Origin of the sequence: Shewanella aquimarina (genome assembly GCF_023349185.1) — a bacterium.
GTDB classification, from domain to species: Bacteria; Pseudomonadota; Gammaproteobacteria; order Enterobacterales; family Shewanellaceae; genus Shewanella; species Shewanella aquimarina.
Window position 1 is genome coordinate 403,700 of sequence record NZ_JAKIKY010000001.1, and the last position, 57,671, is coordinate 461,370.

At 55.3% G+C, this 57,671-nt stretch carries 37 protein-coding genes (2 of these 37 running past the window's edge); 17 read left to right on the forward strand and 20 right to left on the reverse strand.

Annotated elements, in window-relative coordinates; genetic code table 11:
- The 6 genes from L2731_RS01660 to fusA form a co-directional block, all read right to left on the reverse strand.
- Positions 1-543: the 5' portion of an ABC transporter ATP-binding protein gene (locus L2731_RS01660; protein ID WP_239851582.1), read on the reverse strand. 141 nt of this gene lie to the left of the window's left edge; only the first 543 of its 684 coding nucleotides appear in the window; the start codon lies at positions 541-543; its stop codon lies beyond the left edge, outside the window.
- Positions 544-594: 51 nt separating this feature from the next.
- Positions 595-1,860: an ABC transporter permease gene (locus tag L2731_RS01665; RefSeq protein ID WP_249251566.1), complete on the reverse strand. Its 1,266-nt coding sequence runs from the start codon at positions 1,858-1,860 to the stop codon at positions 595-597.
- A complete protein-coding gene (locus L2731_RS01670) occupies positions 1,847-3,079 on the reverse strand; it encodes an ABC transporter permease (RefSeq protein ID WP_249251567.1) in 1,233 nt (410 codons plus the stop codon). The genes L2731_RS01665 and L2731_RS01670 overlap by 14 nt, the downstream gene beginning before the upstream one ends.
- A gap of 39 nt (positions 3,080-3,118) precedes the next feature.
- The gene (locus tag L2731_RS01675) at positions 3,119-3,949 is read right to left on the reverse strand and encodes an outer membrane lipoprotein-sorting protein (protein WP_239851586.1); all 831 of its coding nucleotides are present in this window, start codon (positions 3,947-3,949) and stop codon (positions 3,119-3,121) included.
- A gap of 96 nt (positions 3,950-4,045) precedes the next feature.
- Complete coding sequence (locus tag L2731_RS01680) at positions 4,046-4,387, reverse strand: cupin domain-containing protein (protein WP_041509252.1); 342 nt, start codon at positions 4,385-4,387, stop codon at positions 4,046-4,048.
- Between the two features lie 175 nt (positions 4,388-4,562).
- On the reverse strand, positions 4,563-6,611 hold the full coding sequence (fusA, locus tag L2731_RS01685) for an elongation factor G (RefSeq protein WP_249251568.1): 2,049 nt from the start codon (positions 6,609-6,611) through the stop codon (positions 4,563-4,565).
- A 658-nt stretch (positions 6,612-7,269) separates the two neighbouring features.
- On the opposite strand from fusA, the gene L2731_RS01690 reads away from it, so the two are divergent.
- The 5 genes from L2731_RS01690 (at position 7,270) to pfaD (ending at position 25,865) form a co-directional block, all read left to right on the forward strand.
- The gene (locus L2731_RS01690; RefSeq protein ID WP_249251569.1) at positions 7,270-8,124 is read left to right on the forward strand and encodes a transcriptional regulator; all 855 of its coding nucleotides are present in this window, start codon (positions 7,270-7,272) and stop codon (positions 8,122-8,124) included.
- On the forward strand, positions 8,124-15,989 hold the full coding sequence (locus L2731_RS01695) for a type I polyketide synthase (RefSeq protein ID WP_249251570.1): 7,866 nt from the start codon (positions 8,124-8,126) through the stop codon (positions 15,987-15,989). The genes L2731_RS01690 and L2731_RS01695 overlap by 1 nt, the downstream gene beginning before the upstream one ends.
- A complete protein-coding gene (locus L2731_RS01700) occupies positions 15,986-18,136 on the forward strand; it encodes a PfaB family protein (RefSeq protein WP_249251571.1) in 2,151 nt (716 codons plus the stop codon). Before L2731_RS01695 ends, L2731_RS01700 begins: the two co-directional genes overlap by 4 nt.
- Entirely contained in the window at positions 18,136-24,069 is a 5,934-nt protein-coding gene (locus tag L2731_RS01705) for a hotdog fold thioesterase (RefSeq protein WP_249251572.1), read from the forward strand. The genes L2731_RS01700 and L2731_RS01705 overlap by 1 nt, the downstream gene beginning before the upstream one ends.
- Positions 24,070-24,227: 158 nt before the next feature.
- Positions 24,228-25,865, forward strand: a complete 1,638-nt coding sequence (pfaD, locus tag L2731_RS01710; protein ID WP_249251574.1) for an eicosapentaenoate synthase subunit PfaD — start codon at positions 24,228-24,230, stop codon at positions 25,863-25,865.
- Positions 25,866-25,998: 133 nt separating this feature from the next.
- Here pfaD and L2731_RS01715 read toward each other — a convergent pair whose 3' ends face one another.
- The 8 genes from L2731_RS01715 to caiT form a co-directional block, all read right to left on the reverse strand.
- Positions 25,999-28,335 carry a penicillin acylase family protein gene (locus L2731_RS01715; protein WP_249251575.1) on the reverse strand — a complete coding sequence of 779 codons (2,337 nt, stop codon included), beginning with the start codon at positions 28,333-28,335 and terminating at the stop codon, positions 25,999-26,001.
- A gap of 103 nt (positions 28,336-28,438) precedes the next feature.
- On the reverse strand, positions 28,439-29,350 hold the full coding sequence (locus L2731_RS01720; RefSeq protein WP_249251576.1) for a LysR substrate-binding domain-containing protein: 912 nt from the start codon (positions 29,348-29,350) through the stop codon (positions 28,439-28,441).
- Positions 29,351-29,618: 268 nt separating this feature from the next.
- Positions 29,619-30,581: an alpha/beta hydrolase gene (locus tag L2731_RS01725; protein ID WP_249251577.1), complete on the reverse strand. Its 963-nt coding sequence runs from the start codon at positions 30,579-30,581 to the stop codon at positions 29,619-29,621.
- Positions 30,582-30,733: 152 nt separating this feature from the next.
- Complete coding sequence (gene caiD / locus L2731_RS01730) at positions 30,734-31,519, reverse strand: crotonobetainyl-CoA hydratase (protein WP_249251578.1); 786 nt, start codon at positions 31,517-31,519, stop codon at positions 30,734-30,736.
- 57 nt (positions 31,520-31,576) lie between these two features.
- Positions 31,577-33,133, reverse strand: coding sequence for a crotonobetaine/carnitine-CoA ligase (caiC, locus tag L2731_RS01735; protein WP_283164997.1), 1,557 nt, complete (start codon positions 33,131-33,133; stop codon positions 31,577-31,579).
- Between the two features lie 8 nt (positions 33,134-33,141).
- Entirely contained in the window at positions 33,142-34,368 is a 1,227-nt protein-coding gene (gene caiB, locus L2731_RS01740) for an L-carnitine CoA-transferase (RefSeq protein ID WP_011866471.1), read from the reverse strand.
- Positions 34,369-34,528: 160 nt separating this feature from the next.
- Entirely contained in the window at positions 34,529-35,665 is a 1,137-nt protein-coding gene (gene caiA / locus L2731_RS01745) for a crotonobetainyl-CoA dehydrogenase (protein WP_041509240.1), read from the reverse strand.
- 51 nt (positions 35,666-35,716) lie between these two features.
- Positions 35,717-37,261: an L-carnitine/gamma-butyrobetaine antiporter gene (gene caiT / locus L2731_RS01750; RefSeq protein WP_052813667.1), complete on the reverse strand. Its 1,545-nt coding sequence runs from the start codon at positions 37,259-37,261 to the stop codon at positions 35,717-35,719.
- A 907-nt stretch (positions 37,262-38,168) separates the two neighbouring features.
- Here caiT and fixA point away from each other — a divergent pair.
- The 10 genes from fixA to L2731_RS19520 all read left to right on the forward strand — a co-directional run bounded on the left by fixA (position 38,169) and on the right by L2731_RS19520 (position 48,222).
- The gene (gene fixA, locus L2731_RS01755; protein ID WP_239851602.1) at positions 38,169-38,942 is read left to right on the forward strand and encodes a putative electron transfer flavoprotein FixA; all 774 of its coding nucleotides are present in this window, start codon (positions 38,169-38,171) and stop codon (positions 38,940-38,942) included.
- A 14-nt stretch (positions 38,943-38,956) separates the two neighbouring features.
- The gene (locus tag L2731_RS01760; RefSeq protein ID WP_239851604.1) at positions 38,957-39,898 is read left to right on the forward strand and encodes an FAD-binding protein; all 942 of its coding nucleotides are present in this window, start codon (positions 38,957-38,959) and stop codon (positions 39,896-39,898) included.
- A gap of 69 nt (positions 39,899-39,967) precedes the next feature.
- Complete coding sequence (gene fixC / locus L2731_RS01765; protein ID WP_239851606.1) at positions 39,968-41,260, forward strand: FAD-dependent oxidoreductase FixC; 1,293 nt, start codon at positions 39,968-39,970, stop codon at positions 41,258-41,260.
- A complete protein-coding gene (locus tag L2731_RS01770; RefSeq protein ID WP_041509237.1) occupies positions 41,257-41,544 on the forward strand; it encodes a ferredoxin family protein in 288 nt (95 codons plus the stop codon). The genes fixC and L2731_RS01770 overlap by 4 nt, the downstream gene beginning before the upstream one ends.
- Positions 41,545-41,985: 441 nt before the next feature.
- Complete coding sequence (locus L2731_RS01775; RefSeq protein WP_239851607.1) at positions 41,986-43,242, forward strand: MFS transporter; 1,257 nt, start codon at positions 41,986-41,988, stop codon at positions 43,240-43,242.
- A gap of 249 nt (positions 43,243-43,491) precedes the next feature.
- Positions 43,492-44,619 (forward strand): hypothetical protein, encoded by a 1,128-nt coding sequence (locus L2731_RS01780; protein ID WP_249251580.1) that lies wholly within the window; start codon positions 43,492-43,494, stop codon positions 44,617-44,619.
- A 164-nt stretch (positions 44,620-44,783) separates the two neighbouring features.
- Entirely contained in the window at positions 44,784-46,418 is a 1,635-nt protein-coding gene (locus L2731_RS01785) for a methyl-accepting chemotaxis protein (protein ID WP_239851611.1), read from the forward strand.
- A gap of 148 nt (positions 46,419-46,566) precedes the next feature.
- On the forward strand, positions 46,567-46,818 hold the full coding sequence (locus tag L2731_RS01790) for a hypothetical protein (RefSeq protein ID WP_239851613.1): 252 nt from the start codon (positions 46,567-46,569) through the stop codon (positions 46,816-46,818).
- 165 nt (positions 46,819-46,983) lie between these two features.
- Positions 46,984-47,817: a type 2 periplasmic-binding domain-containing protein gene (locus tag L2731_RS01795; RefSeq protein ID WP_239851615.1), complete on the forward strand. Its 834-nt coding sequence runs from the start codon at positions 46,984-46,986 to the stop codon at positions 47,815-47,817.
- Positions 47,818-48,090: 273 nt separating this feature from the next.
- On the forward strand, positions 48,091-48,222 hold the full coding sequence (locus tag L2731_RS19520) for a hypothetical protein (RefSeq protein ID WP_258406098.1): 132 nt from the start codon (positions 48,091-48,093) through the stop codon (positions 48,220-48,222).
- Positions 48,223-48,290: 68 nt separating this feature from the next.
- On the opposite strand, the gene L2731_RS01800 is transcribed toward L2731_RS19520, so the two are convergent.
- Complete coding sequence (locus tag L2731_RS01800) at positions 48,291-48,878, reverse strand: lipid-binding SYLF domain-containing protein (RefSeq protein WP_041509233.1); 588 nt, start codon at positions 48,876-48,878, stop codon at positions 48,291-48,293.
- A gap of 433 nt (positions 48,879-49,311) precedes the next feature.
- Here L2731_RS01800 and L2731_RS01805 point away from each other — a divergent pair, with 433 nt between their 5' ends.
- Positions 49,312-50,118, forward strand: a complete 807-nt coding sequence (locus tag L2731_RS01805) for a molybdate ABC transporter substrate-binding protein (RefSeq protein WP_239851617.1) — start codon at positions 49,312-49,314, stop codon at positions 50,116-50,118.
- A 64-nt stretch (positions 50,119-50,182) separates the two neighbouring features.
- On the opposite strand, the gene L2731_RS01810 is transcribed toward L2731_RS01805, so the two are convergent.
- A complete protein-coding gene (locus L2731_RS01810) occupies positions 50,183-51,523 on the reverse strand; it encodes a M20 metallopeptidase family protein (protein WP_249251582.1) in 1,341 nt (446 codons plus the stop codon).
- 224 nt (positions 51,524-51,747) lie between these two features.
- Between L2731_RS01810 and L2731_RS01815 the strand changes: the two genes are divergently transcribed.
- On the forward strand, positions 51,748-52,587 hold the full coding sequence (locus L2731_RS01815; protein WP_239851621.1) for a sulfotransferase domain-containing protein: 840 nt from the start codon (positions 51,748-51,750) through the stop codon (positions 52,585-52,587).
- A 110-nt stretch (positions 52,588-52,697) separates the two neighbouring features.
- Here L2731_RS01815 and L2731_RS01820 read toward each other — a convergent pair whose 3' ends face one another.
- The 4 genes from L2731_RS01820 to L2731_RS01835 all read right to left on the reverse strand — a co-directional run.
- Positions 52,698-55,136, reverse strand: a complete 2,439-nt coding sequence (locus L2731_RS01820) for a TonB-dependent receptor (RefSeq protein ID WP_249251583.1) — start codon at positions 55,134-55,136, stop codon at positions 52,698-52,700.
- Positions 55,137-55,379: 243 nt separating this feature from the next.
- Positions 55,380-55,910 carry an outer membrane beta-barrel protein gene (locus L2731_RS01825; protein WP_239851625.1) on the reverse strand — a complete coding sequence of 177 codons (531 nt, stop codon included), beginning with the start codon at positions 55,908-55,910 and terminating at the stop codon, positions 55,380-55,382.
- A gap of 219 nt (positions 55,911-56,129) precedes the next feature.
- The gene (locus L2731_RS01830) at positions 56,130-56,870 is read right to left on the reverse strand and encodes a cytochrome b/b6 domain-containing protein (protein ID WP_249251584.1); all 741 of its coding nucleotides are present in this window, start codon (positions 56,868-56,870) and stop codon (positions 56,130-56,132) included.
- 159 nt (positions 56,871-57,029) lie between these two features.
- Positions 57,030-57,671: the 3' portion of a choice-of-anchor H family protein gene (locus tag L2731_RS01835; protein ID WP_249251585.1), read on the reverse strand. Its footprint extends 276 nt past the window's final position; 642 of the gene's 918 nt are visible here — the last part of the coding sequence; its start codon lies off the right edge, out of view; the stop codon is at positions 57,030-57,032.

Here is a 57,671-nt window from a genome sequence, read left to right on the forward strand (position 1 = left end):
CTCGGCGGTGCTCTTGGCATCCAGGTTGGCCGTCGGTTCGTCAGCCATCACGAATCTGGGTCTCGGGGCCAGGGCACGCGCCACCGCAACCCGCTGCTGTTGGCCACCCGACAGCTTGGCAGGGATCTTGTCCTTCTGGTCGGTCAACCCCACCTGAGTCAACAGTGCCATGGCGCGCTCGCGGCACTCTGCCTCACTGTGACCCTGTAGCTGCATGACAAACTCTACATTCTCTAGCGCCGTCAGTACGGGCAGCAGGCTGTAGTCCTGGAAAATGAAACCCACATGGTCGCGGCGAAAGGCGATCAGCGCCTGCTCGCTCAGTCGGGTGATATCCTCACCGTCAATCAACACGGCGCCACTCGTCGGGCTATCTATTCCGCCTATCATGTTGAGCAGCGTCGTCTTGCCCGACCCGGAAGGCCCCATGATGGCGACAAACTCTCCCTGGGCTATGGTGAGATCCAGCGATTTTACCGCGGCCACCGGAAAGTCACTCTCGGGGTTATAGATCTTAGTTAGTGCTTGAATCGCTATGGTCATGAAATACGCTGACTCCTTTCTCTAATGAGTCTCACCCAAATTTCCCCCAACCTAATGCTTCTGCGCCATGGCATCCACCGGACGCTGCTTGATGATCTGCCGCGCCGGATAGAGGGCAGCCAGCAAGCTCACTACCACCACCATCGCCAGGGTCAGAAGATACTGAGCCAGAGCGACCTGAGGATAGAGGGTGGTCGATACGCCAAACGCGCCGAGTCCATCGGCCATGCTGCCAAGGGGAATGCCTGTCTCGCCCAGCAGAGTAATCACCATCACACTCAGCAGCAGACCCAGCAGCGCCCCCGTCAGCCCAAGCAGCAGAGACTCCAGCAGGATCAGCCCCAGTATCTTGCGCTTCACCATGCCGATGGCCATCAGCACGCCAAACTCCCGCGTACGCTCAAACACCGCCATCAACATGATGTTGGCGATCCCCAGCCCCAGCGCCGAGATGAAGATCAGCAGAATCACCGCGTTGCTGGTGTCCATCTGAGCGATAATGGTGGCCAGCATGGGCTGGATCTCTTGCCAGTCTCGCACCCTGTCCTGGGGCGCCAGCACGCTCGACAACCTCCTGGCAAGCGCCTTGGCGCGGCTATTGTCCAGGCTGTCGCTCTTTGTCAGGCGAATGGCGATCTCATGCACGCCATCCAGCCCCGCCAACGCGGTCAGATCGGCGCGGCGCACATAGGCATTGGCCTCATCGAAGGTGCTGGAGGGGGAGCGATAGAGGCCCGCCACCCTAAATGCCGCGCCGCTAACCGCCTTATCGGCGTTGCTGAAGGTAAGCACCACCTTGGAGCCCAGCCTTAACTTGAGGCGGCTCGCCGTTTTCTCCGAGATCACTATGGGGTGGCGTCCACCGGCCTCTAGCCAGCCACCCTGGGTGATATTGTCGGCGATGGGCGTCACCCTGGCCTCGGCGGCAGGGTCGACGCCATTGATGCGAATGCCGCGACTCGCCCGGGGCGAGGCCAGCATGCCCTGCACCACAAAGCGCGCCGAGACACCTTGCACCTCAGGGATCTCACTAAGCTTAGCCAGCACGGGCTCTGGCGCGCGTATCCGGCTATTGATAGCCGGGTCGAGCAGATAATCCTTGTTATGCACCTGCAGGTGGCTGGTCTGCCAGGCGACAGCATTATCTATCATGTTGGCGTACATGCCTGTCATGAAGCCTATCATCACCACCACGCCCACCAGGCCAAACACCATGGCACACACCATGATGCTGGTGCGCAGCCGGTTACGCCACAGATTGCGCCAGGCCAAAAGGGCCAACATGGGCGGATGCCAGCCAGAATTATCCTTGGTCATCATCGCCTCCTTTGAGCGCCGCAACCACCACAAGATGCTGGATGCGCCACACGGGATAGCAGAGACAGAGGGCCATCAAGCTGAGGATAATTAACACCTGATTGCGCACCAGCGCCAGCGATACCTTCATGGGCATCACAGGCTCCCAGCCCATCTCGAGCATCATCTTGGCGGTCTCGCCAGTCAGAGAGATGGGGTGATAATAGAAGTAACCTATCACCACGCTGCTGACTCCAAGCCCCAGCACCGTCCCCAATGCGGCGATCAACAAGGATTCGATCATCACCAGGCGCAGCAAGGTCAGGCGCGCCATGCCGGTCGCCAGCATGACGCCAAACTCCCGCCTGCGCTCCAGCGTCATCATCAAGATGGTGGCAAACAGGGCGAAGCCGACGATAAGATAGAGCAGGCAGATCATAAACAGGCCGCCAGCCCGGTCCAGGGCGATCTGCTGCGCCATCTCAGGGGCCAGCGACTGCCAGTCCCGCACCTTGACCCTGTCACCATAAAGTGCAGAAAGTCTTTCGGTCAGAGGCGCCACCTCACCTAAGTTGTCGCTATGCAGTACCCAGGAGCTCACCTGTTCACCGGTTGAAAACAAGCCTTGGGCCGTGCCGAGCGGCATATAGACCAGCTGATTATCCAGCTGCGCCAGGGGAAAATGCAGTATGCCGGCAATGGGGTAGACACCGGCCGCCGTCTGACCGTGATAGCCCTGCCCATAGAGTACCAGCTCATCGCCGACACCCAGCTTGAGATACTCTGCCAATCCTTGCCCCAGCAGCACCTGCTTAGCACCAGGGCTTAGGTAACTGCCCGCCACCAGCTTATCCGCGATACCTGAATAGTCATTCTCAAGCTGGGGACGCACGCCGTACACCACCACGCCCTTAGATCGCTCCTCGCTAGAAGCCAACAGGAAAGATTCGATTCTGGGCAGAGCGTAGCTGATGTGGGCAAGGCCTTTTGCCTTGGCGATAAACTCATCATCGCCGGGCAGCAAGTCTTCTATGCTCTCTGTGGTGGCATACTCGGGCGATTGCAGCTGAATGAGACCGGTGGAGAAACGGGCACTGTTGTCGATGTTGTGCTCGTAACTGCCCTCCTGCATGCTGCGCATAAAGAGGGACAGAAACAGCGCCAAGGCCAGGGCGAAGGCGGTCAGCAGGGTGCGCCGCTTCTGCCGCCAGAGATTACGCCACGCCAGCTTAATCAACATGCCTCATCCCAATCCTTGTGCCAAAGGGTAAATCCAAGATTAGTCCCGTAGCGCCTTCATCTGCTGCTGCGAGAAGAAATCGTCGCCTATGTCGAAATCAAATGCCGCCTCATGGGTAATGAGTTCGGTGCGCTGGCCCTGCTTATCGGCGGGGCTCATCACCATCTTGGTGGCCAGCATGCGCCCACCCATCATCTGTATATCCGAGGTGGTCAGGGTATTGACAGGTTCGTCGAACTCATCGAAAAACTCCGCCCGGCGTTGTAGGTAGTGACTGGAGGAGATCCACAAACGGATGCGGCTCCAGACCACGGGCGCATCGGGCTTGGCGATGGCGTCGATGACGAAACAGTCGTCACCTTCTATCGCCTCGTGCTTCACCAGTTGATGGCGATAGTCGACCACGATAGAGGACTGATTGATCAGGTCATCATTGGTAAAGTCTGAGCCCATCCAGGACTGACTCAGCATGGAGGGGGCTATCTTGATGATGCGCTCGATGGCGGGCACCCAGTTCCACATCTCACGGTAGCGTTTGAGAGACACACTGCCCTTGTCCTTCGCCGGCGCCGTCACCAGTACCAGCGACAGCTCCTGTCCCTTGGTCCAGCTCTTCATGCTCATGGAGCGCGTCCAGTCCGGACGCACAATATTCATGGTGGCCACCACATAGCTGGACTGGCCGCGCATCTGCTCGTCGGCGCGGCGCACTATCTCCCGCGCCTGCTCGGCGGAGACGGCCTCCTCACCTGCCGCCTTTTCCACAACCATAGCCTCCACCGCCCTTGCCTCTGTGGAGAAAAATAGCGGCGTCGTCCACACCAGCGCCAGGCCAAAGATGCCGACTAACCAAGGTCTTACTGCTTGCATGTCAACGTCCCCTGTTGATGTGTAAATGCTAGGCTAACCACTTAAACTCTAGCCTATAACCTGTTGTCTAAAAAGGAAACATACAAATGCTTACGCTTAGACATTCACCCTGTCACCATGGCTCGGTGGCGTCGAGGTCACCAGAAACTCCAGCACCTGCTCGCCGCCGTTACGCAGGCAGTGAGCCTGACCCGGTGCCACATGCATCCCCTGGTGGGCCGTGAGTCTATGCTCAGTACCTTCTACCTCCAGCAGCGCCGTACCCGACAGGATAAAGAAAAACTGCTCCGCCGCGCCGTGATAGTGGCGCTGCTCGCCACAGCCCACGGGTACCCGCTCCTGGATCACGCTAAGGGCCTGGCTTTTCACCAGATGCCAGCCATCGCAATTGTCACCCCACAGATAATGCTCGGCATTTTCCCGACTTATCGACGTCATCCCCGCTCTCTCCCTAATGGCTCTTGATGAATACAAGCTCTTGATGGCTCCAAGTTCTAAATGACACCAAGCTAATGCCGATACGGACCGGGCGCAATAAAAAAGGAGAAACGGGTTCTCCTTTTTTACTTACATAGGCCTAAGCCATTAATATGCCTTTAATGCGAGTACGCCTTTAATGCGCCTTGGCCGCCGAGATCAACTCCCGCTGCACATGATCCGGCACCACATCGTAGCGGCTGAAGGTCATGGCAAACTGACCGTCGCCGCCGGTTAAGGATTTCAGCCGGGTCGAGTAATCGTCGACGGTCGCCAGCGGCGCCTCGACCTCTACTTCCACCTTGCCGTTGCCCTGGGCCTGGGTGCCGCAGATGATGCCGCGATTGGCACTGATATCCCCGGTAATGTCACCCACATGTTCCTGAGCCACCTGTACCTGCATCTCGACGATCGGCTCTAAGATCACAGGGTTGGCCTCGTGCACCGCATCTAAGAAGGCCTTCTTACCCGCCATCACAAAGGCGATCTCTTTGGAATCGACGCTATGGTGCTTACCATCGAGCAGGGAGACGCGCACATCCTGCATCGGGAAGCCAGCCAGGGCACCGCCAATCATCGCCTCCTTGACGCCCTTCTCGACCGCGGGAATGTATTGACTCGGCACCGAGCCTCCCACCACCTTGCTGACAAACTCGAAGCCAGCCCCTCTCGGCAGCGGCTCGACGGTGAGTTCCACCTCACCAAACTGACCGGCACCGCCAGACTGCTTCTTGTGGCGATAGCGCGCCGTGGCGCTGCGGGTGATGGTTTCCCGGTAGGCCACCGCGGGCACATCGGTTTCCATATCCACATTGAAGAGGTCGTGGGCCTTCTCCAGCGCGATCTGCAGATGCAGGTCCCCCTGGCCTTGCAAAATCGTCTGCCCCTCGGCCTCGTTCTTGGCGATATGCAGGCTAGGATCTTCCACCACCAACTTGTTGAGCACCTCGGCAATCTTCTGCTCATCGCCGCGGCGCTTGGCCGACACCGCCAGGCCGAAGATAGGCTGAGGCAGTACCAGCTCAGGCAGGTGGAACTCATCTTCGTCGTGACTGTCGTGCAGCACGGCGCCTACTGTCAGTTCATCCACCTTAGAGATAGCGCAGATATCGCCGGGCACCGCCGAGGTCACGCTGATCTGCTTGTCCCCCTGCAGTTTAAACAGGTTGCCCACCTTGATGGGCTTGCGACCATCGCCGACAAACAACTTCATCCCCAACGAGATAGTGCCTTGGTAGACCCTAAACACCCCCATGCGACCGAAGAAGGGGTCGATGGCCACCCGAAACACATGAGCAAGGGCGTGATCGTCACTGGACTGAGTCACATCCACAGGCACGGCCGACTCCCCCAGCCCCTTGATGAACTGCGGCGGATTGGCCTCTAACGGGTTGGGACTCAGCTTGATGATAAGCTCAAGCAGTGCGCCTATTCCCACCTGCTGCTCGGCGCTGGTGAAACACACTGGCACCAGGTGTCCCATACGCAGTGCGGTCTCAAGCGGCGCGTGCAGCTGCTCGGGAGTCAGGTTCTCCCCCTGCTCCAGATAGAGGGCCATCAGCTCATCGTCTTCCTCCAGCACGGTATCGACCAGCTCGTCGCGGGCGCAGGCCACATCGTGAAACAGGGCCTCGCCCTGTAGCTCGGGCTGGGGATGCAGGTAACAGTCGATCACATCGTCCAGGGCGGCGTTTGGCAGATTCACCGGCAGGCAGCGATGGCCAAACTTGGTCTGGATCTCATCGAGCAGGCCTGCCAGCTTGGCGCCGTTACCATCGATATGGTTAATGGCGATCAACACCACCTTGCCCTGAGCCCTGGCGGCTTCGAAGGCGCGTTGGGTGATGGTCTCTATGCCGGTGGCGGCGTTGATCACCAGGAGCACTGACTCAACACCGCTCAAGGGCAACAGGGCACGACCGAAGAAGTCGGGCAGACCCGGGGTGTCGATGAAATTGATATGATGATTGTCGAAGTCGAGATTGAGGAAGGAAGGTTCTAGGCTATGTCGATGGTCTTTTTCCTGGGCAGTGAAATCAGCATGATTTGTGCCCTTGTCCACCCTGCCTTTTTGAGCGATCGCCTCGCCCTGGAACAGCAATGCCTCTAACAGGGTGGATTTCCCCGCCCCAGTGTGTCCGAGCACCGCCAGATTCCGGATCTGCTCCGTGGTAAACTCAGCCATATCGGCCTCCTTTGATCTGTCATATCAAGAGGTAACAGCACCACGACCTCATTACCTACCACTCAAAATCGTGTTAGCTGCAAACAAAAACAAAGTGTTGTAATGAGGGCCTGTTGACCTTTTGAGAGCAAATTTTGTTCTAATTGAGCACGTTCAAATCGCGGCTTGAGATATAGTTATTCTATATAAAAGCCGAGTAACAAAGAGTTGAACGTGCTCAAGACGAACCCTACGGGCAGCGTCTGTATCAATTTTCTACTGCGTTATCGCTCATTGATGTAGTGCACTACATGACAATCGCTCTGCCTTGTATAAAAGCGATGCAGAATGCTGCAAAAGTGAACGCTAAAGATCAACAGGCCCTAGTCTGTTAACAACCAGTATAGGCCTGTCACCCTGCCTTGCTTTTGATCGAGATCACGCTTTAACTCACAGGGTTAATTTAGCTAACGCCCGTCACAAACAGCGAACATATGTAAGCTAAAATAGCCGGTGTCGAAGACTTTTAAGTCCCAGGTGATTGTATTGGCCCTCAAGCTACTGTAGTCTGCTGCTCTATTAACGTCAGTTCAGACGGACAACGCGGGATTATGCAGGCTAGCAGCATACCGCGACAGCGCTTGTCCCAATAGATTATTGATGGAACGCCCTAACCAGTATGCTCGAGAAGCCTAACCACAAGACGCAGCGCCGAGACTCGCAGACCGCGGCGCGAAAACTCAGCGCCAGTGAATATAGGCACAAGAATGCCACCACCACCCCTGAGATGCGTCAGTTTATCCAGGAGTCGGAACTACCGGTGAGCCAGCTGGCAAAGGTGCTCAACATCAGCGAAGCCACGGTGCGTAAATGGCGCCGGCGCGACTCCATCGAAGACACACCTAACACCCCCCACCATCTCAACACCACACTGACGCCTATGCAGGAATATGTGGTCGTGGGGCTGCGCTATCAGCTCAAGATGCCGCTGGACAGGCTGCTCAAGGTGACTCAGGAATTTATTAACCCAAACGTGTCCCGCTCCGGCCTCGCCCGCTGCCTCAAGCGCTACGGGGTATCGCGCATCCACAACATCGAGCGTCCCGAGGTGCCGGATCATTACTTCAACCAGCTGCCCATCGCCCAAGGCAGCGATATTGTCACCTATACCTTAAATCCAGAGACCCTGGCCCATACCCTGGCGCTGCCACAGGCCGACGGCGACACAGTGCTGCAGGTGGCCTCGCTCACCCTGCCGCCACAACTGGCGGACGCCGAGCCAAGCTCGGTACTTTTGGGCATAGATCCCCACAGCGACTGGCTCTACTTAGATATCTATCAAGACGGTAACACCCAGGCCACCAAGCGATACATCACCCATCTGCTTCGCCAGGGGCCGTTTCATCTGCGTAAGCTTTTGGTACGCAACTATCACACTTTCTTACAGCGCTTCCCAGGTGCCACCATGGCACAGCTAACACCCGGCGCTGACATACAGACACCTGAGCATCAGGTAGCAAGCGGAGACTCATAATGAGCCAGACCGAAACATCAAAGACGTCAAGCGATCAGCGCCTCAACAAGCGTCTGAAAGATATGCCCATTGCCATCGTTGGCATGGCGAGCATCTTTGCCAACTCACGTTATCTCAACAAATTTTGGGATCTGATCTGCGACAAGATTGACGCCATTACCGAGGTGCCAGACACCCATTGGCAGGTCGACGATTACTACGACAGCAACAAAAGCGCGCCGGACAAGAGCTACTGCAAACGAGGCGGTTTCATGCCCGAGGTCAACTTCAACCCGATGGAGTTTGGCCTGCCGCCCAACATCCTAGAGCTGACCGACACCTCACAGCTGTTGTCACTCATCGTCGCTAAAGAGGTGCTCGCCGATGCCAAGCTTCCGAGCGACTACGACAGAAACAAGATTGGCATCACCCTGGGCGTAGGCGGCGGTCAGAAGATCAGCCACAGTCTCAACGCCAGGCTGCAATATCCTGTGCTCAAGAAGGTGTTCAAGCACAGCGGTATCAGCGACGCCGACAGTGAGATGCTGATCAAGAAGTTTCAGGACCAATATGTCCACTGGGAAGAGAACTCCTTCCCCGGCTCTCTGGGCAATGTGATCGCCGGACGTATCGCCAACCGTTTCGACTTAGGCGGCATGAACTGCGTCGTCGACGCCGCCTGCGCCGGCTCGCTAGCAGCCATGCGCATGGCCCTGAGTGAACTGGTGGACGGCCGCGCCGAGATGATGATCACAGGTGGCGTCTGTACCGACAACTCCCCCTCCATGTACATGAGCTTCTCCAAGACGCCAGCCTTTACCACCAACGAGACGGTGCAGCCCTTCGATATCGACTCCAAGGGGATGATGATAGGCGAAGGCATAGGCATGGTGGCACTGAAGCGCCTCGAAGATGCCGAGCGCGATGGCGATCGCATCTATTCGGTGATCAAGGGCATAGGCGCCTCATCTGACGGTAAGTTTAAGTCTATCTATGCGCCGCGCCCAGAAGGCCAGGCCAAGGCGCTCAAGCGCGCCTACGATGACGCCGGATTTGCCCCCCACACCCTGGGACTGATGGAGGCCCACGGCACAGGCACGGCCGCCGGTGACGTGGCCGAGTTTAACGGCCTCAAGTCAGTGTTCAGCGAAGGCTGCGAGACGACCCAGCATATCGCCCTGGGCTCGGTGAAATCGCAAATTGGCCATACCAAGTCGACCGCTGGCACCGCCGGGCTTATCAAGGCGGCGCTGGCGCTACACCACAAGGTGCTACCGCCGACCATCAATGTGGACCAGCCCAATCCCAAGCTGGATATCGCCAACTCGCCTTTCTACCTCAATACCGAGACGCGTCCCTGGCTGCCACGCCCCGACGGCACCCCGCGCCGCGCCGGGATCAGCTCCTTCGGTTTTGGCGGCACCAACTTCCACTTCGTGCTCGAGGAATATCAGAGTGACCACGGCAGGGATCTGGGTGAGCACACACGTTTCCGTCAGCGCGCCGTGCCTCAAAGCCTGCTACTGAGCGCCGCCGACAAGACGGGGCTTATCGCCACTATCAGGCAGCTCGTTGCAGACGCAGAACAACAATCCCTCGACGCCCTGGCCGCTCAACATCCGCTGCGCGCGCTTGACGCCAATGCCCCGCGTCTTGGCCTGGTGGCTAGCGACACAGACAGCCTCAAGGCGCAGCTTAATCAGGCGCTAAGCCGCCTGGAAGCGGGCGATGAGGCCCACTGGTCGCTGCCTGGCGGCCTGCACTATCGCAGCAGCAGTCTGGCTAACCCTAAAGTGGCCGCGCTGTTTGCCGGACAAGGCGCCCAATACCTCAATATGGGGCTTGAGCTTGCCTGCCACTTCCCTGAGATGCGCGAGCAATTTGTAATAGCCGACAAGGTGTTTGCCAGCCAGGATAAGACGCCGTTGTCACAACTGGTGTACCCGGTGCCAGTCTTCACGACTGAGGAGCGCAAGGCACAAGAGGCACTACTGACCAATACCGCTAATGCACAGAGCGCCATCGGCGCCATCTCCATGGGACAATACACCCTGCTCAAGCAAGCCGGCTTCACGCCCGACATGGTGGCAGGCCACAGCTTTGGTGAACTCAGCGCCCTGTGCGCCGCCAGAGTAATTAGCCTCGAAGACTACTACCAGCTGACATTCGCCCGTGGCGATGCCATGGCCAGCCCAAGTGTCGAGAGTGCCGAGGGGGCCGATCGCGGTACCATGTATGCCATCATCACCAAAACCGCCGAGGATCTGACTCGACTGGAAGCTACCCTTGAAACCTTCGACGGCGTCAAGGTCGCCAACTACAACGCGCCGACCCAGTTGGTGATCGCCGGGCCGACAGATGCCACCACCCAAGCGGCCAAGGCCCTAAGCGAGCTCGGCTTCAAGGCGATTGCCCTGCCGGTATCCGGCGCCTTCCACACGCCATTGGTGGGCCACGCCCAGGCACCGTTTGCCGAGGCGATCGACAAGGTGAAGTTTGCCAAACCGGCGCTGCCTGTGTACGCCAACGCCAGCGGCGCTCGCTACGCCAATGTCGCCAAGACCATCAAGAGCGAGTTTAAGCAGCATATGCTGCAATCAGTTCGCTTTAGCGAGCAGCTAGAGGCCATGTACGCCGATGGTGCGCGCGTCTTCGTCGAGTTTGGCCCGAAGAATATTCTACAGAAACTGGTGGAGAACACCCTTAGCGACAAGCTAGATACCCTGTGCAGCATCAGCCTCAACCCTAATCCTAAGGGCGATAGCGACCTGCAACTTCGTCAGGGCGCCATGCAGCTTGCCGTCTGCGGCATCGCACTGGATGAGATAGACCCGTACCAAGCCGAACCGGCCCAGGCCGAGCCTGTCTCCCCCATGAATATCACGCTCAACGCGACCAACTACATCAGCCCGGCGACCCTGGCGAAGATGGAAAAATCCCTTAATACGGGCACCATCACGCCACAGACCCGAGTGCAAGAGAAGATAGTGGAAGTTGAAAAACTGGTCGAAGTCGAAAAAGTTGTCGAAAAATTTGTAGAAGTAGAGAAGATAGTGGAAAAATCGATCCCCGCAGCCCAAGCGCCACAGGCCAATGACTCCCATGGCTCAGTCATCAATACACCTGCCATCCAGCCGTTACAGACAATGGCAGGCGATGATGCCCTGACGGCGCTGTTCGCCGCCCAGCAACAGACGGCTCAGCTGCATCAGCAGTTCCTGACCATACCGCAGCAATATGGCGAGACAGTCACTCAGCTGATGACGGCTCAGGCTCAGATGGCGGCTGCCGGTGTCGCGATTCCAGAGAGCCTGCAGCGCGCCATGGAGCAGTTCCACCAGCACCAGGCGCAGACGCTACAGAGCCATACGCAATTCCTCGAGATGCAGGCCCAGAGCAATCAGAGCGCCCTGCAACTGATGGGACAAGGCGGTCAACCGCTAACGCCTACAGTGCAAGCCGCGCAGATAGCGACGCCTGTTATTCAGCCTCAACCTCGGTCGGCAGAAGCGCCCGCCGTCCAGAGCGCTCCTGTAGCGGCATCGGCACCAGTGATGCAGCAAGTGCAACAGGCGCCTCAGACGCCTGTTGTAGCAGCACCAGTTCATACCGCAGAGGTTCAGGCGCCTGTGCCTGCGACCCCAAGCACTGCTGCAAAATCGAGTGCAGACGAGATTCAGAAGACAATGCTTGAGGTGGTCGCCGACAAGACAGGTTATCCCACGGAGATGCTGTCGCTTGAGATGGATATGGAGGCCGACCTAGGTATCGATTCCGTCAAGCGGGTGGAGATCTTAGGCACAGTGCAAGATGAGCTGCCGAGCCTGCCTGAGCTGAGCCCGGAAGATCTGGCAGAGTGCCGCACACTGGGCGAGATCGTGGCCTATATGGAAAGCAAGCTGCCCGCCGAAGGCGCTCACATTTCAGAAGCCGCCGCAGGCGCTATGAACAGCCAACAGCCGACAGCACAAACTCAAGCGGGCGCTGGTTTGTCATCATCACAGGTGCAGCAGACCATGCTCACCGTGGTAGCCGACAAGACGGGCTACCCCACCGAGATGCTGTCGCTAGAGATGGATATGGAAGCCGACCTAGGTATCGATTCCATCAAGCGCGTCGAGATCTTAGGCACTGTGCAGGATGAGCTGCCGGGACTGCCTGAACTCAGCCCAGAAGATCTGGCCGAGTGCCGCACCCTAGGTGAAATCGTCGACTATATGAACAGTAAACTGTCTGCCGCTGGTGCTCACATTTCAGAAGCCGCCGCAGGCGCTACTCAACAACCCGCTGCAGGCGCTATAGCCACTGAAGCTCAAAGCGCAGCAGCAGGCTTGTCATCGACAGGCTTGTCATCTGAATTAGTACAGCAGACCATGCTGGCCGTGGTCGCCGACAAGACGGGCTACCCCACCGAGATGCTGTCGCTGGAGATGGACATGGAAGCCGATCTCGGCATCGACTCCATCAAGCGGGTGGAGATCTTAGGCACTGTGCAAGATGAGCTGCCAAGCCTGCCGGAGCTGAGCCCAGAAGATCTGGCCGAATGCCGCACCCTGGGTGAGATCGTTAGCTATATGAACAGCAAGCTGCCAGCCGCTGGCGCTCACATTACCGAAACCGCCGCAGGCGCTACTCAACAACCCGCCGCGGGCGCTGTAGCCAACCAAGAAACAACAAGTTTATCATCTGAATTAGTACAGCAGACCATGCTGGCCGTGGTCGCCGACAAGACGGGCTACCCAACTGAGATGCTGGCCCTCGAGATGGATATGGAAGCCGACCTTGGCATCGACTCTATCAAGCGGGTCGAGATCTTAGGCACAGTTCAAGATGAACTGCCGGGTTTGCCGGAGCTTAGCCCGGAAGATCTGGCCGAGTGCCGCACCCTGAGTGAGATCGTGGCGTATATGAACAGCAAACTGCCCGCCGCTGGTGCTCACATTACAGAAACCGCCGCTGGCGCTACAGTCAGCCCAGAGGTTCAAAGCTCTGATGCGACTGATAGCCTGTCATCAACACAGGTACAGCAGACCATGCTGAGCGTGGTGGCCGACAAGACGGGCTACCCAACCGAGATGCTGGCCCTTGAGATGGACATGGAGGCCGACCTTGGTATCGACTCAATTAAACGGGTCGAGATCTTAGGCACAGTGCAAGACGAGCTACCGGGACTACCGGATCTCAACCCAGAAGATCTGGCCGAGTGCCGCACCCTGGGTGAGATCGTGGCGTATATGAACAGCAAACTGTCCGCCGCAGGCGCGATAGTTGATACGACAAGCAGCCAAGAGCAGAGCGCCTCGGTTACCCAGGTACAAGCCATCTCCGCCGAGCCTTTAGTCGAGTTACCGCCTCACAGCGAGGTGGCGCTAAAAAAGCTTGAAGCGGCGAAGCCTGATGCCGAGGGTTTCGCCGCCAATGCTACCCTGGTGATCCGAGACGATGGTCACAACGCCGGGGTACTGGCCGAGAAACTCAGCAACAAAGGGCTCAAGGTCGTGGTTGTGCGCCTGCCAGAAGGTCAGCCTCAGTCACCGCTGAGCAGCGCCATCGCCAGCTGGCAGCCAGAAGGGCTGGCTGAACAAGATGTGGTGCAGGCGATAGAAGGAATTAGCGCTGACCACGGTAATATTGCGGGTTTTGTACACCTACAGCCTCAGCAGGAGGCCAACGCTGTCTCAGGGCTACAACTGACCGACGCTGGCTTTAGCCACCTGAGTTCGGCGTTCCTCTGGGCCAAGCATCTGCAGGCGCCATTGAGCGCGCAGACGGGTCGTCGCTGCTTTGTCACCGTCAGTCGTATCGACGGCGGCTTCGGCTACCTGGATGCTAAGCAACTGGCCAAGAGTGAACTCAATCAGGCCGCGCTTTCGGGTCTCACCAAGACTCTGAGTCATGAATGGCCAGGCATCTTCTGCCGCGCGTTGGACTTAGCGCCAGAGATGAGCGCGGCGCAGCTGGGCGATGCCCTACTCGCGGAGCTCATGGACAGCGACAGCGGTCTCAACGAGGTCGGTATCAGTGTCGATGCCGGCGGCAAACTGTGCCGTCATCGGCTACAGCCGGGTGAAGCGACGATAAAAACCGCAGAATCCCAGCTAGATAGCTCAGATAAAATACTGGTGACCGGGGGCGCAAAAGGGGTGACCTTCGAATGTGCCCTGGCACTGGCTAAGCGTTGCCAGTCGCACTTTATCCTGGCCGGTCGCAGCGAACATATTAGCGCGAAGGATCTACCAGACTGGGCCCAGGGCAAGGCAATTGGCGAGCTTAAGCAGGCCGCAATCGCTCATCTACTCGCCAGCGGCGAGAAGCCGACGCCTAAACAGGTCGACGCTCTCATCTGGCCGGTAAAGAGTAGCCTTGAGATCCAGGCCGCCCTCAACGCCTTCGAGGCGGTGGGTGCATCGGCAGAGTATCTGGCGATGGATGTCAGCAAGGCCGAGGCGATCGAGCTGGCCCTAGGCACCATCAATCAGCTAACGCCAATTACAGGACTCATCCATGGTGCGGGCGTACTGGCCGATAAACACATACAAGACAAAACCTTAGATGAGCTTGCGCGAGTCTACGGCACTAAGGTGGCCGGGCTTAAGGCGCTGCTGAGCGTGATCGATCCCGCCCAGCTCAAGCTGGTTGCCCTCTTCTCTTCGGCGGCGGGTTTCTATGGCAACACAGGCCAGAGTGACTACGCCATGGCCAACGAGATCCTTAACAAGGCGGCACTGCAACTGACTCAGATAAACGAGCAGACCAAGGTGATGAGCTTTAACTGGGGCCCCTGGGATGGCGGCATGGTCAATCCTGCGCTGAAGAAGATGTTTGTCGATCGCGGCGTCTATGTGATCCCACTGCAGGCGGGTGCCGAGCTGTTTGCCACCAAGTTGCTTGGCGACAGCGGCGTGCAGCTGCTAATCGGCAGCGACATGCAAGGCAACACAGCTAAAGCCGATGAGGCAAGCTCATTAAAAAAGCCTGATGCGGATGAGGTGTTCGTCGCACAGCATCCGCTGCCGCCTGTCACCTTAACGCGCCAGTTAACGCCCGCGACCATGGCCTTTGTCTCAGACCATGTGATCGGCGGTAACCCGGTATTACCGACGGTTTGTGCTATCCAATGGATGCGTGAAGCCGCTCGGGCGCACATTGGCGCCCCGGTAAAGGTGCGCAGCTATAAGCTGCTCAAAGGCATTATTTTCGACACCGAAGCGCCGCAAACCTTAGTGCTTACGCTAACCCCTGAATATACCGGCGATAGCCTGACGGCCATTCAGGCCTTAATAAGCAGCGAGGGACGGCCGCAGTACCAGGCGAGCCTTTGTTTGATGGATAGCGAGGACTGCTCGGCGCCAATCAAGGCCTTCGAAGGGCAGTACAATGGCGAGGCGGTCACCGATGCCAGCACGCTCTACAGTGACGGCACCCTGTTTCATGGGCCAAGACTGCAGGGATTGGATAAGGTTGTGAAGTTCGATGAGCAGGGGCTTATCGCCTCTGTTAGCCTGCCCCTGGTGCGCGAAGCCGATTGCGGCGAGTTTGTACCTAGCCTAAGCAGCGCAGGCTGTCAGCCTTTTGCCGAAGATCTCTTGCTCCAAGCCATGTTGGTCTGGGCAAGGCTCAGCTATGGGGCGGCCAGTTTGCCATCGGCCATCGAAGAGTTCATCAGTGTGCAGCCGATCCACGGCGGCGAAACCGGCTATATTGAGCTGAACGTAGTCAAGAGCAATCGCAGAAGCCTGACGGCCGATGTGGCGCTTTATCATCAAGATGGCCGCCTGAGCGCCCTGATGAAAGGAGCCAGGATCACCATCAGCTCAACCCTCAATGCTGCCTTCGTACCACACGGTGCGCGCGGTGAAACGGCCAACGAGGAGGCGACGCAGTGACCCAGGAGTTTGGCCAAAAGGTAAGCAATGCTAACGCTAACAGCGAAGGCGCTACCCCACTGCGGGTAGCCCTCTTGCTGTTGCCAAAAGATGCAGCCTTGCCCGATACCTTAGCCAATCAGCCAGTTCGGGAGCTGCAAGTTAACCAAATTGAGCCTAAGTTAACCGAGACTGAGCAGACTGAGAATAAGCTGGCTCAGACGCTAGAGCTGGCAGTGAGCTGGGTCACCGTAGGCGATCTGGTATGCCTGCATGGCGCCCAGCAAACATTGCTGCTGATGCCATCGCTCAAGGCGGCACAGCACAAGCTGCACCCTCATGCTCATCTAGCGGCGCTGCAATATGGTCAAAGCCAGCGCAGTGCACTGCAAGGCGCGCTGGCACAGGCCAAACGCCAACCGGATAGTGTTCAGTGCAGAGCGCATATCAATGACATGAACAAGGGCTTCGACGCCTTGTGTCGCCTGATCGCTGATATTGCACAGCGAACCATTAGGCGTTCAGAGAGTCGGCGTCACTATTGGTTTACCGAGCCCTATCAAGGGCGAGTGGCGACGCTTACCCTGGAGAATACCCAGCCTCAGCAAGGGAAAGCGCAAACTCATCTGGCCATGGTGCTGACACAGGGCACAGGCCGGCTCAAGGCGCGTTCGCTACTGTCGGCCAGCCAGCTGTTCTTTCTGCTACCCGGTAGCAGTGAAGCCGCGCTCAACCAAGGTCTCTGGGCCCTGGCGGCGGCCTTGGATAAGCTCGCCTTATCACAGAACCAGCCCTTAGCGCGGGAGATGGCGATCATTGAACTGATGCAGCAAAATCTCGATGCCTTTGTCACCAGCGGCCCGACACGTTTTGTGATCTGTTTACAGGCCATAAGTATCGAGGCGCTTGGGCAGGAGATCACCGCCATGAGCCAGGCGCTGGCCAAGGTCTGTAAGGAGAAAGGGGAATACCGTACGCCATCGGGTAGCTATTTCAGCGCCGCGCCGCTGGGTCAGGCCAAGCTGGCCTTCGTTTATCCCGGCGTTGGCACCATCTACCCAGATATGCTGCATGAGCTGCACAGCTACTTTCCGGCCCTGTTTAGCCGCTTGCAGCAGCAAGGAGATCTCAAGGCGATGCTGCAGGCCGATATGATCTATCAAGAAGATAAGGCCGACACTCAGCAGATGCCTCTAAGCAAGATGGCCATTGCCGGTGTGGGCGCCAGCTACCTGCTGACCAAGCTCTTGGTGGATGAATTTGCAGTGCAGCCTCACTTTGCCCTGGGTTACTCCATGGGTGAAGCCGCCATGTGGGCCAGCCTGGATGTGTGGCAAGATCCCCATAGCTTGATCGATAAGACCCTGAGCGATCCCCTGTTTACCGAGGAGATCTCGGGTCCGCTCAAGGCGGTTCGTCGTCACTGGCAACTGTCAGACAAGGACCCTCTCGAATGGAACAGTTTTCTGGTGCGATGCCAAGGCGATGATATTCAGCCTTTACTGGAGCGTTACCCCAGAGTCTATCTTGCCATCACTCAAGGGGATACCTGCGTGATCGCTGGCTGTCAGGCCAGTTGCCAGGCCCTGTTACAGGAACTGGGTAAGCGTGGCATAGCCGCCAACCGCGTCACCGCCATGCATACGCCACCGGCCTTAAGCCTGCAGTCGCAGGTGCAGGCCTTCTATCGTCAGGTGATCATGAAAGAGGCCGCCGAGCATCCGGTCAAATTTATCAGCGCCGCCAGCCTCATCGATGGCCAAGATGGCGCCGTCAACGAGACCCAGGCCCTCAGCGCCGAAGCGATCGCGACCTCGATAGCCAAGACCTTCTGTCATCGCCTCGATTTTGAGTCACTCATCCAGAGCGCAACCCATCAGGGGGCTGCGCTATTTGTCGAGGTTGGTGCCGACAGACAAAACTGCACTCTGATAGATAAAATTCTAAAAGCCAGCGAGCCCCCCCACGTCAGCGTGCCGGTCAATGCCCGCGGCGCAAACGAGGTGATCACCCTGCTCAAAGCCTTGGGCACACTGATCAGCCACAGAGTTCCCGTCAGCCTCACGGTGCTGCAACTGGGACTCAAGCGTGAACTGGCTAAGCTGCAACAACGCAGCGCTCAAGGTGAGCCATCGCTCGCCAATCCCCTATTTCAAGAGGAAGTCTAATGCCTTCAAATGAAGCGCCTTCAGCCAAACAAGTGCCCCCAAAGACCCGAGGTCATGGCAAGATTGCCATCGTGGGTCTGGCAAACCTCTATCCGGACGCCAAGACCCCTAAGCAGTTTTGGCAGAACCTGCTCGACAAACGCGACTCTCGCTCACAATTAAGCGACGAGAAGCTCGGCGCCCACTTGGACGATTATCGCGGCGAGCAGGGCGAGGCCGATCGCTTCTACTGCGACAAGGGCGGCTATATTCAGGATTTCCATTTCAATGCCTACGGCTACCAGCTGCCCCCCGAACAGCTGCAAGGGCTGGACGACAGCCTCTTGTGGGCCCTGGACACCAGCCGCAATGCCCTGCTCGATGCGGGTATCGAGCTGGACTCGCCCCTGCTGTCGCGCACAGGCATCATAATGGGCACCCTCTCGTTTCCAACGGCCAAGTCGAACGAGCTGTTTCTGCCCCTCTATCATAAGGCGGTAGAGAAAGCGCTTAAGCAGAAGCTGGCCTGCCCAGACTTTCACCTAAGCCCCTTCAAGGCGCATCAGGGCAACCACACCCTGGACTGTGCCAATGGCGCCATCGCCCACAACGCCTCTAAGCTAGTGGCCGATGCCCTTGGGCTGGGCCGGGTCTCCCTGAGCCTGGACGCCGCCTGCGCCAGCTCTGTCTACTCCCTCAAACTGGCCTGCGATTATCTCAGCAGCGGTAAGGCGGATCTCATGTTGGCAGGCGCTGTGTCCGGCGCCGATCCCTTCTTCATCAACATGGGCTTCTCCATCTTCCACGCCTATCCGGATCATGGTTTCTCCGCCCCCTTCGACAGCAACACCAAGGGGCTGTTTGCGGGGGAAGGCGCCGGTGTACTGGCACTGAAACGCCTGGAAGATGCCGAGCGCGATGGCGATAAGATCTATGCAGTCATTGCGGGCATAGGCCTGTCGAACGACGGCAAGGGGCAGTTTGTGCTCAGCCCCAACAGCAAGGGCCAGGTCAAGGCCTTCGAGCGCGCCTATCGCCAAAGTGGCTTAGCCCCCAAGCAGATAGAGGTGATCGAGTGTCACGCCACTGGCACCCCGCTGGGGGACAAGGTAGAACTGGCCTCCATGGAGCAGTTCTTCGCACCTCATCTAGAGGATGCGAAGCCGCCGCTTATAGGCTCCGCCAAGTCTAACCTGGGCCACCTGCTGACCGCCGCCGGTATGCCGGGGATCATGAAGATGATCTTTGCCATGAATCAGGGTCAGTTGCCCCCAAGCATCAACCTCAGTGAGACAATCGCCTCACCAAACGGCCTGTTTGGCAGCCACACCCTGCCAAGGGAGGTCACCCCCTGGCCGGTTAAGGTCGAGAATACAGCTCGCCTGGCCGGGGTATCTGTATTTGGTTTCGGCGGCTGTAACGCCCACCTCTTGCTGGAATCCTATGAGCAGGCGGCCGACTCAGCCGCCAAGTCCGCGCCGCAACAGGCCCTAGCGAATCGAGAAGCAAGTACAGAAACCGCACCCACTCGGCCCGAGCTGATGATCAGCGGCCTCGCCGCCCACTTCGGCCCTCTTACCGACATTCAGGCCATGGATGCCTGCCTCAAAACAGGCCGCGATCCCGCCATCTCTCTGCCGGCAAGACGCTGGAAGGGACTGGATCAACATCCTGAGCTACTGGCCCAATTTGGCCTGAACCATGTGCCCCAGGGCGCCTACGTCGACAGCTTCGAGCTGGATTTCCTGCGCTTTAAGCTGCCGCCAAATGAAGATGATCGCCTCATCGGCCAGCAGCTGATGCTGATGAAGGTCACCGACGAAGCGATTCACGACGCCGGGCTGCAAGCCGGGAAGAAAGTCGCCGTCCTGGTCGCCATGGAGACTGAGCTGGAACTGCATCAGTTCCGCGGCCGGGTCAACCTGCACACCCAGCTCAAGCAGAGTCTGGAAGCCATGGGCGCTACCCTGAGCGAGGCGCAATATCGCGAGCTCGAGGCCCTCACCATGGACAGCGTCCTCGACGCCGCCAAGCTCAACCAGTACACCAGCTTCATCGGTAACATCATGGCCTCGCGCATAGCCGCCCTGTGGGACTTCAGCGGCCCGGCCTTTACCATCTCGGCGGGTGAGCAATCTGTCGCCCGGGCCATAGATGTCGCCGAAAACATGATGCAACATGAACAGCTTGATGCCGTGGTGATCGCCGCGGTCGATCTCTGTGGCAGCCTAGAGCAGGTGATGCTGAAAAATGCTATCGCCCCCGTCGCCAGCCCGGCCAACCCCGAAGGCTGGCGACTGGCCGAGGGTGCCGGCGCCCTGGTGCTGGAAACCCAGGCGAGCCAAGACGCTCGTGGCGCCAAGGCCTATGGCCAGCTAACCGGCCTGCATTTTGGCGCCCAGTGCCAACTCGCCCGCCTTGGCGATCAGCTCCTGAGCCAGAGTATCAGAGCGCAAAACAAAAGCGGCACCACGGCCGAACAGGTCGGCCTCACCGATCTCAACGTCGCGCCTGGCAGCCAATACGGCGAACAACAGCTAATGGCCATGCTGCCGCTCCCCACGGCCAAACAGGTAGCAAGCAGTCGGCGACTCGGTCACAGCTTTGCTGCCGCCGGCATGAACAGCCTGATCACCACGCTGCTGACCATGGCCCATGAGAATGTGCGTCAGGCGATTTCGGTCACTTGCAGCGAAGATCAGGCCGCGCTTATCCAGCTTAGCCAGAACCAGGCCCAGGCAAGCGCCCTGACCGAGCGTCTGGCCCAGCCGCTGCCGCAACCTGAGCGCCGCCTGATAAAACGGGTCAGCCTGGGCGGGCGGGATCTGGTGGAGCACATCATAGGGTCGCCCCTGAGTCAGCAGGCCGAGATACAGGCACAGCTGCAAAGCGGCCTGTTGCAAGACGCAGGGAGCTTAACAGGGAAGCCATCTCGGCATCAGCCGCCGCAAAAATTGATCAGCTACCTAGGCGAGAGTAACACCGCCTCTACCGCTAACGAATCACAACATGCACCCGCAAATTTGGGTGCAGCAGGTATGTCACACACTATGAGTCCAAAAACAGCTCAAGCGCCAAGTCTTCAGGCAAGCGCAAGCGATAAAGGCGCTTTTTCACAGCTTCAGCATCAAGCCGCTCTATATCAAGAGCAAAACCAGCAACTGGCGCGTCAGGCTCACCTCGCCTACCTCAAGAGCCGGGAAAGCGGGCTGAAACTGGCCGATAGCCTGCTCAAACAGCAACTGGCCCTGGCGCAGGGTCACAGCGCGGCCCCTCAGACGGCCCAGGCGCAAGCCTCGACGCAGCTAATCACGCCACAATCAACTCCACAATCGGCACCACAGCAGACGCTGCAGTCAGCAGCAACGACACCATTACAGCCGAGGCATCATCTGGTCGCCCCTTACCGCGCCCCCGTCCCCGAGCATAAGCCCTGCATCTGGGATTATCATGATCTGGTGGAATACGCCGAGGGGGATATCGCCAAGGTATTCGGCCCAGAGTATGCGGCGATCGACGGCTATTCTCGCCGGGTGCGCCTGCCGACCACAGACTATCTGCTGGTATCCAGGGTGACCAAGCTGGACGCCAAGCTGGGCGAATATAAGCCCAGCACCATGACCACAGAGTACGACATCCCCGTCGATGCCCCTTATCTGGTGGACGGCCAGATCCCCTGGGCGGTCGCGGTCGAATCGGGTCAATGTGACCTCATGTTGATCAGCTACCTGGGCATAGATCTCGAGAACAAGGGCGAGCGTGTCTACCGCCTGCTGGACTGTACTCTCACCTTCTTAGGGGATCTGCCACGCGGCGGTGATACCCTGAGATATGAGATAAAGATCAACAACTTCGCCCGCAACGGCGACACCCTGCTATTCTTCTTCTCCTACGAGTGTTTCGTCGGCGATACCATGATCCTCAAGATGGATGGCGGCTGCGCCGGCTTCTTCACCGACGCCGAGCTGGCCGACGGTAAAGGGGTTATCCGCACCGAAGAGGAGCTGCTGGCCCGTAGCCGCGCCGCCAAGCAGACCTTTAATCCTATCCTGGACTGCCCACGCACCCAGTTCGATTATGCCGACATCCACAAGCTGTTATCGGCCGATATCCGAGGCTGCTTCGGCCCCTCCCACGCAGGACCTGCTCAGCCTTCACTCTGCTTCGCCTCGGAGAAGTTTTTGATGATCGAGGCGGTCAGCAAGGTCGAGCGAAACGGCGGCGCCTGGGGACTGGGCCTGGTAGAGGGCCACAAACAGCTGGAGCCGAATCACTGGTATTTCCCTTGCCACTTCAAGGACGATCAGGTGATGGCCGGCTCGTTGATGGCCGAGGGCTGTGGCCAGCTGCTGCAGTTCTACATGTTGCACCTTGGCATGCACACCCAGACGCAAAATGGCCGCTTCCAGCCACTGGAAAACGCCTCGCAGAAGGTGCGTTGTCGCGGCCAGGTGATCCCGCAATCGGCCCAGCTCACCTACCGCATGGAAGTGACCGAGATAGGCTTTAGCCCGCGCCCCTATGCCAAGGCCAATATCGATATCCTGCTCAATGGCAAGGTGGTGGTCGACTTCCAGAATCTGGGGGTGATGATCAAGGAAGAGGCCGAGTGTACCCGCTATCCTGAGCTGGAAAGCCGCGACATAATCAATACACAGGCTAAGGCCAATCAGGGCGCCTCGAGCAGTGCACCGCTGATGACTAATGCCCCGCTGATGGCTCAAATTCCCGATCTCAACGCAGAGCCTAACAAGGGGGTGATCCCGCTCACCCACGTAGAGGCCCCGCTCATCCCGGATTATCCGAACCGGGTGCCCGACACTGTGCCTTTTACCCCCTATCATTTGTTCGAGTTCGCCACCGGCGACATCGAGAAGTGCTTCGGTCCAGAGTTTGCTATCTACCGTGGCATGATCCCGCCGCGCACCCCCTGCGGTGACTTGCAGCTCACCACACGGGTGATAGAGGTCAATGGCCAGCGCGGCGACTTTAAGCGCCCTGCCAGCTGTATCGCCGAGTATGAGGTGCCTCAAGATGCCTGGTATTTCGATGCCAACAGCCATCAGGCGCTGATGCCCTACTCTGTGATGATGGAAATCGCCCTGCAGCCAAATGGCTTCATCTCGGGCTACATGGGCACCACACTCGGTTTCCCAGGTCTCGAGCTCTTCTTCCGCAACCTAGATGGCAGCGGCGAGCTGCTGCGCAAGGTGGATCTGCGGGGCAAGACGATTGTTAACGACTCGCATCTGCTCTCCACCGTGATGGCGGGTACCAATATCATTCAGAGCTTCAGCTTCGAACTCAGCACAGATGGCGAGCCCTTTTATCGTGGCACAGCGGTGTTCGGTTACTTCAAGGCCGAGGCGCTTAAAGATCAGCTGGGACTGGATAACGGCAAGACGACGCAGCCCTGGCATCAGGCCAAGGGGATAGCGCCGGACATCAGGGTCAACCTGCTGGACAAGGGCGGCCGCCACTTTAACGCCCCTGCCGGTCAGCCCCACTATCGTCTGGCGGGCGGTCAGCTTAACTTCATCGACAGCGTCGAGATTGTCGATAACGGCGGCAGCCACGGCCTGGGTTACCTCTACGCCGAGCGCACCATAGATCCCAGCGATTGGTTCTTCCAGTTCCACTTCCATCAGGATCCTGTGATGCCTGGCTCATTAGGCGTTGAAGCCATCATAGAAACCATGCAGACTTATGCCATCAGCAAAGACTTGGGCGCCGGGTTTAGTAACCCGAAATTTGGCCAGATCCTCTCCAACATCAAGTGGAAGTATCGCGGCCAGATCAACCCGCTCAACAAGCAGATGTCGATGGATGTCAGCATCACCTCGGTCGAGCGACAGGCAGACAAGCTGGTGATCACAGGCAATGCCAGCCTGAGCAAGGATGGCCTGAGGATCTACGAGGTCAGTGACATCGCCATCTGCATCGAAGAAGCGTAAATCGCGAAATAAATTGAGGGAATGCCGAGCCACAACCTCGGGCTCGGCGCTCACTCTAAGCAAGCATCATAAGAAAATCGGTCGATGCGAGCGCACCATGCCAGATGAAAGGTGCATGGCGCTACCATCGGCCCAAGACGAAAAAGGTCTTTTATTAGATGAATCCGACTACTGCAAACGAGCAGCTCTCTCCCTGGCCCTGGCAGGTGAGCGACAGCAAGGTAAGCTTCGACACCGCCACCATGGCCACCCAGCTGAAGGATTTCAGCCGCGCCTGCTACCTAGTCAACGACAGCGACCTGGGCGTGGGCATCGCCACCGAGGCGAGCCTGATGACCAATAATCAAGGTTCGGGCGCTCAGGCCTCAGGCCATCCGGTCAGCGCCTTCACCCCGGCCCTGGGCACAGAGAGCCTGGGCGATGGCAACTTTCGCCGGGTGCACGGCGTCAAGTACGCCTACTATGCCGGCGCCATGGCCAATGGCATCTCGTCGGAAGAGTTAGTGATCGCCCTGGGTAAGGCGGGGATCCTCTGCTCCTTCGGCGCCGCAGGACTCATCCCAAGCCGGGTTGAGCAGGCGATCGCACGGATCCAAGCCGCGCTGCCAAACGGCCCCTACATGTTCAACCTGATCCACAGCCCAAGCGAACCCGCGCTGGAGCGCGGCAGCGTCGAGCTCTTCCTCAAACATAAGGTGCGCACCGTCGAGGCCTCGGCCTTCCTGGGGCTGACGCCGCAGATCGTCTACTACCGCGCCGCCGGCCTGAGCCGCGACGCCAACGGCCACATCATCATAGGCAACAAGGTGATCGCCAAGGTGAGCCGCACCGAGGTCGCCGAGAAATTTATGCAGCCAGCACCTATAAAGATGCTGCAGAAGTTGGTGGACGAGGGCTTGATCACCCATGATCAGATGGAGATGGCTCAGGCTGTGCCCATGGCCGACGATATCACCGCCGAGGCGGACTCGGGCGGCCACACGGATAACCGTCCTTTGGTGACCCTGCTGCCCACTATCCTGGCGCTTAAGGAGGAGATCCAGGCCAAATACCAATACGCCACGCCCCTGCGGGTCGGTTGCGGTGGCGGTGTAGGCACCCCAGATGCGGCCCTGGCGGCCTTCAACATGGGCGCCGCCTACATAGTGACAGGCTCCATCAACCAGGCCTGTGTCGAGGCGGGTGCCAGCGAGCACACCCGCAAGCTGCTGGCCACCACGGAGATGGCAGATGTCACCATGGCACCGGCAGCGGATATGTTTGAGATGGGCGTCAAGCTGCAGGTGGTCAAACGCGGCACCCTATTCCCAATGCGCGCCAACAAGCTGTATGAGATCTACAGCCGCTACGACTCGATTGAGGCGATCCCTGTCGATGAGCGCGACAAGCTGGAGAAGCAGGTGTTTCGCGCCAGCCTGGATGAGATCTGGGCCGGCACTGTCGCCCACTTTAACGAGCGCGATCCCAAGCAGATTGAGCGCGCCGAGGGCAATCCCAAGCGTAAGATGGCGCTGATCTTCCGATGGTATCTGGGGCTTTCGAGCCGTTGGTCAAACACCGGCGAGCCAGGGCGTGAGATGGACTATCAGATCTGGGCGGGGCCTGCGCTGGGCGCCTTCAATCAGTGGGCCAAGGGCAGCTACCTGGACGACTATAGCAAGCGTCACGCGGTCGACTTGGCCAAACACCTGATGTATGGCGCCGCCTATCTGGCGAGGGTTAACGCCATCAATGCCCAGGGCGTTAAACTGCCTGGAGAACTGCTGCGCTACAAACCCCAGGCGCCGCTGCTCTAGACTCAGTCGAAAACCTGGCCTTAACTGGCAAAAACAAAAGCCACCCTAGGGTGGCTTTTGCTTATCTCACGATGACTTATTCCTGCGCCGACATATATTACGGCGACTTATTTTTACGGCCTCTATCCTACGGCTAATGCGGCATCTGATTCGGCACTAAGGTCAGCCTGGCCTCTATCTCGCCGGGTAGCAGCGGGGTCGGCACGCCCCGGGCATATTCGCCAAATCCGGCGCGATAATATTTAGACAGAGGATGACCCGACTGACCGCCAGGAATCGCCATGATCGCCCTCTCCTCATAGCCAGGCTGCACGATGAAACGCTGCGAGGCGCCAAAGCTAGGTCGCTGCACCGCAGGCATGAAGGTGTCGCCAAAACCCGCCACCTTAGGCATATCCAGCCAGCGACTTAGCTGCGGAATCTGACGACTGAAGGGATGCTGTATCGCCAGGGTATTCACCTTCCCCCAGTTGAGCTCACTGAGCTCACCATCATCACTGTATTTTGCCAGTAGCTCGTCGCGGGCCTTCACATAGCTGGCGATCACCAGCGCATCCCAACTAGTAAGCTCCTGGGGTAGCCAATCTGTGGGCTGCTGCTTAAGCAATTGCCAGATGGCGGGCTCCAGATATCGCTTGAGTACCGACAGGCTCAGCTGCGACTTGGCCAGCTCGGTTTCGATAGGCGCGAAGGTGCTGTCCAGCAGTTGAGTGCGAAACGCCTTCACCAGGGTGAAGCCCACCGATTCGGCGCAGGCACATTCCTGCCAGTCTCTGAGCTGCACTATATCCTTGGCAAAGCGCTTGGGCTCCTTCATTAAGGCCGCAAGCAGATAGGTGTGCCAGGGACGATAGAAGCGCGCCTGGTTATCGAGCTGAATGCGATAGAAGTCGCCCTCATCAAACAGCTCCTGTTCCAGCAGCCTGTCTCTGATCTGCGCGCTCCTGGCTCCCAGGGCATAGCCGCCATCACCATAACGCTGCGCCTCCTGAGTCGACATCACCCTGGCATTGGCGCTCCACAAGCGGCCGCCCGGTGGGTCCTGACGCGAGGGCAACCCCGCCTCACGCTGCTGCCATTTTCCCCATTCAAGCTGCTCGCCACTCAGGGCGACATCACTCACCTGCTTTCTTGCCGGGACGGCGCCGGCCAGCTGCCAGGCCGCATGGCCCTTGTCGTCCGCCAGCATCAGATTCTGCACCGGAATACCAAAACCGCTCGCCTTGGCCATCGCCTCGGCCGCACTGCTCATCTGCTCGAGTGCCATCAACTCCATGTTGACCGCATAGTCCTGATGGGCCACCCAGGACAGTGCATAGGCCTGGCCGTCAACATGACGCACTGGGCCGAAGCGCGACAGGGTCAGCGGGTAGTCCTGCTCTCCCTTTGGCAACTTGATGGTCTCATGCTCTATGGTCAGCGGCTCGTCGTCGCTAAGCGCCACCCAGTCGGCGGTATCGATATAGGCATTGGTGAATCCCCAGGCCAGCTTGCCGTTGCTACCGACCACTATCGCCGGAGCGCCGGGCAGGGACACGCCGGTCACCTGTACCGCCTCGCCCTTGGCGTCGGGATAATTAAGCTGGGCGCGGTACCAGATGATGGGGACCGCGAAGGAGAGATGCATATCATCGGACAGCATGGCGCTGCCTGTGCGGGTCATCTTGCCGGTGACCGCCCAGTTGTTGCTGCCCACCTCTAGGGGTTCCTCTATGCTGACGGCGAGGCGCCGAGCCAGGGTATCGCTATGACTTAGACTCAGGTTTGAGCTTAGGTTTAGTTGGGGGATTTCCGGTGGATCGGAGGGAAACAGGCTGTTATCCAGCGCCGCCTGATAGTTTGAGGCCTGGGTGATGAAGGCGCGCATCTGGGGACCAAAACGCCGCTCTATCTGCTCCAGGGTCAGATCCCGCTTAAGGGTATTGCCTTGTAGATCCAGATACATAGTGTAGATCACCAGCAGGCTGTCGGCAGGTCGCCAGGGCTGACGCTCGGCTTGCGTCAGCAGGTATTCGAACGACGGCAGCGACTGCTCGGCCAGCGCCTTATTGACGCCATCGGCGTAGCGCTGCAACAACTGCTGCTGGGCCGTGGGCAGATGGCGATAGATCTGCTCGGCGCGTTTTCTCAGCTGATGAAAGCGGCGCGACTCATCGAGTTTTACCGCAGGCTTGCCGAACAGCTCGGCCAACTCACCGGCCGAGTTGCGCCTGAGTAGATCCATCTGAAAGAACCTGTCCTGGCCATGGGCAAAGCCTAAGGCGAAGGCCGCATCCTGGCGATTCTCGGCATGGATCACCGCTGTGCCTAGGCGATCGCGCCCTATCAGGGTCTTGGCCGAGATCTGATTTGTGCTCACCTCGCCAGAGAGCTTGGGCAGGCTGAGATTGAGGCCGACATAGACGCCGACCACCAGCAAAAACAGCAGTGACAAGAGGAGGAGCAATAGCAATTTCAGGTGTCTTAACATGAGATAAGCAAGTGATAAGTCAATGGAAACTCATCATAACAAAAGTTGCTTACTTGTTAAGCACCCAAAAGATATTGTTTTGCAGGCCTCAAGGAAAGGGGCGTTAACGCGCCAGGATACGCTCCCCCGGATGATCGCCCGGATAATTGTCGATGATCCAATCGACGATACGCATGATACGGGCGTCGCGCTTCTTCGATGTCTTATAGGCGATATAGTAGGTCAGGCCCGAGAGACAGGTCGGCAGATCCAGTTTCACCAGGTTGCCCGAATCCAGCTCAACCTTGAGGGTCTGCTCCAGCCCCAAAACGATCCCCTGACCATAGATGGCGGCCTGCACCGCCAACATGTTGTGATTGAAGATGATCTTTCGCTGATTGGGACTGATGGCTAGCTCATTGTTTCTAAACCAGGTATCCCAGTCGACACCATAATCCTTGTGTTTCGAATAGAGCAGGCAGTGTTGATCTAGGGTATCGACGCTTATGCCGTTCGACTGAGCGTAATATTGCGGACTACAGAAGGCCACCAGCTTCTCGGTCACCAGGGGAATGATGGTATAACCATCCTGAAATTCCCGCGTCACGATGAAGATGTCGGCAATCATATCGCTCATCTCGATATCGTTTTGAAACATGCCGACATTGATGTTGAGTTCGGGGTAAATCTGCCTTAGCTGCTCCATCTTAGGCACCAGCCATCTGGCCGCCAGCGAGGTGTAGGAGTGCACCCTGACCTCGCCCGTCATATTCTGTACCAGGCTCGAGCAGACGCTATTGAGATCGTAGAACACAGGCGCCAGACGCTCTCTGAGTTCTATTCCCGCCTCGGTGAGATTAATCTTACCGCTTTGCCGGTAAAATAACTTCTCTAAGAAGTAGTCTTCCAGCTGCTTTATCTGCTGTGATACCGCGCTCTGGGTAATGCACAACTCGTTCGCCGCAAGGGAACAACTTTCTAATCTGGCACACGCCTCAAATATCTGCAGCGCTCTTAGCGGAATATTATTATTCATGACTCTTTAGCAAAGCGGAAACCGAATCAAAATGCTAACAAGGGATCCTGAGAAAAGATGTAACGCCGCGCACAATATCTAAGTTAACAACAGGTTAAATTACTGCTTAATTGCAGTAATCAGACTAAGATCACCAATTAACAATCGCTGAATAGTGATATCGACCACAAAGCTGTATCTGAGTATGTTTGCGCAGCAGATCCTGCGGCGCAATCGCTGACCAGATGAGGGCGATAGCCACGACTAACGCCCTAAACGAAGGAGCCCGTTACTCCCCCTGAGGCGCAAGCAAGGGCCTGACCGCCTCGCTCAGCTCATCGAGAAATAATTGCGCCTGGGTGAAGCGCTGTAACATCTTGATAAAACCGTGGATGGTTCCTTCGTACATCTTGTAGGTCACGGGCACCCCGGCCAGTCTTAACTTTTGGGCATAGTTAAAGCCATCATCACACAGGGGGTCATACTCTGCGGTATAGATGAGTGCCGGTGGCAGACAGCTGTGGCTGGCGGCATCTAAGGGGGAGCAATAAGGATGCTTACCATCGGCGGCGCTACGAATATAGTGGTGCCAGTAGTATTTCATGCTCTCTTGCTGTAGCAGGTAGCCAGTGCCATGAGTCTTGGCCGATTGTGTCGACCATCCATACTGCACCGCAGGATAGACCAATACCTGACAGGCCAGCGATGGCCCCATCTCGTCGCGCAGACGCAGGGTCACTGCGGCGGCCAGATTGCCACCCGCGCTGTCGCCCATGATGCCGATACGCTTAGGATCCAACCCCAAGGCCTTGGCCTGCTCAAACACCCAAAGGGTCGCACTGTAGCAGTCGTCCATCGGGATCGGAAACTTATGCTCGGGAGCCTTCTGATAATTTACCGCGATCACCACGGCGCCGGTGCGATTGGCCAGGGCGCGGCTAAAGTGATCATTGGTCTCTATGTTAGACACCACCCAGCCACTGCCGTGGATGAAGATTAAGGCTGGCGCGCCGGCTTCGGGCGCCTCGACGCCCAAGGGACGATAGATACGCACGGGCAGATCCGCTGTCGGGCCGGGAATAAAGCTGTGGATCACCTCACCCACCGCCTCCGGCGTTTTACCGGCCTTGGCGATAGCTAGATCCATCAGCTCCTGACGTCTGGCCTGGGCGGGCGTCATCGTCTCGTAGGCGGGCGCCCCCGAGTCTTTAACCTCTTGTAAAAATTGCGCAACCTCGGGATCGAGTGGCATGGCTAACTCCTTCAACTCAAACTGCTTAAACGCAAACTGCTTAAACGTAAAGTCGCCTATCAACGGAAAGTGCTTGGTTTAATTTTGCCGATAACGATACAGGGATGGCGTCCCCTTAAAGGCGACATCCATCCCAGATTTAACGCGCAGGCTTACTTACCCTGCCACACAGGATCGCGTTTCTCGGCAAAGGCCGCCGGACCTTCCAGCGCATCTTCAGAGTGCAGCACGCTTGGATAGTGCTTCAGCTGACCGCCACGGATATGGGCATAGCCTTGCTCGACAGACAACTCGCCGGTCTCACGATAGATCTCCTTGATGGCCGCTAGGGCAAGTGGTGCGCTCTGGCTGATCTCGTTTGCCAACTCACGAGCCGTCTCAATCAGTGCTTCTTGCTCAACCACACGGTTGACCACCCCCCAGCGCAATGCCTCCTGAGCGTCCATGGTGCGGCCCGTCATCATCAACTCGTTGACGATAGGGGCTGGCAGCAACTTAGGCAGGCGCAGCATACCGCCGCTGTCTGGCACTATGCCTAGCTTGGCCTCAGGCAGAGCAAAGCTTGCATTGTCGGCGCACACAATCAGATCCGCCGCCAGGGCCAACTCGAAACCGCCACCGAAGGCATAACCATTGACCGCGGCGATAACCGGCTTGTCGAGATCAAACAGTTCGGTCAAACCGGCAAAGCCGCCCGGGCCGAAGTCGGCGTCTGGCGCCTCACCTTCTGCCGCCGCCTTGAGATCCCAGCCAGCAGAGAAGAAACGCGCGCCGGCACCGGTAATGATGGCGACTCTAAGCTCGGGATCGTCACGAAATGCCAGGAAGACTTCTCCCATCTCGTAACTGGTTTTTGCATCGATGGCATTGGCCTTAGGTCGGTCTAAAACGATCTCTAAGATGCTGCCATTACGGGTCACGTGTAATGATTCGCTCATGTTACTACTCCATTGAAGTTATCGCGTGATAACAGAAAATTTGTACGGCTCGGGGCCTCAACGGGTCTCGAGCAACTTCTTATCGACTTTGCAGGTGCAGGTGCGGGGAAAGCTCTCGCGGATCTCCACCACACTGGGCACCTTAAACTTGGCCATGTTGGCGCTACAAAACGCCAAGATCTCCTCTAGGGTGAGTGACTGGCCTGGGGCGAAGATGACAAACGCCTTAACGGCCTGATCTCGAATCGGATCGGCTATGCCGATGACGGCGGCATCCTGGATGGCGGGGTGTGACATCAGCACGTTCTCCACCTCTGTACTGGAGATGTTCTCGCCCGAACGCTTGATCATGTTGCTCTTGCGATCGACGAAGTAGAACAGGCCTCGCTCATCCACGTAGGCCTTGTCGCCGGTGAGCAGCCAACCATCGTCACCTAGCGCCGCCCGGGTCGCCTGTGGGTCCTGGTAATACTCCTTAAACAGGCTTCTGCCCGGCACCCCCTTGACCCAGAGATCGCCCACCACGTTAGGAGTCACCTCCCGCCCCGTCTCATCGGTCACCTTGGCTTCATATCCCAGCCCTGGGCGTCCTATTGACGGCCAATGACGAGGCTCGCCGGGCGTGTCGCCAATCAAGCCCACCAGGGTCTCTGTCATGCCGTAGGAGTTAAACAGGGTCACCTTGAAGCGCGTCTCGAAATCCAGCTTCTCCTGATCTGAGATATGCATGAAAAACAACATATCCCGCAGACAATGCTGGTCTTCCCCCTCGGCCACGGGTTGCAGCATAAGGGTGCGCAGTATCATAGGCATGCTGTGGGTGATGGTAGCTCGGTAGTCGCAAATCTGCTTCCAGAAACGGCGGGCACTGTATTTCTCCAACATCACCAGGCAAGCACCGACGGTAAACACCGCCATGGCCGCATTGCACTGAAAATCGATGTGAAAATTGGGCATCATGGAGAGATACCTGTCCTTGGCCGTCAAGCGGGTCTGCCAGGCGGTATAGTGCCCGGCAAATTGCAGGTTGCAGTGAGTGAGTACCACTCCCTTGGGTAGAGAGGTCGTCCCCGAGGTAAAGAGGATCTCCGCGGGGTCTTCGCTTTCCAGCGGCACATGCAGGTCGAGAGTTGGCGCCTGCAGTGCTAACTGATCATCGAAATTCACCCGCCCAGCAAACTGCTCTCCCGCAGCGCGAGCGACAAAGACCTGCTCAAGCCTTTGACCCTTAGCCGCCAACGCCTCATAGATAGGCAGAAAGCTTGGCTCAGTCACCAGGGTGGTGACGTCACACTTGGTCAGTATGTAGCTGCACTCACCCTGCACATATTGGGTGTTGATAGGCACGATCACCGCGCCTATCTTGGCCAGACCAAACCAGCAGAAGATAAACTCCGGGCTGTTGTACAGCTGCACCGCCACCTTGTCGCCCTTGGCTATTCCCTGTTTGAGGAAGAGGTTGGCCGCCCGGTTAATCTGGGCGTCCAGAGATTGATAGGTAAAGGTGCGGATATCGCCGGCAGTATCTTCATATATCAATGCCGTGTTATCACTGTACTGCTGAGCACGATCCTGCCACATGCACCTTAATGTTCTGCTGCCCACGATATCCATCACTTTCCTCACTTACCTTCAAACACCTTGGCAAGACCCTTGGCGCTCAGCGCCGCGATCTCTTCTGCCGAATAACCGATATCGCTCAAAATCGCCTCGGTATCCATGCCGTGCTTAGGCATGCCGCGCCAGATCTTGCCTGGGTTGTTCTTGAACTTAGGCATCACGTTGGGGCCCTTGTAGGCCTTACCGTCGATGTTGGTCCACTCGGTGATAGACTCACGCGCCTGGTACTGAGGGTTTCCTTCCAACTCTGGGATGGTCAGCACCTTGGCACAGGCAATCTTCAGCTCGGCAAAGCGTGCCAGCACGGCTTCGATGGTCTTGCCGTTGAGGTAGTTGTCCAGGCTGGTCTCGACTTCGTCACCAAATGGGCATTCCACCCTATGGATAAGCTGAGTGCCCTCTGGGATCTCGGGCGTTGCCCACAGGTGGCTAATGCCCATGTCCTTGAACATCTCTTCAATCTGCATGGCACCCACCAGCTCCATGACGATGTAACCATCGGCACACTTGTAGAGGCCGCAACCGGCATAGTAAGGATCTTTACCTTTGGTCATACGTGGGCAGACTTCGCCGCCGTTGAAGTAGTCCATCATGAAGTACTGCCCCATGCGCAGCATCACCTCATACATGGCCACATCGATACTCTCGCCGACACCCGTCTCACGCACCTTATGCAGGGCCGCCAAGGCCGCCGTGGTGACCGTCATCCCCGAGAAGTAATCGGCGGTATAAGGGAAGGCCGGCATAGGCTGGTCTTTGTCGCCGTTTTGGATCAGATAACCACTGAAGGCCTGGGCAATGGTGTTGTAGGCCGCAAGGTTGGTGTACTCCTCGGTGCCGTACTGGCCGAAGCCTGACAGGTGAGCGACCACCAGCTTAGGGTTGTGTTGCCATAACACCTCATCTGTGATGCCGCGACGGGCAAAGGCTGGGCCCTTACTGGCCTCGATGAAGATGTCTGTGGTCTCCATCAACTTAAGGAAGGCGTCACGGCCTTCATCCTTAAAGATATTGAGCGACAAGGCGTGTAGGTTACGACGCGACAGCTCTGGATAGTGAGGCTGCACGCGAATGGTATCTGTGTAGGCGACGTTTTCAATCCAGATCACCTCGGCGCCCCACTCGGCTAACATCTGCGCCGCGAATGGGCCGGCAATTTCAATCCCTGAGAACACCACACGCAGGCCCGACAGGGGACCAAATTGCGGGGTAAATAACTTTTTCGACATATCTAGCATCCTTTTTCACACAAACCCGTCCCCGGCACTGATGCGCAGGCATCAATGCGGTAGCGAATTTTCAAGGTTAATGAGATTGTGAGGAGATGGCGGCCATCACACCGCCATCCTTGGCCAGCGGCGCTGGGAGCCGCGTCGCTGCCCTCCCCGTTTAGCGATATTGCTTTAACACGGCACGGCCCAGGGTGAGGATCTGCATCTCATCCGAACCACCGGAGACTCGGTCGACACGGATGTCGCGCCACATACGGCCGATGCGGTGTTCGCCGGCGATAGCGTAGCCACCTAATACCTGCATGGCGGAGTCGATCACTTCGAAACCGGCATTGGCACAGAAGTATTTACACATGGCCGAATCACCCGATGTCATGGTGCCTTGGTCGCACTTCCACGCCGCTTCATAGACCATGTTCTTCATGCTGTTAAGCTTGATCGCCATATGGGCAAACTTGTCCTGGATCAGCTGGAAGCGACCGATAGTCTCACCAAACTGTACGCGCTGGTTGGCATATTTGGCCGCATCTTCGAAGGCGCAGTAGGCCGCGCCATAGTTGGTCAATGCCACCAGGAAACGCTCCGAATCGAACTCTTCCTTCACACGCAGGAAGCCGTTACCCTCGATACCGAACATGTCTGACTCTTCCAGCTCAACCTCGTCAAACTGCAGCTCACAGCAGCTGTCCATCTTGAGGCCCAGCTTAGGCAGCTTGCTCAGCTTGATGCCAGGCTTGGTCATGTCGACAAACCATTCGGTGAACACAGGTGTTTCGCTGTCGGCATCTTTAGCCATCACCACCACGTAAGGGATACCGGCGGCGCTGGTGATGAAGCACTTGCTACCCGTCAGGTAAACCTTGCCGTTACGGCGCTTGTAGGTGGTCAGCAGGCTGCCCACATCTGAACCCGCGCTTGGCTCGGTAATGGCCGAGTTCCACATCTGCTTACCTGTGCCGCGCAGCGCCATGATCTTGTCTATCTGATCTTGGTTGCCGTGTCTCAGCACAGTCGCAATGCCTGGCAGTTGATAAAGGACATAAGTCGGGGCGCCCAGGCGACCCAGCTCTTCCCAGATTGCCGTGAGGGTTACCATACCCTCTTCGAATCCACCGTGCTCCTCAGGCAGTAGCAGGCTATCGATACCCATCTCAGCCAGCTCTTTGACAAACCTTTCAGGGTACTGGCTATTTTCATCACACTCGGCAAAATAGCTTTCCCAGTTCTCCTTCGCCATCAGATCGCGAATACCAGAAACGAATAGCTCTTGTTCGTCGGTTAATTTAAAGTCCATCGTATATTCCTATCTTTACGGTTAACGACTGCTTAGGGGAGAAGCTCCAACCTAAGAAGCCCACTTGTTTTTACGTGCATCTTTTAAGAACGAGATGATCACCAGAATGTTGACAATCACTAGCGGTGCGCCGCCGGCAATAATGGCTGTCTGCAGCGGTTTCAACCCACCCAGTGACAGCAGCACGATACCGATAACACCCACCAACACAGACCAACCCACACGGATCCAAACAGGTGGCTCGTTGTCGGCGTCGGCGCCCTTACAGGTCGACATAGCGAGGGTGTAAGAACAGGCGTTAATCAGGGTCACAGTTGCCAGGAAGCAGAGAATGAAGAAGCCCCACATGGTGATAGTGCTCATGGGTAAGGCAGCCCAGGTCTCAATGATGGCGCGCGGCGCACCATGGTCTTGAATAAGCTGGCCCATGTTGATGATGCTTTCGTGCATCAGGTTAACCGTGTTACTGCCCAGGATGGTCCACAGGAACCAGGTTGAAGCGGTTAGACCCAATACCATGGTCAGACACAGCTCACGTACGGTACGACCGCGAGAGATCTTGGCGAGGAAGATACACATCTGAATGCCATACACTACCCACCAGGCCCAGTAGAAAACGGTCCAATCTTGTGGCCAGCTGTCGGCACTGATAGAACTTGTGTAGAACAGCATGCGTGGCAGGTAAGCCAGCATCACACCGACAGATTCGGTGAAGTAGTTGACGGTAAAGCTGGTTGCACCGATTAAGAACACCCAGAACAGCATGATGATGCTCAGGTAGCTACGCAGGTCACTGGCTATTTTGATCCCCTTAGTCAGACCAAATGCCACGCACACGGCGTTAAAGATGATCCACACAGAGATAACAAAGGTATCGACCTCAATAGTACGCTCGATGCCAAACAACCACTGAATACACTCGGTCACCAGCGGCGTCGCTAAACCTAGGCTGGTGCCCATGGCCAGGATTAATGCCACGACATAGATGTTGTCGATGAAGGAACCCAGGATCCCCTTGTGATGCTTGCCCAGTACCGGCTCAAGGGTACCGCTCGGACGAACCACATCCATCTTCTTCACGAACAGGAAGTAACCCAGGGCGACAGTAAAGAAGCCATAGCCCATCCAAGGCAAGGGACCCCAGTGGAAGAGACTATAGGCCACCCCAAGCTCTTTGGCTTGCACCGACATAGACTCGATTTCAAAGGGTGGGTAAGTCAGGTAGTAGTAAGCCTCTAACGATCCCCAGTAGAGCACTGCGGCCGAGGTACAGGAGGCAAACATCAAGAAGATCCAGCTACCTGTGCTGAACTCGGGTTTTTCCTGACCCAAGCGGTTGTTTGCATAGGGTCCCCAGACCAGCCAACCCCAACCTATGGCTAGGGCTATCATGTACCACTCGAATGCCCATCCCCAAGAGTGGGTTAGATAATGAAATACATCCTTGATAATTACGTTTGCCGCATCGAGATCCCTTACGGTCAGGTAAGAGAGCAATATGACGGCAATCAGAGAAGGAAAAAAGATTTTAGGTTCAATCGTGACCTTCTTCTTTTTCCCCGCTGCGAGATCAAATCCCATGGTTTTTTCGTTCATCTTAATAGATCTCCCTCTTCATAGGAGGACAATAGGTAAAAGCCAATTTAATTAATATGCTTCGCGTTATTGATAAGCAGGGTTCAATAAACGCTTTTACATAAAATTGATAAGCAGTTTTTATTTTGATTCACCACACAACTTTAAATTCATCATTAAATCTGACTCATTAAAGGCTTAGCAGGCATTTAAATAATACGCGGCAACTTTAATTGTTCAGTGATCGTTATCACGTATAAATAAAATCAAAAAAAACAGACAAAAAAGCATCGTTCAAGATGATAAATACGTCGACAACAACTATCGAACCGATCACAAAAAACATGTGCTCGCGATATCAAAGCAGGAATAAATAGTGATTTACATCATATTTAAACCTAAGACATAACCAGAAAAAGGCAGGCAAAACCACATTAAAAACAATGATATACATAGAAACCCGGTGGTAACCGGAGTCGTTGAAAAACATTCAAAACGAATTCTAAAGTTGCCATTAGAAAAACTAAAACGAGACAAATAAGCCAGGCTAAACAGGCTATAAGGATATCTTAACCACCTTATTAGCCAAACTTATAACCAGTTTAAAGAAACTAAATAAACACACCGATATTAGCCAGACTAATATATCCGTTAGAAACTCTACCTACAGAAAAAACACATTCAAACCATAAATGTGAAGTGTGTAACATCGAATTAAATATTTCTGATCTTATAATTTCCACACAGTCAATCAACAGAATGGCAAATACAATTTATTTATCGTCTATCTGTAACGACTCAAGGTTTAACTTATTAATATCAAGAGTCGAAAACCCTGACATAAACTAGGCCAGGTTAGTCGACAACATATTAATGTCATCTCGTTATTGATGAGACAGTAAATAAACACTGATAATTTGGAGATATAATGAAAATTATTACCTGCTATAAACTGGTCCCCGAAGAACAAGACATATCGATCAATGGCGACGGCTCAGTAGAGACCAGCAAGGCTGCCCCTAAGATCAACCCATTCGATCTCAATGCCGTTGAAGCTGGCGTACAGATAAAGTCTATGGTCGAAGGCAGTCAGCTGACCGCGTTAAGCGTTGGTGGCAAGGCACTGGACAATCCAAAGGCACGCAAAGATATCCTCTCTCGCGGCCCGGATGATCTGACCTTAGTGATCGATGAACAGTTTGAAGCCATGCTCCCCCATCAAACCGCACGTGTGCTTGCTAGCGCAGCGCGCAAATGCGAGTTCGACCTGATCCTTTGTGGTGATGGCTCGGGCGATCTGTTCGCCCAGCAGGTTGGCATGCAATTAGGTGAGCTACTAAATGTCAGCACCATCAATGCCGTCAGCAAGATTGTCTCGGTAACCGAAAACACCCTGACCGTCGAGCGCGCATTGGACGATGAAGTCGAAGTGCTGGAAATCATGCTGCCTGCAGTAGTCTCGGTATCTGCCGACATCAACGAACCTCAGATCCCATCGATGAAGACGATTCTGGCTGCGGCCAAGAAACCCGTTTCCACGCTGGACACAGAAGCGCTTGAATTGGCAGCCCTACCTAAACTGGTCGACGCCATCAGTGTTGTCGCACCTAAACAGGCCGAGCGTGCACAAGTCATCGTCGAAGGTGACGATGAGGCACAAATCGCGGCCTTTGCCGACCATCTACGTAAAGCACTTAACTAATCGAGGGGAATACGATGAGCAAACTGTCAAATGTATGGGTATTTAGTGATATTGCTGCACGTCTACCCGAAACGATCGCCGGTGGTCGCGCCCTGGGCGAAAAAGTATCGGCCTTTATCATCGGCAGCGAAGCCGATATCGCGACCGCCTATTCCTATGGTGCCAGCCATGTCTACTACCTAGGCAACAAGGCCGACACCCAGATGATCGAAGACTTTGCGACAACCATGAGCCAGGCCATCAAGGATGGCGAGAAACCTGCACTGATGCTGCTACCGGCAACCAAGCGTTGCAAGGCGCTGGCGGCAAAACTCAGTGTCCAGCTCGAAGCAGGCCTGATCAACGATGCAACCGAGGTGACACTCGACGATGGCGTCGTTGCCAAACACATGGTGTACGGCGGCCTAGCCATCGGCACCGAGCGAATTGCCTCTACTGTGGCCTTAGTCACCCTTGCCAGCGGCGCCTTTGAGCCACAAGCGGCCGATACCTCATTAACAGGTGAAGGCGTTTCCTTGCCCTTCGTCGCCCCTAAGCAGGCGATCACCTGCATCGAGCGCCGCGTCAAGCAAGGTAACAGCGTCGACCTAGGTAAGGCCAAACGTGTTATCGCCGTCGGTAGCGGTATCGGCAGCCTGGACAACCTGGCGCTCGCCGGCGAGCTTGCCGCCACCTTCCAGGCCGAACTCGGCTGCTCTCGCCCTATCGCCGAGACCGAGAAGTGGATGGAGCGCGAGCGTTATGTGGGCGTGTCGGGTGTGATGCTCAAACCCGATGTCTATCTTGCCCTGGGGATCTCGGGACAGATCCAGCACATGGTGGGCGCCCTAGGCTCTCAAACCATCCTCGCGGTCAACAAGGATAAGAATGCGCCGATCTTCCAATATGTGGATTACGGCCTGGTGGGCGACATCAACAAGGTACTGCCTGCACTTATCCAGGCGATGAAAGCCTAGGCTGAACAAGGCAAGTAGCCGGGCCGCTGGCTTGGCTACTTTCCCCCAACAGAAGAAGAGTGACTAGATATGTCAGAAGAAGCATTTGACGCGATCGTCGTTGGTGCCGGACTCGCAGGCTGTGTTGCCGCCTATGTCCTGGCCAAAGAAGGCGCCGATGTATTGGTGATCGAGCGTGGTAATTACGCCGGCAGCAAAAACATGACGGGCGGCCGCCTCTACGCCCATAGCCTGGAAAAGATCATCCCAGGCTTTGCCAAGGAGGCCCCCATAGAACGCAAGGTCACCAAGGAAAAGGTCACCTTCCTGACCGATGATACCGGCGTCACCCTGGACTATCACAATGGCCGCGATCAGAGCCCGGTGCAGGAGTCTTACACCCTGCTACGCGGTGAGTTTGACCAATGGCTACAGGGCAAGGCCGAAGAGGTGGGCGCACAATTTATCACCGGCATTCGTGTCGATGAGATCCTCACCCAGGATGGCAAGGTCATCGGCGTCAAAGCCGATGGCGACGAGCTCACGGCAAAGGCAGTGATCTTGGCCGAAGGGGTCAACCCAGTGCTGGGCGAACAGTTAGGCATGGTGAAACCTAAGGTGAGCGCCGATGCCATGGCGGTTGGCGTGAAGGAGTTGATCGAACTGCCTGAAGCCGTGATCAAAGACAGATTTAACCTGCAGGATGACGAAGGTGCCGCCTGGCTGTTTGCCGGCTCTCCCTCTAACGGCCTGATGGGCGGCGGCTTTATCTATACCAACCGCACCAGCATCTCATTGGGTATTGTCTGTGGCCTGCATGGCATAGGCGAATCGGATAAGAGCGTACCTCAGATGCTGGAAGACTTTAAGAATCACTCGCTCATCAAGCCGCTCATCGAAGGCGGCAAGCTGCTGGAGTACTCAGGCCACGTGGTGCCCGAGGCAGGCCTGAACATGGTGCCTAAGCTGGTCGATGATGGCGTGCTTATCACGGGTGATGCCGCCGGATTCTGTCTCAACGTAGGCTATACGGTGCGCGGCATGGATCTCGCCATCGCCTCTGGAGAGGCTGCGGCCAAGGCAGTACTCGCGGCACGCGCCCAGCAAGACTTCTCGGCCCAGGGCCTGAGCAGCTACCAGAGCCTGCTGGAAGAGAGTTTCCTGATGAAGGACATGAAGCTGTACAAGCAGCTCCCCGCCTTCATGGAGACGCCACGCATCTTCAATCAGTATCCAAAGATGGTGGCCGACATCATGCACGAGATGTTCATCATAGACGGAACCCCTGCCCAGCCGCTGCGCAAGACCCTGCTCAAGCACTGTAAAGAGGTGGGGTTCATGAACCTAATCAAAGATGGTTATAAAGGAGTCACATCAATATGACCGAAGCAGTCAATGTCGACGTGAAATTGGGTGTCAATAAGTTCTATGTCGATGAGGGACACCCGCACATCATTTTAAAAGACAATCCCAATATCCAGGAGTATCGCAAGCTGGTAAACGCCTGCCCCGCGGGTCTCTACAAACTGGAGCAAGACGGTAGTGTACGTTTCGACTCCGCCGGTTGTCTGGAGTGCGGCACCTGCAAGTTTCTCTGCGGCGAGACCATTCTAGAGAAGTGGGAGTACCCGAGAGGAACGTTCGGCATCGAATACCGTTACGGATAACACGATATTAAATGGATTTATATATTTAGAGTCTTTAATCGTTATTATCGCGCCAATAATACCGTCATGAATGTCGACTATTCAGGCAGCTGAATATTAAACCCGGCATTATCAATAAAATTTATTTTATTGTGCGCGATAAAAAATAACCAAAGCCCTACACCGATCACGAAGTTATAAATTAACAATTAACAGACTTTAAAACTGAACAGAAAACTTGGTTACATCACCGTTTACAAAATGTAAACCAGATAAAATAACAGCGCAGGCAACAGATTATAAAAAAGATCATATGTACAAATTTAAACCTATGTACATTTTAACGCCTGACACAACCCAATTGGTTGTGATTTAAATTAACAAGTTAAGTCGGTGGTTAGAAGCATGAAATCAAAGAAGAGTTTCGATGATTTGGAGTTTACTCCGCTTCATAAAAAAATAATGTTATGGGGAAGTGGTGGTCCATTCCTCGATGGTTATGTCTTAGTCATCATTGGGTTAGCCTTACAACAGCTAACCCCCGCCCTAGCACTGGACGCCCAGTGGATCGGTCTCGTCGGCGCCGCAACCTTAGTCGGCCTGTTTATCGGCACTGCGCTATTTGGCTATGTCGCCGATCTGTTCGGACGCAAACTGATGTTCATGATAGACATCATCGCCATCGCCGTCCTCTCCTTCGCAACCATGTTCGTCTCCTCTCCCATAGAACTGGTGATACTACGCTTCCTCATCGGCATCGTCATCGGCGCCGATTACCCCATCGCCACCTCTATGGTTGCCGAATTCTCGCCAACCAAACAGCGCGCCTTCACCATGGGCTTCATCGCCGCCATGTGGTATGTGGGCGCGACGGCCGCCAACATGGTGGGTTACCTGCTGTACGATGTGCAAGACGGCTGGCGCTGGATGTTTGGCAGTGCCGTCATCCCCTGTTTAGTCATCCTACTCGGACGATTCCATCTGCCGGAATCCCCAAGATGGCTGCTGAAGAAGGGACGCACCGAGGAGTGCAAACAGGTGATGAACCAGTTTTTCGGCAAAGATATCAGCCTGAATTTTGAAACGGCGGAGCAAACCAAATACAGCAAATTATTTGAGCCGGTTTATCTGAAACGCATCCTATTTGTCGGCATCATCTGGACCTGCCAAGTGATCCCTATGTTCGCCATATATACCTTTGGCCCCGAGATCATCGAACTGCTGGGCTTCACCGACGGCAAAGATGCGGCCCTGGGTAATATTGTCATCAGTATCTTCTTCATGGCGGGCTGCATTCCGGCCATGTACTGGCTCAATTCCATCGGCCGTCGCCCCCTACTCATCGGCAGTTTTGCCATCATGACAGCGGCACTGGCATTGCTTGGCGTGGTCAACAACCCCAGCATCTGGCTGATTGTGGCGGCGTTTGCCATCTATGCCTTCTTCTCTGGCGGCCCGGGGATCCTGCAGTGGCTCTACCCTAACGAGCTGTTTCCGACAGAGATTCGCGCCTCGGCGGTGGGAGCCGTGATGTCCTTCAGCCGCATAGGCACCATTGTTTCCACCTACTGCCTGCCACTCTTTATGGCGAGCTATGGCATATCGGCCACCCTGCTGGTTGGCGCGGCGATCTCGCTCCTGGGTCTGCTGGTATCTGTCTTTATGGCGCCCGAAACCAAGGGACTGGCACTAGAAACAACCAGTGCAGCCGACTTTTAATAGGTATTTCATGACGAAACCATATCCATATTAAAAACAAGGATAAATAGATTAATAAATAGCTAACCAGAACATTAATCAATCAAGAAATAACACTATCTATAAATCATTACCACTCTTGCTGAGTTCAGGTAAGGAGGCTTTACACACTTTGAAAACAACAGGATATATATAAATTCTTATATCAATAAAGAAAAAGTAATAAGTAAACACACTGCAACACAGATAAATAATTAATTTGGAAATATGATGATGAATAAAAAAACATTTTGCCTTTCTATTTTAGCCAGTGCCATGGCACTGAGTAGTTTCAATACTTTTGCTGCCGAAGAGGATGGCATTAATATTCACGGCGCCGTGCGTGTTAACTATGCCTATAAAGACTATAGCGAGAGTTCTAAGGATAAAGGCGGCGACTTTTCATTCGACATGGCCTCGCTAAGATTCGACGGCAAGCTAGGAAACTGGGGATTAAAATCAGACTATCGTTTCACCTCTGGCACCAACTACATCAAGTATGGCTACGCCTTCTATGATCTCAACCCAGAGTGGCAACTTCAGATGGGTATCAACCAGGTGCCTTTCGGTAACAGAGATTATATTTCAAATAGTTACTGGTTCGGCCTGCCCTACTACCTGGGCTTCGAAGATGACTATGACATCGGCGTAAAAGCCACCTTCGAGCGCAATGGCTGGCATACCGACATGGCCTTCTACAAAGGCGCCGAGTACGGTCCAACCGAAAACAAGCGTTATGCGGCCGATCTCTACACAGGCACCATTAACGGTACCGAATACAACAACGAAGAGACCAATCAGATCAACCTGCGCCAGACCTATACCTTCGAACATCAGGGCGGCACCACCACGCTGGGTGCATCCTTAGAGGCCGGTCAAATCTACAACGCCAAGACCGGCAATAACGGCGATCGCTACGCCGTCGCCGCCCACCTCAACACAGTATTCGATGGCTGGAACATTCAACTGCAGGCGATGCAATATGAGTTTGATGCAGCCGATGCCGTCGATGACAACAAGATTGCCGTATCTGTGGTGAGCTGGCAGTACGAGGTGGCTTCAAAGGGGCAGATCTATAACCTGAACATAGCTAAGACCATCCCTACCGATTGGGGCAGCATCAAGTTCTACAACGATTTCGGCCTGATGACACCTGACGTTGAAGACGAGACCTACGACAACAGTATGCAGAACGTCTTAGGTGCCGCACTATCGGCCGGCCCAACTTACACCCATATCGACTTCATCATGGGTAAAAACATGACCTTCTCTACCGCCAACAACGACCATGTCGGCCTACCCGAAATGGGTGACGATTGGGACAAGCGTATCAACATCAGTATGGCCTACTATTTCTAACCGCCAGTGTGGTCAATCGGCTATCGGACGCCACCCTCATTCGATAGTCGATGACCACCTTTTAGGGTCAGCTCCGAGTTCGTTTAACGCTGTACGACTACCTTTTGGCCCAGCCTTCGCCCCGTCGAAGGCTTTTTTTAATTTATCAATGAGGTTATCAGCGCATGTTCAAGCTTAAAAACCTAGCCGTTAATCACAAGATAGCGCTCGCCTTTAGCTGTATCGCCGTTGCCATAGTGGCTCTCAGCATGATGCTAATTTCGGGACTCAATCAAACACGTGACAATATTCTCACCCTGACGGATGAGGTGCTGCCCAACGTCTTGCTGGTCGAGAAAATTAAGTTTGTCACTATCTTCATTCGCCGAGATCAATTCAGTTTTCTTCCCAGTATTGGCGACCCCGAAATGACGAGCTGGATGCAAACGACAGACGATATGATCCAAGATGTCACTAGGATGATCGACTCCTACGAGAAAGCCATTAAAACCGACGCCGAGCGTCAGGCGTTTATACTGGCAAGAACACATTGGCGCGATTACCTCGCCGCCCAGAGTGGCTTTAACGAGATAGTGTTGAAACAAGATTTAGCCGGGGCAAACACTTACCTGCTCAGTTCATACAAGCAGTTCAACAAGATGCAAGAAGCCCTAAACCAGCTCACCGCTATCAATGTGACCCGTACCGAAGCCGACAGAGTCAGCACCCTAGAAGGTGTGAGTCGCACCAGCATTAAAACCTATATAGGTATCGCCGCCGTATTTGTACTTATGGCATTGATGACACTTCTACTGGGCAGGCAGATTCGCGCACCGCTGCATGCCGTGATGCAGATGGCTCAGGCAATTGCCAGTGGTGATCTGACCTATAACATAGATCGCAAGCAGATAGGCACAGATGAATTCGGTCAACTAGCCGATACCTGTATCAGCATGCAAAACAATTTAACGGCCTTGGTAACTCAGATCAGTGCCGCGGTAGAGCAGCTAAGCACCTCTATCGAAGAGGTCAGCGCCATCTCTACCCAGTCTTCTCAAGGCATGGCCGCGCAGCAAAGTGAAATCACCATGGTCGCCACGGCAATGCAGCAGATGCAGGCCACGGTCAATGAAGTCGCCATGAATACAGAGGAAGCCTCTACATCGGCCAACGCCGCCAATGACTTTGCCGACCGAGGCAACCAAGAGGTCAAACATAATATCCAGGCCATCGAACGGGTCTCCACTGTGATCGACGAGGCCGGAGAAATGGTGGCGCAACTGGAGAAGGACTCTGCCAGTATTTCCATGGTCGTAGACGTGATTGGCAGTATCGCCGAACAAACAAACCTGCTGGCGCTCAATGCCGCCATCGAGGCCGCTCGGGCCGGCGAGCAAGGCAGAGGCTTCGCGGTAGTTGCCGACGAGGTGAGAACCCTGGCCGGCAGGACTCAAGATTCTACTCGTCAGATAGTGGAGATTATCGAGAAACTGCAACAAAGAGCCGTCGAGGCCGGCAGCGCCACCAAACAAAGTTGTGAGATGATTCGTCGCTGTGTGTCACAGAGCCTGGCAGCCGGCGATAAGATAAGCGAAATCGAAGTCGCCGTTGCACAGATTGCAGCGATGAACATTCAGATCGCCAGCGCGTGTAGCGAACAAAACTCGGTGACCGAAAACCTCAGCCAAAACATAGAGCGAATAAATGTCTCCTCGGCAGAGGCTGCTCAGGGTGCCAGCCAGACGGCCCAGGCCTGTATTGAGTTGAGCCAACTCTCCCTGGAACTAAAAACCATGGTCGATCACTTTCAAACGACCTAGGGTTCCCTCCCGCTGCGATGATAGCTATCTGGCCCTGTGGTATTTACCCCAGGGCCTTTCTGTTTCGCTTAACGGATAAGATTGCAATACAATAACAATTCACTCTCTAGTAGCTTCAACATTAACCACTAAAAATAACAGAATAGCCATGGCCCGCCCCAACAAGAAAGCCCCCAGCCGCAGCGTCGAAATTTACTGCGCCCAATGCAAGACGCGCCTGTTCAAATATCGAAAAGGAGGAAAAGGCGCCCTGGTCAAATGCTTCAAGGAGCGCATCGTTGAGGACGACACTCATACGCCCTGTCACTGTCCATACTGTGAGCAATGCTTTGCCCGTGACACCTTGATAAGAGGCGTACCCGCTTTTAAGATTATCGGCGGCAAAGTCATAATGAAATAGCTAACCGTTTGCGAAGTAAGGTAAAAATATTTAGTCTTGGTTTAAAACCATTCGCAGTGGCTAAAGGAATCGTAAACTTAAATGGATGGCCCCATGGTATTCGCCAAGCGCTCACAAAACGTCTCGATTGCCAGCCCTGGGTTAACATCATGGCTGAAACTTGCTATGAGCCAGACCAGGTTCATGCTCGCCGCCCTGGCCTTGATACTGTTTAGCGTTAATAGCAACGCCTGCGAACTCATCATGGGCTATCGCACCAGTGAGCGCCTGCCCTACATACATGCCGAGCCGGATAATCAGGGGCTCTATCTTGCGCTTTATCAGCTAGCCAGCGAGCGAATTGGTTGCTCACTCAAGGTGTACAGGGCACCCAAGAAGCGAATACTCAGGGCGCTGCGGCTAGGCAAGGTGGATTTCTACCCTGGCTTTGGCTTTACCCAAAAGCGTAATCATTATGCTTACTTCATTGCCAATGGTCTGTTCGAGAGATACACGGGGATCAGCCACTCGGGAATAGAGGAAATAAGCTCACTCAATGATCTTGTCACCACCCCCTACGTGCTGCTCATTTCTCCCGGCGGCTATGATCTCGATGGCATTCCCAAGGGGGTCATTACACGCCGCCCCCCCGAGATGGATGCCGCTCAGGCCTTTGAGCTGTTGAGCACGGGTAAGGGGGACTTTTTCAGCTATGACGAGACAACAATAAGGTATGAGTTGGCACACCATCCTCATCCAGAGCTCAAGCTTCACCCCAAATGCTGTGAACCGATGCGCGACATGTACCTGGGATTTTCACGGGCCAGTCGCTATTTTAAGACCTCACCCAATCCCGATTACGATCCCGGCCAAGCCGACTCCATCGCCAACAGAAGACGGCTCTTGATGCCCGGCAGTAAGGCTCATGCCCTGGCCGACGAACTGGAGAGAATGCGTGCCAGCGGTGAGACAGAAAGGATAAGAGAGAGCTTTTTCGCACCGAGTCAGGTCAGCCACTGACATGACTTCTGCCTCACACAGTCAATGACTTGAATAGCTTGAGTGACTGAATGATGGCTTGAACAACGGCTTGAGCAAAAGCTTAGGCAGTGCCTGCGACTTTATTGTGTCACAATCTGCGATTATGCTATGACTGGCTATAGGCTAAGGCCAAATCCAAGCTTGGCCTGTTGCATCGATCGCTCACTAGACTAAACTGCGTCGGTGAAGGCTAATGGATAAGCGAAATGGAAAGCATAAATTGGCATAGGAAATTGGCATAAGGAAACAAGGATGAACTCACTACTCAAGGCATGGGACGCCACCCCCGAATTACTAAAACCACTCGTTGCTCTGGCATTATTGGGACTCTTGTGTCTCACCGCATTTTTCTTCGGCCGGATGATCGGCCTGCTGCTCTACTAAGCGCTAACGAATCGTCAGGCTAGCATCAATCGCCAGACGCGCTGGCGATTGTCTCGGCAAGGCAGAGATCACTCCCGGTTTTGCATGAAATCTTCGCTGAAGTCGGTTGGCCAATACTTATAGCCTTGCACCGTCGCCTGAGCCGCCGCCCCCATCAGATTGACCTGGTAAGTCTTCACCCCGTCGAGATCCACAGATTGATTGGCCGACATCTGCTCATCATTTTCCTTGTATTTGGCACTGGCCTCGGCCTGAGCCTGGCCCTCATAACCCGAGTCCTTAAACCTTTGTAGCGCATCAGGTTTCATGAACGCCTGCACGAAGGCCATCTGCTTCCAACCTATTCCCGCTCCCACACCACCGGTTGCAAAACGATAGTAGCTGTTGCTGCCCCCTTCACTGAGTACACAAATTCCACCACCCGTAGACAAGGCAAACAGATAACTGTTACTGCCAGTGCAGACCACATGGGCGATCGAATTGGCCACGGCCGATTTAGCAGCGGGATGCTGCGCATAGATACTGGCCAGAGCCTCCTGGGTCTCCTGGCGCGCGTTGGCCTTCTTCGCCTCAGGCGTGTTACCCGTCGCACAACCCGCAACAAGTGTTACCCCGATAAATGCCATAAGTGTTTTTTTTGTCGAAAATGTAAACATACCAACTCTCTCTTAACGCTAGCACAAAATGCGCAAAATAATATTAAACAACTGAATATAAAGCAAAAATTTAATAGACCGCGTAATATAGTCACCCCCTTAGACAAAGCAACAACGAGGAGTCATTTATGGGATCTCTGTACGAATTTTATTCACACCCTAGATGCGTGCCCCACACTCGTCCCCTTCACTCGTGTCCCACATGAGAAAGCGATAGCCGCGCAGGGATCTCAAGCCCCAAGATGTGGCTAGCGCAAAAGAGGTAACAGACGCCAAAGAGGTAACAAGCGTTAAGGCGCGACATTTTGTCTCGCCACAGCCTTAGTTCAGCGATCCCTGTAGCAAGTTAAATGCCCTGCCAAACTCCCCTATTGCTCAGAGAGTAAAACTCGGGTTTGATAGGCCCAACTATGACGAACAGGGATTTTTAATCATGAAATATCAGTGGTTTCTCGGCACGCTTTTCATCGCTGGAATAAGCACTCAGGTAGTCGCCCACGAGGCGCCCATAGAGTTTCGCGCCGCCGGCAGCCTCAAGGCGGCCATGACAGAGGTGATAGGTGCCTATCAGGCCAAGAGCCATAGCGAGGTTGCGCCTCAGTTTGCCCCTTCGGGACTACTCAGGTCGCGTATCGAATCGGGGGAAAAGGTGGATCTGTTCGCCTCGGCTAACATGAAACACCCTACGACCCTGAGTAAGGCATCTCGCAGTGGCGATGTGGTGATGTTTGCCCGCAACAAGCTCTGCGCACTGGCACAGCCGGAAGTGGCGCTCACCAGCGACACCCTGCTCACCCAGATGCTAAACAGCAAGATACGCCTTGGTACCTCTACGCCAAAGGCCGACCCTGCCGGCGACTATGCCTTTAAGGTCTTCGAGCGCGCCGAACACCTATCGCCAGGCGCCCAGCAGCAGCTCGAGACCAAGGCGCTGCAGCTCACGGGAGGCCCTGACAGCGCCAAGCCGCCAAAAGGCCGCAACCCCTATGGCTGGGTGATGGAGAACAAGCAAGCGGATATCTTCCTCACCTACTGCACCAACGCCGTGTTGGCGCAGAAGGAAGTTAAGCCCCTGAAGATAGTCCAGCTACCGGATAACCTGAGTGTCGGCGCAAACTACGGCCTGACCGTAATTCAGGATGCACAGCCACACGCCGCCGAACTGGCGCTGTTCATCTTGTCGCCTCAAGGACAGAAAATTCTGGCTAGCTACGGCTTCGATACACCGACACTGCCTTAGCTAAATGCCAAGGGGCTGATGACCACCAGCCCCTTGATTATGCGTCACAGCAATAGCAATTGAATCACTCGTGATTGAAAAGATCGAGCGCCGCCCGGCTCATCGCCTGAACACCCGTCTCTATGGTAGCAGGATAATCCGGTGCAAACTTGCTGGAGTGCAGCGAGGGTAGACTCGCGCCCGATGCCTGACTGGCGTCATAGTCGGCCACAGGCACGGCGCCCAACCAGAACAGGGTAATAGGTCTTTTAGCCGGCGTTAGCCCATACAGACCAAAATCTTCGCCCGCCATCACAGGCGATGCCTCCCAAACATTGTCCTCCCCCAGCTGCTTGGCGATACTCGCCCTGACCCTAGCGGTTTGCGCGGGGTCGTTGTAGGTCGACGGAATACTCTCCTCCTGATGCACATACACCTCTGGCCATTCGGCCTCGGTCAAGCCCGCGCTGATGGCGATCCCCTGAGTGAGGCGCTTAATGGCGGCGATCTGCTGCTCTCGCACCTTAGGGTCATAGGAGCGTAGCGTGAGTTGTAGCTTCACCTCATTGCCTATGATGTTATGTTTCGAGCCACCGTGAATGGAGCCTACGGTGATCACATTGGGTGCCAGTGGCGAGACTTCCCGGCTGACAATGGTCTGCAGGGCCAGTACGATGCGCGCCGTGAGCACCACAGGATCGACCGTGGTATGAGGATAGGCACCATGGCCGCCGCGTCCCTTAACCCTGATATCCACGGAGTCCACGTTCGCCAGGGCATAACCCGGCGCTATCGCCACCTTACCGGCAGGCACAGAGGCGCTGACATGTAGGCCAAGGATATGATCTGGGGTCGGGAACTGGCTAAACAGCCCCTGCTTCAGCATGGCCTTGGCGCCACCGCCCACCTCCTCGGCTGGCTGAGCCACCAACATCAAGGTGCCCTGCCATTGATCTTTTTGCTTGATCAACTGCTGCGCCGTGCCAACCAGATTGGTCATATGCACATCGTGGCCGCAGGCGTGCATCACCCCCACCGAATTGCCTTGGGCGTCTATGGTGGTGACCTTGGAGGCGTAGTCTTTGCCCGTCTCCTCGACTATCGGCAGGGCATCGGTATCGGCGCGGATCATCACAGTCGGCCCCTCGCCGTTACGGTAGATCCCCACCACACCATGGCCGCCAAAGTCCTGAGTCACCTCTATACCCAGGGCTTCGAACTCGGCCGCCATCCTCTCGCCGCTGCGCTTCTCATGATAGGAGAGCTCCGGGTGTTGATGCAGATCCAGATAGAGGCTGGAGAACGCTGGCATGGCTTGCTTAACCGACTGCGACAGCCCCTCACTCTGGGCCCAGAGGCTCTGGCTAGTGCTAAGGGCTACCAGGGCGCCCAGCAAACAGGATTGATGAATGAATTGGCGTAACATGCTTGACTCCATTGCCTAAATTTTTTCCACAAGATCTCCAGCATAGCGACTCTTAGCGACGAAACCAATCCAGCTCTTCTTACCGCCCCCCATACACCAACTATGAGGCGAAAGAGAGTTTTGGCCCTCCCTTGCCATTTGCCCGGCGAATCGGTAGTTTCATATGCTTGTACCCGGACACGTATACGTCCAGCTAGTCACAAGAACAAAGAAAGGACTTTTTGATGGGGAATATTCTTTGGGTCGCCTCCTATCCCAAATCGGGCAACACCTGGGTTCGCGCCTTCCTTGAAAACTATATCCAAAACACCGAGCAAGGGATCGACATCAACACCATGCACAAGATCTCGACCGCGGAGTCGGCGGCGCACCGCTTTCAAGCGCACCTGCAAGATGGTCGCCAGACGACGGACCTTAGCCTAGAGGAGATCTGTGCCCTCAGGCCCACGGTGCAGGCCGATATCGCCATGCAGGCCCAGGGCACCACCTTTGTGAAGACCCATAACTACCTGGGCACCTATAAAGAATATCCACTGCATAACTCTTCGGTCACCTCGGGATCCATCTACATAGTGCGCAATCCCTTGGACGTCACCGTCTCTATGGCCAACTATTTCGGTTATAGCATAGATGAGACTATCGCCTACATGGCCGAGGAGATGACAGGCACCCCTAACGAACCCGAAAATGTGCCTCAGGTGATCACCTCCTGGTCTATGCATGTCTCCAGCTGGACGCAAGATCCTGAGGATGCCAAGCTTGTCCTGCGCTACGAAGATATCTTAGATAACCCCAAGAAGGTGTTTCGCAAGATAGAATCTTTCCTCGGCCTGAAGAAAGACCCCAATCGCCTCAAGAACGCCATCAAGCACTCCTCCTTCGCCCAGCTTAAGGCCCAGGAAAGCAAACGCGGCTTTGTGGAGAAGCATGAAAATGCCAAGTATTTCTTCCGCCAGGGCAGCAAGAACCAGTGGCGCCAGGTACTGAGCGACGAGCAGGTAGCGAAGATCATCGAGCACCACGGCGAGCAGATGGCGAGATTTAAATACCTGCCGGGCAAATAACACCTGCCCTTACCCAATAAAAAACGCAGCCAAGGCTGCGTTTTTTATTGCGCGTCGACATAGACGCAAGATAATAGAAGAAAGCTATAGACGAGAGCTATAGACAAGAGCTATAGGCGGTAACTTAGACTTAACTTGGCATTGCGCTCGGCGCCCGGCATGCCACCGAGGAACATGGCTTTTTCATAGTATTGCTCATCCAGCAGGTTGTTGACGTTCAGCTGTACCTGCCAATTGTCGGCCTGATAACTCACCGCCGCATCCATCACTGTATAGCTAGGCACGTAGCCATCTGGGATACCAAATGATGAGGAATGTGTGCTGCGATCATCGACATATTTTGCCCCCAGGCTGATATTGAGCGCATTGGGCAAATTAAACCAGTCGGCACCATAGGTGACCCAGGTACTTGCCGTCACATAGGGAACCCCTTTCTGGCGACTATCGAAACTACTGCTATTGGGATCTTGTTTGTCCCTGGCATCCTGGTAGACACCATTGAGGTTAATCGACCAGCGGTCGCTGAGATGCGCATTCAGATCGAGCTCAACACCCTTGGTCTCTTCACTGCCATCATAGAAGTATTGCGGCACATCTGGGCCTGAGACCCCGGCTTCGTAATCCTTGTTATTGTATTGCAGATTGGTACGCGAACTCTCAAACAGGACGATTGAAGCCAGCATCTGATCATCAAATGCCTTAAATCGCACGCCAAGGTCATTGCTGATAGACTCAGAGTCTTCGCGATCCGTGCCATCCCCTTGCAGGCTACCCAATATGCTATAAGCGGTGCGTCCTTTGGAGTGATTAATGAAGAACGACAGGTTTTCGCTCGGCATATAGGTGACGCCCAAGTTGTAGGTCACCCCATCGTCTGAGGTATCGGCTTCAGGCGTCGGTTCTGCACGGCTGGCACTGTAACGCGCATCGACACCATAATGTTCATAGCGTTGGGAAATATCATTGAATGCGATGCCCACACGCGTCGTAATACCGAAATCAAAGTAACCCACGTGTTGCAGCCCCAAGCCCCATGCTTGCACCTTCTTGTCATAGTTACTGGTCATCAGCGGATCGTAATCTTCAAACGCCCCCTGGGCCCAATTGGGTGAGCGGATGTCAAAAATGTAAGGTAACTGTCCCTGGTAGATCACCTCACCCGCTTTATTCTTAATCACCTTATCCGCATCATAGATGGAATATTGTTTGAAGCGGATGTTTCTATCTTCAAAATTTGCGTTAACTAACAGCTCATTATCAATACCGGCAAAGGAAAAGTCATAACGCAGATCGGCAAAGTACTGCCAGGATGTCTCATCGGCCTCAACCTGGCGATATTCCTGACGACGGGCGGCAAAGGGATAAAGCACATCATCGACAACTAATGGCGCGCGAGGATCGGCATTGATAGTTCCACGGCGGTTCCAGTACACATAGTTATACGCCCCGGTCTGGCGGGCAAAACCTGACTGATAGTCGCGATACTGCAACTGCTGATTAAGGAACAGATTATCGGCGAAGAAGATGTTGTGAGTCAGCTTAAACCTTAGCTCCTCGCCCTCGTTGTCTTTCGCCATGGGGGAGATGATCCCCGCCTCACCGAAGGCGTAGGGCGTCAGTCCATCGCCAGTAGCGAGGGAGTCGGCCAGCTGTTGGCGTTGGGCTTCAGTGAGCTGTAATCCGGCGTCAGATGGGTCGTTGACCAGATCTTGCCAGCTCACCTCTCCTGCGGGTTTTCCGCCTACCGACGCCGCATTGTAGATGCGAATGGGGTGCCCGATAGAATCCACCGCTATCGCATCTTTGATATAGGCCGCACTGAACATGATATCCTGATCATCGCTGAGCAGATATTTCAATGAGGCGTAAGCCTCGTCCCTGTCGGTGCCTATGTCGCGATAGCCATCGCTTCTGGCATGCTTGGCCACTAAACGATAGGCCAGCTTGTCTGTCATAGCCGCAGTGCTGTCTATGCCCCAGGAATAGCTATCCCACTGACCGACTTCTGCACTGAATTGGTGGCTGGCATTAAACTGCGGCTTCTTCTCGATAAGATTTATCACGCCGCCCGCACTGCCCATGCCATACAGCCCGGTTGCAGGGCCCTTTAATACCTCGACCGACTCGACATTTGTCAGTGAGCGCGTCGGGTTGAAGGTATTCCCCAGTCCGGCGCCACCATACATGCCATCATAAGTGTAGTTCGCCCCCAAACCACGGATCACGATATTATCGCCGATACCATAGTTGTTACCCGCCTGGGTCACACCACTGATGTTGCGCAGCAGTGCTTGTAGCTCTGTCGCCCCTTGTGTGGTGATTAACTCTTCATCCACAACCACCACAGCCGCAGGTGTTTCCATGAGTGACATATCGGATTTAGTCGCCAGACCTGAGTTCATCACGACTCGGTTCTGCCGGCCATATACGGTAATGCGTTCGACGTCCGGCGAAGCTTGTTGCTCGATACTGGTATTGTCTTGTTGTGCCGATACCGACAAGGACACGGCACACCCTAGCGCGACTGCTGATAAGCGCATCTGTTTCATCTGTTAATAATCCCCATTAGAACTGCATGCAGATGATAACGATTATCAATACCGTTTCAATATGATAAAGTCAGGCGGATACAATTACGCAATCTTTGTAATTGTTTATAAAGGATTTAATTGGATTTTTTTACATTGTAAATGCAATTTAAGTACAGGCTTTTCGATGGCATAGCTAAATTTAGGGGATAAAAAAGCAGCCCAGAGGCTGCATCTTAATCATCGGCACTAAAGCACTGACAGCTAAAACTGATAATGCACGCCTAAATAGACATTGCCCCAGTCGCTATCGAGCTGATCCGTTAGGCCAGTGGCATCGAGATCTGTGTATAGCATCTCATAGGCAACGCGCACATTGACCCCATTTTGAAACGCCATGTTAAAGCCCGCGCCCCACAGCCAACCGTTGCCGTCGTAGTCCTGATCGGCCTCGACCTTAGTGGCCGCGATACCGGCCTTGATAAACATAGAGTAGGTATCATTGAAATAGTGGTGAAACTTGGCCGCGAAAGACAACTGATTGGCCTTCACATCACCCACATCGACAAAGTTGTCGGTACGAACATAGGTGCTCTCGACGGCGAAATTCTTACTGAAATAGTAACCGCCGTAGAGACCATAGCTGATGGCAGACTCGTCAAACTCTCCCGCCTCAAGCTGAGAATGACCCGCCATGGCTCCCAGGTAATACCCCTCAATATCGGCAACTGCCATCGCCGATCCCGATACGATGAGACTCGCCAAGGACAGTGCCAGCAAAGATACGCGCTTCATGCTTCCCCTAGTAACGAAACAGTAAAAATGTAGCTAGCATACTAGACTAAAAATCACATTAAATTAAGTCTTTAATTACAATTTTGTTAAAAATTCGATCAAGGTATAAGAGCTAGTGAGACAAGGGATTCCCGGCCATAAAAAATGCAGCCTAGGCTGCATTTTCTCTCACCCTGCCCGTCATCTTTCGGGCAGGTTTATAGGCTTGATGGGTAGCAATTACTGCTTCTCATCCTCGGCGGGGCCAGTAAGGGGCTTGTTACCCGAAATCATCGCCGATACCAGTCCAGGCTGATGCTTGATCTCGGCCACTATCACCCCGGCCACATGCAGCACTATCATCAGGATCAGTAGATAGACGCTATACACATGCACCTCGCCAGCCAGCGACTTATAGGGCTTCAATACCGCCACCTTCTGCGCATCGACGCCCGTGTCATCATAGGGTTTGATGCTGGCACCCTCGACGCCAGGCTGGGCGATATACTCGCTAACGGCGCCGCCAAATGGCGGGTAGTAGATATCGGTTCCGGCGCGCACCAGGCCAGTCAACATGATGGTCACCAACAATAGCATCATGGCAAAGATAGCCAGGCGCCCCATAGGATTATGGTGCAGATACTGGGGCGACTCGCCCTTGGCCAGCTTGGCCTTGTAGCCAGAAAATCCCTTGAGATCAGGGAGCAACTGACTCAGGCGGGCGCTATGACTGCCGATGACGCCCCAGATCAGTCTGATAGTCAGATTAATGGCAAACAGGTAACCGACCCAGACATGCAGTTTCTTCAGGCCTATCTTGGCTTCCAGACCGCTGATGCCGATATCGCCCTTAAACAGCATTAGCATGCCTATGAAGATCAGCACCATGACTAAGCCAAGGTTTATCCAGTGAAATAACCGCGTGGGTTTATCCCACACCTTGTAAACCTTCACCTCTTGATTGAATGCCTCGTGTGACATCGTCTCCCCCATTTCAGACGTTTATCCATTGGCTAATAATATACGCCTGTTGGGGGCAAAATTTTGTGAAATATGCTTCATGGCAAGGCAACTTAACCTTAATTTCTTTATGGTTAATTGATCTCGCCACGAAGGAAGATCTCGATAACTTTGTTAACCCTACTGGCGGCGTCTGATAAGGCTCAACCAGCCCAACCCCAGTAGCCCAAACAGCCAGCCCACAGAGAGGCTCCCGCCACTCACCTCCACCTCGGTGATAACTTCATCGACCACATACTCGTCGCGATCGGCACTCTCCAGCGGCAGACCATAGAGGTCATCCACATCATCACTGCTGATGGTAGCGACGATATCGCTGTAGCCCACCTCATAGAGGTCGATCAACACATCATAATGGTCCGTCGGATAGCCTGTGTGCAAGGTGGTCAGCACCTCGAAATCATCATCGGTGGCATCGTCGACTATGGTGAACACATCTGTGGTGTGGTACAGCTCCCAGGGCCCGCCATTACGGCTCAGGTAGAGATCGGCGTAGACGTCGGCATGCTCGCCCACATAATAGCTGTGGACATCGGCGTCGAAGGTTACGCTGAAGGTGCGATAGAAGCCATCATAGTCGAAGTCTTCAAACAGGCGGCTACTGGCCTCATAGATAACGAACTCATGATAGATACCCGCCTCGAGGCGCTGAGCGGAGGACTTGAGCACCTTAGTCCCAGCATCGGATGAGCCTTGCGTCAGCGCCTGACGCTCGGCAATCACCTGATCACGTGTCTTACGCGGAGCTGGTGCCACCTCTTG

Bases quoted from the DNA above. Each gene is read 5' to 3' on its own strand.
- L2731_RS01665 (WP_249251566.1), bottom strand. From the start codon at position 1,860: ATGACCAAGGATAATTCTGGCTGGCATCCGCCCATGTTGGCCCTTTTG.
- L2731_RS01670 (WP_249251567.1), bottom strand. From the start codon at position 3,079: ATGTTGATTAAGCTGGCGTGGCGTAATCTCTGGCGGCAGAAGCGGCGC.
- L2731_RS01675 (WP_239851586.1), bottom strand. From the start codon at position 3,949: ATGCAAGCAGTAAGACCTTGGTTAGTCGGCATCTTTGGCCTGGCGCTG.
- L2731_RS01680 (WP_041509252.1), bottom strand. From the start codon at position 4,387: ATGACGTCGATAAGTCGGGAAAATGCCGAGCATTATCTGTGGGGTGAC.
- fusA (WP_249251568.1), bottom strand. From the start codon at position 6,611: ATGGCTGAGTTTACCACGGAGCAGATCCGGAATCTGGCGGTGCTCGGA.
- L2731_RS01690 (WP_249251569.1), top strand. From the start codon at position 7,270: ATGCTCGAGAAGCCTAACCACAAGACGCAGCGCCGAGACTCGCAGACC.
- L2731_RS01695 (WP_249251570.1), top strand. From the start codon at position 8,124: ATGAGCCAGACCGAAACATCAAAGACGTCAAGCGATCAGCGCCTCAAC.
- L2731_RS01705 (WP_249251572.1), top strand. From the start codon at position 18,136: ATGCCTTCAAATGAAGCGCCTTCAGCCAAACAAGTGCCCCCAAAGACC.
- pfaD (WP_249251574.1), top strand. From the start codon at position 24,228: ATGAATCCGACTACTGCAAACGAGCAGCTCTCTCCCTGGCCCTGGCAG.
- L2731_RS01715 (WP_249251575.1), bottom strand. From the start codon at position 28,335: ATGTTAAGACACCTGAAATTGCTATTGCTCCTCCTCTTGTCACTGCTG.
- L2731_RS01720 (WP_249251576.1), bottom strand. From the start codon at position 29,350: ATGAATAATAATATTCCGCTAAGAGCGCTGCAGATATTTGAGGCGTGT.
- L2731_RS01725 (WP_249251577.1), bottom strand. From the start codon at position 30,581: ATGCCACTCGATCCCGAGGTTGCGCAATTTTTACAAGAGGTTAAAGAC.
- caiD (WP_249251578.1), bottom strand. From the start codon at position 31,519: ATGAGCGAATCATTACACGTGACCCGTAATGGCAGCATCTTAGAGATC.
- caiC (WP_283164997.1), bottom strand. From the start codon at position 33,133: ATGGATATCGTGGGCAGCAGAACATTAAGGTGCATGTGGCAGGATCGT.
- caiB (WP_011866471.1), bottom strand. From the start codon at position 34,368: ATGTCGAAAAAGTTATTTACCCCGCAATTTGGTCCCCTGTCGGGCCTG.
- caiA (WP_041509240.1), bottom strand. From the start codon at position 35,665: ATGGACTTTAAATTAACCGACGAACAAGAGCTATTCGTTTCTGGTATT.
- caiT (WP_052813667.1), bottom strand. From the start codon at position 37,261: ATGAACGAAAAAACCATGGGATTTGATCTCGCAGCGGGGAAAAAGAAG.
- fixA (WP_239851602.1), top strand. From the start codon at position 38,169: ATGAAAATTATTACCTGCTATAAACTGGTCCCCGAAGAACAAGACATA.
- L2731_RS01760 (WP_239851604.1), top strand. From the start codon at position 38,957: ATGAGCAAACTGTCAAATGTATGGGTATTTAGTGATATTGCTGCACGT.
- fixC (WP_239851606.1), top strand. From the start codon at position 39,968: ATGTCAGAAGAAGCATTTGACGCGATCGTCGTTGGTGCCGGACTCGCA.
- L2731_RS01770 (WP_041509237.1), top strand. From the start codon at position 41,257: ATGACCGAAGCAGTCAATGTCGACGTGAAATTGGGTGTCAATAAGTTC.
- L2731_RS01775 (WP_239851607.1), top strand. From the start codon at position 41,986: ATGTTATGGGGAAGTGGTGGTCCATTCCTCGATGGTTATGTCTTAGTC.
- L2731_RS01780 (WP_249251580.1), top strand. From the start codon at position 43,492: ATGATGAATAAAAAAACATTTTGCCTTTCTATTTTAGCCAGTGCCATG.
- L2731_RS01785 (WP_239851611.1), top strand. From the start codon at position 44,784: ATGTTCAAGCTTAAAAACCTAGCCGTTAATCACAAGATAGCGCTCGCC.
- L2731_RS01790 (WP_239851613.1), top strand. From the start codon at position 46,567: ATGGCCCGCCCCAACAAGAAAGCCCCCAGCCGCAGCGTCGAAATTTAC.
- L2731_RS01795 (WP_239851615.1), top strand. From the start codon at position 46,984: ATGAGCCAGACCAGGTTCATGCTCGCCGCCCTGGCCTTGATACTGTTT.
- L2731_RS19520 (WP_258406098.1), top strand. From the start codon at position 48,091: ATGAACTCACTACTCAAGGCATGGGACGCCACCCCCGAATTACTAAAA.
- L2731_RS01800 (WP_041509233.1), bottom strand. From the start codon at position 48,878: ATGTTTACATTTTCGACAAAAAAAACACTTATGGCATTTATCGGGGTA.
- L2731_RS01805 (WP_239851617.1), top strand. From the start codon at position 49,312: ATGAAATATCAGTGGTTTCTCGGCACGCTTTTCATCGCTGGAATAAGC.
- L2731_RS01810 (WP_249251582.1), bottom strand. From the start codon at position 51,523: ATGTTACGCCAATTCATTCATCAATCCTGTTTGCTGGGCGCCCTGGTA.
- L2731_RS01815 (WP_239851621.1), top strand. From the start codon at position 51,748: ATGGGGAATATTCTTTGGGTCGCCTCCTATCCCAAATCGGGCAACACC.
- L2731_RS01820 (WP_249251583.1), bottom strand. From the start codon at position 55,136: ATGAAACAGATGCGCTTATCAGCAGTCGCGCTAGGGTGTGCCGTGTCC.
- L2731_RS01825 (WP_239851625.1), bottom strand. From the start codon at position 55,910: ATGAAGCGCGTATCTTTGCTGGCACTGTCCTTGGCGAGTCTCATCGTA.
- L2731_RS01830 (WP_249251584.1), bottom strand. From the start codon at position 56,870: ATGTCACACGAGGCATTCAATCAAGAGGTGAAGGTTTACAAGGTGTGG.